Annotated in this window: 51 protein-coding genes and 1 pseudogene (1 of these 52 running past the window's edge); 27 read left to right on the forward strand and 25 right to left on the reverse strand. The window is 65.5% G+C overall.

The genetic code is table 11. The annotated features are described in order from the left end of the window. Both VL752_RS11110 and VL752_RS11115 read left to right on the forward strand, forming a co-directional pair. A partial coding sequence (locus VL752_RS11110) for an autotransporter domain-containing protein (protein ID WP_325355133.1) occupies positions 1–3,325 on the forward strand: 3,325 nt, incomplete at its 5' end. Positions 3,326–3,496: 171 nt separating this feature from the next. Further along, a complete protein-coding gene (locus tag VL752_RS11115; protein WP_325355135.1) occupies positions 3,497–4,189 on the forward strand; it encodes a hypothetical protein in 693 nt (230 codons plus the stop codon). Positions 4,190–4,301: 112 nt separating this feature from the next. Here VL752_RS11115 and VL752_RS11120 read toward each other — a convergent pair whose 3' ends face one another. Then, the gene (locus VL752_RS11120; protein ID WP_325355137.1) at positions 4,302–4,952 is read right to left on the reverse strand and encodes a hypothetical protein; all 651 of its coding nucleotides are present in this window, start codon (positions 4,950–4,952) and stop codon (positions 4,302–4,304) included. Between the two features lie 346 nt (positions 4,953–5,298). Between VL752_RS11120 and VL752_RS11125 the strand changes: the two genes are divergently transcribed. Continuing rightward, a complete protein-coding gene (locus VL752_RS11125; protein WP_325355139.1) occupies positions 5,299–5,745 on the forward strand; it encodes a BLUF domain-containing protein in 447 nt (148 codons plus the stop codon). A 321-nt stretch (positions 5,746–6,066) separates the two neighbouring features. Beyond that, positions 6,067–7,350: a hypothetical protein gene (locus tag VL752_RS11130; protein ID WP_325355141.1), complete on the forward strand. Its 1,284-nt coding sequence runs from the start codon at positions 6,067–6,069 to the stop codon at positions 7,348–7,350. 65 nt (positions 7,351–7,415) lie between these two features. On the opposite strand, the gene VL752_RS11135 is transcribed toward VL752_RS11130, so the two are convergent. After that, complete coding sequence (locus tag VL752_RS11135; RefSeq protein ID WP_325355143.1) at positions 7,416–8,150, reverse strand: Crp/Fnr family transcriptional regulator; 735 nt, start codon at positions 8,148–8,150, stop codon at positions 7,416–7,418. Positions 8,151–8,376: 226 nt separating this feature from the next. On the opposite strand from VL752_RS11135, the gene VL752_RS11140 reads away from it, so the two are divergent. Next, the gene (locus VL752_RS11140) at positions 8,377–8,784 is read left to right on the forward strand and encodes a response regulator (RefSeq protein WP_325355145.1); all 408 of its coding nucleotides are present in this window, start codon (positions 8,377–8,379) and stop codon (positions 8,782–8,784) included. 62 nt (positions 8,785–8,846) lie between these two features. On the opposite strand, the gene VL752_RS11145 is transcribed toward VL752_RS11140, so the two are convergent. The 5 genes from VL752_RS11145 to VL752_RS11165 form a co-directional block, all read right to left on the reverse strand. Beyond that, entirely contained in the window at positions 8,847–9,809 is a 963-nt protein-coding gene (locus tag VL752_RS11145; protein WP_325355147.1) for an ABC transporter permease, read from the reverse strand. Beyond that, positions 9,806–10,810 (reverse strand): ABC transporter permease, encoded by a 1,005-nt coding sequence (locus VL752_RS11150; protein ID WP_325355149.1) that lies wholly within the window; start codon positions 10,808–10,810, stop codon positions 9,806–9,808. Before VL752_RS11150 ends, VL752_RS11145 begins: the two co-directional genes overlap by 4 nt. 1 nt (position 10,811) lies before the next feature. Further along, the gene (locus tag VL752_RS11155) at positions 10,812–12,287 is read right to left on the reverse strand and encodes a sugar ABC transporter ATP-binding protein (RefSeq protein WP_325355151.1); all 1,476 of its coding nucleotides are present in this window, start codon (positions 12,285–12,287) and stop codon (positions 10,812–10,814) included. A 25-nt stretch (positions 12,288–12,312) separates the two neighbouring features. Next, on the reverse strand, positions 12,313–13,329 hold the full coding sequence (locus VL752_RS11160) for an ABC transporter substrate-binding protein (protein ID WP_325355153.1): 1,017 nt from the start codon (positions 13,327–13,329) through the stop codon (positions 12,313–12,315). Positions 13,330–13,599: 270 nt separating this feature from the next. Beyond that, a complete protein-coding gene (locus VL752_RS11165; RefSeq protein ID WP_325355155.1) occupies positions 13,600–14,127 on the reverse strand; it encodes a DUF1003 domain-containing protein in 528 nt (175 codons plus the stop codon). 192 nt (positions 14,128–14,319) lie between these two features. On the opposite strand from VL752_RS11165, the gene VL752_RS11170 reads away from it, so the two are divergent. Then, positions 14,320–14,886 (forward strand): HPF/RaiA family ribosome-associated protein, encoded by a 567-nt coding sequence (locus VL752_RS11170; protein WP_325355157.1) that lies wholly within the window; start codon positions 14,320–14,322, stop codon positions 14,884–14,886. Between the two features lie 394 nt (positions 14,887–15,280). Here the strand turns inward: VL752_RS11170 and VL752_RS11175 are convergent, their stop codons facing one another. Next, positions 15,281–15,484, reverse strand: a complete 204-nt coding sequence (locus tag VL752_RS11175) for a hypothetical protein (RefSeq protein WP_325355159.1) — start codon at positions 15,482–15,484, stop codon at positions 15,281–15,283. 431 nt (positions 15,485–15,915) lie between these two features. Between VL752_RS11175 and kaiC the strand changes: the two genes are divergently transcribed. From kaiC to VL752_RS11210, 7 genes are all read left to right on the forward strand, one after another. Beyond that, positions 15,916–17,619: a circadian clock protein KaiC gene (kaiC, locus tag VL752_RS11180; RefSeq protein ID WP_325355161.1), complete on the forward strand. Its 1,704-nt coding sequence runs from the start codon at positions 15,916–15,918 to the stop codon at positions 17,617–17,619. Then, positions 17,616–17,987 carry a circadian clock KaiB family protein gene (locus tag VL752_RS11185; protein ID WP_325355163.1) on the forward strand — a complete coding sequence of 124 codons (372 nt, stop codon included), beginning with the start codon at positions 17,616–17,618 and terminating at the stop codon, positions 17,985–17,987. Before kaiC ends, VL752_RS11185 begins: the two co-directional genes overlap by 4 nt. Then, entirely contained in the window at positions 17,987–19,744 is a 1,758-nt protein-coding gene (locus tag VL752_RS11190) for an ATP-binding protein (RefSeq protein ID WP_325355165.1), read from the forward strand. Before VL752_RS11185 ends, VL752_RS11190 begins: the two co-directional genes overlap by 1 nt. Positions 19,745–19,936: 192 nt before the next feature. After that, positions 19,937–20,782, forward strand: coding sequence for a hypothetical protein (locus VL752_RS11195; RefSeq protein WP_325355167.1), 846 nt, complete (start codon positions 19,937–19,939; stop codon positions 20,780–20,782). A gap of 224 nt (positions 20,783–21,006) precedes the next feature. After that, positions 21,007–21,207: a hypothetical protein gene (locus VL752_RS11200; RefSeq protein ID WP_325355169.1), complete on the forward strand. Its 201-nt coding sequence runs from the start codon at positions 21,007–21,009 to the stop codon at positions 21,205–21,207. Between the two features lie 190 nt (positions 21,208–21,397). Beyond that, positions 21,398–23,242, forward strand: coding sequence for a mechanosensitive ion channel family protein (locus tag VL752_RS11205; RefSeq protein WP_325355171.1), 1,845 nt, complete (start codon positions 21,398–21,400; stop codon positions 23,240–23,242). Positions 23,243–23,430: 188 nt separating this feature from the next. Beyond that, positions 23,431–23,637, forward strand: coding sequence for a hypothetical protein (locus VL752_RS11210; protein WP_325355173.1), 207 nt, complete (start codon positions 23,431–23,433; stop codon positions 23,635–23,637). 10 nt (positions 23,638–23,647) lie between these two features. Here VL752_RS11210 and VL752_RS11215 read toward each other — a convergent pair whose 3' ends face one another. Both VL752_RS11215 and VL752_RS11220 read right to left on the reverse strand, forming a co-directional pair. Continuing rightward, positions 23,648–24,328 carry a DJ-1/PfpI family protein gene (locus tag VL752_RS11215; protein ID WP_325355175.1) on the reverse strand — a complete coding sequence of 227 codons (681 nt, stop codon included), beginning with the start codon at positions 24,326–24,328 and terminating at the stop codon, positions 23,648–23,650. 150 nt (positions 24,329–24,478) lie between these two features. Further along, positions 24,479–25,360, reverse strand: a complete 882-nt coding sequence (locus VL752_RS11220) for an aldo/keto reductase family oxidoreductase (RefSeq protein ID WP_325355177.1) — start codon at positions 25,358–25,360, stop codon at positions 24,479–24,481. Between the two features lie 93 nt (positions 25,361–25,453). Here VL752_RS11220 and VL752_RS11225 point away from each other — a divergent pair, with 93 nt between their 5' ends. Then, entirely contained in the window at positions 25,454–26,359 is a 906-nt protein-coding gene (locus tag VL752_RS11225; RefSeq protein WP_325355179.1) for a LysR family transcriptional regulator, read from the forward strand. Positions 26,360–26,437: 78 nt separating this feature from the next. On the opposite strand, the gene VL752_RS11230 is transcribed toward VL752_RS11225, so the two are convergent. The 4 genes from VL752_RS11230 to VL752_RS11245 form a co-directional block, all read right to left on the reverse strand. Then, the gene (locus VL752_RS11230) at positions 26,438–26,749 is read right to left on the reverse strand and encodes a hypothetical protein (protein ID WP_325355181.1); all 312 of its coding nucleotides are present in this window, start codon (positions 26,747–26,749) and stop codon (positions 26,438–26,440) included. 92 nt (positions 26,750–26,841) lie between these two features. Beyond that, positions 26,842–27,219: an RT0821/Lpp0805 family surface protein gene (locus VL752_RS11235; protein WP_325355183.1), complete on the reverse strand. Its 378-nt coding sequence runs from the start codon at positions 27,217–27,219 to the stop codon at positions 26,842–26,844. A gap of 71 nt (positions 27,220–27,290) precedes the next feature. Further along, entirely contained in the window at positions 27,291–28,697 is a 1,407-nt protein-coding gene (locus tag VL752_RS11240; protein WP_325355185.1) for a dipeptidase, read from the reverse strand. Then, positions 28,694–29,395 (reverse strand): TetR/AcrR family transcriptional regulator, encoded by a 702-nt coding sequence (locus VL752_RS11245; RefSeq protein WP_325355187.1) that lies wholly within the window; start codon positions 29,393–29,395, stop codon positions 28,694–28,696. The genes VL752_RS11240 and VL752_RS11245 overlap by 4 nt, the downstream gene beginning before the upstream one ends. Positions 29,396–29,510: 115 nt before the next feature. On the opposite strand from VL752_RS11245, the gene VL752_RS11250 reads away from it, so the two are divergent. Further along, on the forward strand, positions 29,511–31,094 hold the full coding sequence (locus tag VL752_RS11250; RefSeq protein ID WP_325355189.1) for an efflux transporter outer membrane subunit: 1,584 nt from the start codon (positions 29,511–29,513) through the stop codon (positions 31,092–31,094). A 20-nt stretch (positions 31,095–31,114) separates the two neighbouring features. Beyond that, positions 31,115–32,410 (forward strand): ArgE/DapE family deacylase, encoded by a 1,296-nt coding sequence (locus VL752_RS11255; protein WP_325355191.1) that lies wholly within the window; start codon positions 31,115–31,117, stop codon positions 32,408–32,410. Between the two features lie 51 nt (positions 32,411–32,461). Here VL752_RS11255 and VL752_RS11260 read toward each other — a convergent pair whose 3' ends face one another. Beyond that, positions 32,462–34,951: a Hint domain-containing protein gene (locus VL752_RS11260; RefSeq protein ID WP_325355192.1), complete on the reverse strand. Its 2,490-nt coding sequence runs from the start codon at positions 34,949–34,951 to the stop codon at positions 32,462–32,464. A 489-nt stretch (positions 34,952–35,440) separates the two neighbouring features. Here VL752_RS11260 and VL752_RS11265 point away from each other — a divergent pair, with 489 nt between their 5' ends. Beyond that, positions 35,441–36,451, forward strand: a complete 1,011-nt coding sequence (locus VL752_RS11265) for a zinc-dependent alcohol dehydrogenase family protein (protein WP_325355194.1) — start codon at positions 35,441–35,443, stop codon at positions 36,449–36,451. Between the two features lie 104 nt (positions 36,452–36,555). On the opposite strand, the gene VL752_RS11270 is transcribed toward VL752_RS11265, so the two are convergent. Then, positions 36,556–37,167 carry a LysE/ArgO family amino acid transporter gene (locus VL752_RS11270; protein ID WP_325355196.1) on the reverse strand — a complete coding sequence of 204 codons (612 nt, stop codon included), beginning with the start codon at positions 37,165–37,167 and terminating at the stop codon, positions 36,556–36,558. 100 nt (positions 37,168–37,267) lie between these two features. Here VL752_RS11270 and VL752_RS11275 point away from each other — a divergent pair, with 100 nt between their 5' ends. Continuing rightward, positions 37,268–38,167 (forward strand): LysR family transcriptional regulator ArgP, encoded by a 900-nt coding sequence (locus tag VL752_RS11275; RefSeq protein WP_325355198.1) that lies wholly within the window; start codon positions 37,268–37,270, stop codon positions 38,165–38,167. Between the two features lie 9 nt (positions 38,168–38,176). Here VL752_RS11275 and VL752_RS11280 read toward each other — a convergent pair whose 3' ends face one another. After that, positions 38,177–39,046, reverse strand: a complete 870-nt coding sequence (locus VL752_RS11280) for a penicillin-insensitive murein endopeptidase (protein ID WP_325355200.1) — start codon at positions 39,044–39,046, stop codon at positions 38,177–38,179. Continuing rightward, positions 39,046–39,603 carry a polysaccharide biosynthesis/export family protein gene (locus VL752_RS11285; protein WP_325355202.1) on the reverse strand — a complete coding sequence of 186 codons (558 nt, stop codon included), beginning with the start codon at positions 39,601–39,603 and terminating at the stop codon, positions 39,046–39,048. Before VL752_RS11285 ends, VL752_RS11280 begins: the two co-directional genes overlap by 1 nt. 1,231 nt (positions 39,604–40,834) lie before the next feature. On the opposite strand from VL752_RS11285, the pseudogene VL752_RS11290 reads away from it, so the two are divergent. Continuing rightward, positions 40,835–41,620, forward strand: a pseudogene (locus VL752_RS11290) (GNVR domain-containing protein); the annotation flags it as partial. Positions 41,621–41,820: 200 nt separating this feature from the next. On the opposite strand, the gene VL752_RS11295 reads toward VL752_RS11290, so the two are convergent. Then, entirely contained in the window at positions 41,821–42,855 is a 1,035-nt protein-coding gene (locus VL752_RS11295; RefSeq protein WP_325355204.1) for an acyltransferase family protein, read from the reverse strand. A 71-nt stretch (positions 42,856–42,926) separates the two neighbouring features. Here VL752_RS11295 and VL752_RS11300 point away from each other — a divergent pair, with 71 nt between their 5' ends. The 5 genes from VL752_RS11300 (at position 42,927) to VL752_RS11320 (ending at position 47,475) form a co-directional block, all read left to right on the forward strand. Then, a complete protein-coding gene (locus VL752_RS11300) occupies positions 42,927–44,216 on the forward strand; it encodes an outer membrane beta-barrel protein (protein WP_325355206.1) in 1,290 nt (429 codons plus the stop codon). Then, positions 44,213–44,998, forward strand: a complete 786-nt coding sequence (locus tag VL752_RS11305; protein ID WP_325355208.1) for a WecB/TagA/CpsF family glycosyltransferase — start codon at positions 44,213–44,215, stop codon at positions 44,996–44,998. The genes VL752_RS11300 and VL752_RS11305 overlap by 4 nt, the downstream gene beginning before the upstream one ends. Before the next feature lie 82 nt (positions 44,999–45,080). Next, entirely contained in the window at positions 45,081–45,362 is a 282-nt protein-coding gene (hfq, locus tag VL752_RS11310) for an RNA chaperone Hfq (RefSeq protein WP_325355210.1), read from the forward strand. Then, positions 45,359–46,654, forward strand: coding sequence for a GTPase HflX (hflX, locus tag VL752_RS11315; RefSeq protein WP_325355212.1), 1,296 nt, complete (start codon positions 45,359–45,361; stop codon positions 46,652–46,654). Before hfq ends, hflX begins: the two co-directional genes overlap by 4 nt. Beyond that, entirely contained in the window at positions 46,651–47,475 is an 825-nt protein-coding gene (locus VL752_RS11320) for an inositol monophosphatase family protein (RefSeq protein WP_325355213.1), read from the forward strand. Before hflX ends, VL752_RS11320 begins: the two co-directional genes overlap by 4 nt. Before the next feature lie 12 nt (positions 47,476–47,487). Here the strand turns inward: VL752_RS11320 and VL752_RS11325 are convergent, their stop codons facing one another. The 6 genes from VL752_RS11325 to VL752_RS11350 form a co-directional block, all read right to left on the reverse strand. Next, positions 47,488–48,939: a UdgX family uracil-DNA binding protein gene (locus VL752_RS11325; RefSeq protein WP_325355215.1), complete on the reverse strand. Its 1,452-nt coding sequence runs from the start codon at positions 48,937–48,939 to the stop codon at positions 47,488–47,490. Continuing rightward, positions 48,939–50,171 carry a putative DNA modification/repair radical SAM protein gene (locus tag VL752_RS11330; protein ID WP_325355217.1) on the reverse strand — a complete coding sequence of 411 codons (1,233 nt, stop codon included), beginning with the start codon at positions 50,169–50,171 and terminating at the stop codon, positions 48,939–48,941. The genes VL752_RS11325 and VL752_RS11330 overlap by 1 nt, the downstream gene beginning before the upstream one ends. A 69-nt stretch (positions 50,172–50,240) precedes the next feature. After that, entirely contained in the window at positions 50,241–51,173 is a 933-nt protein-coding gene (locus tag VL752_RS11335) for a hypothetical protein (RefSeq protein ID WP_325355219.1), read from the reverse strand. A 107-nt stretch (positions 51,174–51,280) separates the two neighbouring features. Next, positions 51,281–51,886 (reverse strand): hypothetical protein, encoded by a 606-nt coding sequence (locus VL752_RS11340; protein ID WP_325355221.1) that lies wholly within the window; start codon positions 51,884–51,886, stop codon positions 51,281–51,283. A 130-nt stretch (positions 51,887–52,016) separates the two neighbouring features. After that, positions 52,017–52,808 carry a gamma-glutamyl-gamma-aminobutyrate hydrolase family protein gene (locus VL752_RS11345; RefSeq protein ID WP_325355223.1) on the reverse strand — a complete coding sequence of 264 codons (792 nt, stop codon included), beginning with the start codon at positions 52,806–52,808 and terminating at the stop codon, positions 52,017–52,019. A 92-nt stretch (positions 52,809–52,900) separates the two neighbouring features. Then, entirely contained in the window at positions 52,901–53,587 is a 687-nt protein-coding gene (locus VL752_RS11350; RefSeq protein WP_325355225.1) for a GntR family transcriptional regulator, read from the reverse strand. Between the two features lie 136 nt (positions 53,588–53,723). Between VL752_RS11350 and VL752_RS11355 the strand changes: the two genes are divergently transcribed. The 3 genes in view from VL752_RS11355 to VL752_RS11365 are tightly spaced (at most 20 nt apart) and all read left to right on the forward strand, a layout consistent with a single transcriptional unit that may run on beyond the window. Continuing rightward, positions 53,724–55,088: a glutamine synthetase family protein gene (locus VL752_RS11355; protein WP_325355227.1), complete on the forward strand. Its 1,365-nt coding sequence runs from the start codon at positions 53,724–53,726 to the stop codon at positions 55,086–55,088. After that, positions 55,088–56,371, forward strand: a complete 1,284-nt coding sequence (locus VL752_RS11360) for an NAD(P)/FAD-dependent oxidoreductase (protein ID WP_325355229.1) — start codon at positions 55,088–55,090, stop codon at positions 56,369–56,371. Before VL752_RS11355 ends, VL752_RS11360 begins: the two co-directional genes overlap by 1 nt. Before the next feature lie 20 nt (positions 56,372–56,391). Further along, on the forward strand, positions 56,392–57,671 hold the 5' portion of the coding sequence (locus VL752_RS11365) for an aminotransferase (RefSeq protein WP_325355231.1). Its footprint extends 91 nt past the window's final position; 1,280 of the gene's 1,371 nt are visible here — the first part of the coding sequence; it begins with the start codon at positions 56,392–56,394; the stop codon falls past the right edge of the window.

Raw genomic sequence — 57,671 nt, forward strand, 5'->3', positions numbered from 1 at the left:
GGGCGGCAATGGCGGCACCGTCCTGGTCGCGAATGGCGGCAGTATCGAGACCGGGGCCGCGACCAGCGACGGCACCACCGCCTATGTCAGCGGCGGCGATGCCGACGGCATCCTGGCGCAATCCATCGGCGGCGGCGGCGGGGTGGGCGGCTCCTCGGATGCCGCCGCCAATATCAGCACGGCCTACCAACTGCTGGCTTTGCTGCAAAATCCGTCGACGACCTACGAGGGGGTCGCGGCTGTGGGTGGCACCGGCGGTACGGGCGGCACCGGCGGCACGGTGCAGGTGAGCGATACGGGCAGCATCTCCACGCTCGGCGCGCGCGCCTACGGCATCCTGGCGCAATCCATCGGCGGCGGCGGCGGTGTGGGCGGGGTGGTGGATTCCTCGGCCAATTCCTATGTGGGGGGCGTCGGCCAAGGCAGTTATAGCGCCACCGTCTCTGTCGCCGGTTCCGGCGGGTCGGGCGGCGAGGGCGGCGCGGTGACGGTCGCGACCAATGGCGGCAGCATCGCCACCGCCGGCTACGGCGCCATTGGCCTGGCGGCGCAATCCATCGGCGGCGGTGGCGGCGTGGGCACGGAAGGCACGGTTGATAACACCACCACCATCGGCATCGGCGCCAATGTCGGCGGCTCGGGCGGCGCCGCAGGCAACGGCGCCGCGGTCAACGTCACCAGCGGCCAGATCGTCACGCTCGGCGATGATGCCTATGGCGTGCTGGCGCAATCCATCGGCGGGAGTGGCGGCCTGGCGAGTGCCGGTTGCAGCAATTCGTCGGGGGCTGCCTTCCAGGGCGTGAGCGCCACGGCCTGCTTCGGCAATACCGCAGGTTTGACTCTCTCGACCGCGCCCTGGAACGATTCCTCCACCTTCACCGTGGATGTCGGCGGCGGCATCGGCAGTGCCGGTGACGCCAGCACGGTGAGTGTTACAGCCGATGATGCCATCGTCACCAAAGGGGCACGAGCCTTCGGCATCGTGGCGCAAAGCATTGGCGGCGGCGGCGGCATGTTCTCGGCCAGCGTCGGCAACATCGCGCAGGCCACGCTGCAGCAGAGCGCGGCCTACGAACCAAGCTCCGATGCCGGCAATGTCTCGGTCAACCTGACCGCGGGCGGCAGCACCTCGACGTCCGGCGATGGCGCCTGGGGCGTTCTGGCGCAGAGCATTGGCGGCGGGGGTGGCTTCGCCGGTGACCCCTCGCTCGACCTTGCCATGCCTGTCTCGAATACTATCGGCGGCAATAACGCCGCCGCGCAGGCGGGCACGGTCAACGTTACGGTATCCGGCACCATCACGACCACGGGCGCCAACGCGCACGGCATCGTCGCGCAATCCATCGGGGGCGGCGGCGGCTTTGAGGACAATGCCGGCAATGCCGCGCTGGAAACAGAGGGCGGCGGCGGTGACGGGTTCGGCAACAGCATCCAGATTACGGAAGACGCTGGCGCGCTCATCTCCACGGCCGGCGTCGGCTCGGTCGCGATTTTTGCGCAGAGTTCGGGCGCGACCGGCTTGTATAGCTACCCGAACGATCCGATTTCGGTGAATATCTCCGGCACGGTGATCGGCGGCACGAATGCCGGCTATACGGGCGGCGAGTTGGGCGCGGCCGGCGTTGTGCTGTCAGGCGGCAACAGCAGCCTTGGCGTCTATAACGGCGCAACCGCCAATACCGTCACCATCGCCCAGGGCGGCATGCTTGCCACGACAGATGGCGTGGCCGGCACGGCAATCCTCACGAATGACGGCTATACCATCGTCACGAATGACGGCACGGTGACCGGGAACATCGATCTTGGCGCGACGCCCGGCACGATGACCAATAACGGCCTGTTGAATGCCGGGCCGGTGCTGAACCTGTCGAACCTCGAAAATGCCGGAACCATGAGTGTCGGCGGCATCGGGAACGTCGCCGGCACCACGGTCACCGGCAGCCTGCAGCAGACATCCTCCGGCACTCTGAGCGTCGATATTGACGCGCTGGCCCAGCAAAAGGCGGACCTGCTGACCGTTGACGAAGCAGCCAGCATGCAGGGAACGATTGTCCCTTATGCCAAGAACCTGCTGCCTGGATCTTATGCGGTCCTGACAGCGGCATCCGTGACCGGAGATGCCAGCACCCCGTCCTCCCTATTGTTCGATTGGGGTGTCAACAATGACGGAAAAACACTTTCGCTGTCGCCGAGCGCGCATTTCCTGCCGGCGACAGTGACGCTCGATGCCTCCGAAACCTCGCTCGCGCAGTACCTCACCAACGGCTGGAATGGGGCTGACCCGCATCTCGCCCCGGTCTTCGGCTATCTCTCCCAGATCGGCGGTGGCACGGGCGGTTACAAGGCTGTGCTGGACAGTCTGTCGCCCGAAGCGACGCATGCGCTGTCAAGCGCGCTGATCGACAATGCGGGCAGCATCCTCGGCGCCTCGCTGAGCTGCCCGGTCTTCGCGGACAAGGAAACCCTGCTGGGCGAGGATCAGTGCGTGTGGTCCAAGGTCATCGGCAACTGGACCAATCTCGATCGCAGCTCCGGCAATGGCAGTGATACCGTCTCCGCTGTCACCTACCGGCTGGGCGCGCAGAAGCAGCTGGCACCGGGCTGGTATCTCGGCGGCTCGTTGGGGCTTGGCGAGAGCTGGCAATCGGGCGAGGACGGTTCAAGCGGCAATGGCACGACCTTCGACGGCAGCGTGGCGCTCAAACGTGTGATCGGGCCATGGCTGTTTGCGGGTTCTGTTGCGGTCGCCAATGGCAGCTATCAGAACGACCGCGTGCTCGCCCTGCCGGCCACGGGCACGCAGCCGGCGGTGCTCGCGGGGCTGACCAGCGACAACGACACGCTGCTGCTCGGTGGCCGGCTGCGCGCGGGCTACGAGTTCACCTTCCCGCACTGGTATCTGCGCCCCTATCTGGATGGCGACATCGTCTACGCACACATGCCCGGCTATCAGGAAAGCGGGAATTCGACCTATGCGCTGCAGGTTTCCGGCAGTAGCCAGACGACCTTCATCGCAACCCCCAACCTCGAAATCGGCAATCGGATCGACCTGGATCCGGCGACCGTGCTGCGCAGCTACCTGACGCTCGGCGCCAGCATCCGCTCCAACGACCAGCGCACCGTCTCGGCAAGTTTCGTCGGCGCATCCTCGGCCGACGGCAGTTTCAACACTTATGTCGATTCCCCGAGGGTGACGGGTGAACTGGCTGTGGGCGTCGCGCTCTATCGGCTGGGTGGCTTCGAGGCCCGGGCCGAATATGATCTGGCCGGGGGTTCGGATTTTCTCTCCCAGGGCGGCACTCTTCGGCTTGCCTATCATTTCTGACGGAGCGGGAATTTTCCGTTCGCGTTCGTTCATCGCCGCGCGGACGGCTCACCGGGATTCGCATGACCGAAAAACCCGTTTGCGGCTGCCGCCTTGCCTTCCCTTGCGCTAGTCTTTGCTCCAGCCGGAACAGACTAGGTTCCAGGCGCGCAGGAGGCGAAGGGCGGGTTGATGAAGAAGGTTCTCTGGGCGGGTGTTCTCGCCTTTGGCTTGGCGGCATCGGCCGGAGACGCTTGGGCTGCGCAGCAGGCCTCCGCCCAAACGGCTGAGCATGCCGAGGGCAGATTAAGCGGGGCGACCATTTTCATCATCCGCCACGCCGAAAAGACCGGGACGGGGCGGGGGCTGAGTTCGGCCGGGGCCATGCGCGCCGAGGCCTATGCGACTTATTTCGAGCATTTAAAATTGGACGGCAGGCCGGTGCATATCGATTCGCTCGTAGCCTCGACGGACAGTGCCAAGAGTGCGCGGCCGCGCCTCACGCTCGAGCCGCTGAGCGGCGCCACCGGCATGCCGATCATCCAGCCCTGCTCGAGCGGGAATATTGCGTGTTTGGTGCATTGGCTGAAGGCGCAGCCGGCGCGACAGACGACTCTCATTTCGTGGCACCATTCGAAGATCGAACGGATCCTGGCGGCTCTCGGCGTCAATCAGCATGACGTGCTGCCGAACGGACGCTGGCCCTCCGATTTCTTCGACTGGGTGATTGCTCTGCACTTCGACAAGTCCGGGCATCTGGTGCCGGGAAAAGCCGAACTGCTGCACGAGCCGATGTCCGTGGACAATGTGGTCTGGGACGCTATGGATCACCCGACGATCCATTCGTCAGAGACCGAAATCGTGTCCGGGCAATCGAAGCACTAGTTCATTCTCGGAAGGCGCCCATTCGCTCAGCCTCAGGCGCGGTGGCGGCCGCAGGTTGAAGGGAAGGGTCTTGGAGCCATCCGCCAGCGGCTGCTCGCAGTTGCGGCCGCGATCATATGGGCCCGCCTGAAGGCGCAGCGGCGGGGCCATCTCCGTCACGGGTCAGCTCCTCCAAGGTCTCGACGATCGTTCGCATGAGCGCGTCCTGGATCTCGGGCACACTCTTGAGCTGGGCGAGGCGCGGCGCCTGCTCCGCCGGAATCGCCAGAAGCCGGGCGCGCACCCGGGCGTATTCGGCGCCGACCGCCTCGACCACTTCGCGGATGTGGACCACCTGGCCAGCCTTGGTGTCGTATTCCAGCTGCCGCAGGCGGGCGAGATAGCTCGCCTTCACCGTCTGAGCATCCGCCATGCTGAGCAGCCCGCCGGTGCTCAGAACAATCCGCTCGGCGGCCTCGGCCGGCGTCTCTCGGCGTGGGCGTCGCTGCCGCGGCGGGCGGCCGACATTGTTACCTTGGCTGTGACCCGCGGGCTTGGCGGAGGGGAGCAAGCTCACCGGTTCATTGGGCAGCGTAACAAGTTCCGCCGTGCCCAAGATCACGGTAAGGGCCCGGGCATTCCCCGCATCCACGAGCCGCCTGAGCGATGCCTCGCGGTCCACCAAATCGCCGAGCATGACGATCAGGCCTTTGCGTTTCCAATCGGTGACGGATTTTCGGGAGACGCCCATCAGTCGAGCGAACTCGGCCTGCGAAAGATCCAAGCGTGTCACCTTTTGGCTGTTGTGCAGATTTGGGCGAGGCGAACCTAGCAAAAGATTGCGCTGATGCAATACCCGCGATGCGCAGGGTCCTGGAAGGCCTCAAGCGAGGGGGAGGGAGGTCAGGGGCGACCCAATCGTAATATTCGGCCGCGCGGCCAGGCACTTCAGGACGTTCTTCGATAGTTGGTCGTAAGAGATGAAGCATCTAAGCCAGATGAACAGGTTCGCGACCTCCGCGCCGCTGGCTCAACTACTGAAGATCAACCATCGACTGATCTTGCGGCTGGTGCATCAGCAGTGAGAGAATGGCACCGCAGGTCGACACGTGGATAAAGAGACAGTCGCCATGAAAATCTACAAGATTGTCTATCGAAGCCGGGCTGTACGAAGTGCGGATGACCGTCAGAACCAGGCAGATGTCGAAGACATTATCAGGGTAGCCCGAGCCTACAACTCGGCGCGCGGCATCACGGGAGCCCTTCTGCTCAGTCCATACGGCTACGCGCAAGTGTTGGAAGGCCCGTCACACGCCATTCAGAGCCTGTTCGGCCGCATCATGTGCGATCGTCGGCACGAGAATGTCGAACTTCTATACAATGATCATCACTCCAATCGGGACTTCGGAAATTGGGCCATGGCGCTCGTGGGCGTGCCAGGCGAAGCCGACATTGAACTCGCGTCCACATCCCTTCAGCACAGGATCGACACTGCTGCCGGTGCGGATGACGTGCTCGCGATGCTTCGCAAACTCGTCATCCCCGAAGCTGTCGAACACAATCGCACAATTCATTAATCACGCGATCCTTGTTCGCCTTTTGCATATTACGCGACCTGAGTGGAGCGGGGCCGGCTTTCGACGCGCCGCGGACCCGGGGGGACAATGCAGAGTGCGGGGGGTCAAACATGCTGGCGGAACTAAGGTCGTACTCCTAACGGTCAGTACCAGCAGGAGCCTTCGTAGTCGGATCGACCAAATAGGTGATGCAACGCCCCATTGGTGCAATCGGCAGAAAAAGCTGCAGCCGGGAGACTGAGCGAAGCTCAAGCCTATTTTGCACGTAGAGGGAATAAGGGATTGATCATAACGTAAAAAGAAAACCGCAAGGCTACCCCGATGAAGGCAGTTTCCAAAACCTCAACCTATGCCGGAGTTCTGGTGCTGGCTTTGGGCTGGGCCTCCGCGGCTTCCGCGGCCCAGGCGGTCAGGGTGGGTGATTTTCTGGCGTCGCTCGGCGTTAACACCCATTTGAACTATACAGATGGCGCCTATGCTGATTATGCCCGGGTAGTTTCTGACCTGGACTACCTCGGCATCCACCGTCTGCGTGACGCGACGCCCGACCCGAACGGCGGCATTCCGTACCGCAACGATTTGACGGCGCTTTACGCGGCAGCGGCGGCCGGAAACCGCTTCGACTTCATCGTCAATCCGACGCTGCCGATTGGCGTCACCCTTGACCAGATCAGCATCCTGGAGCGCGTCCGTCCGGGTTCCGTCATGGCGGTGGAAGGGCCGAATGAGACCAACAACAATCCAGTAACCTATCACGGATTGCATGGACAAGCCGCCGCGGTCGCCTTTCAGAGGGACCTTTACCATGCGGTCCATTCCTTCCCGGTCCTGCGGCATGCGGCAGTCTATTATTACACGGGCCTCGATACCGCACATGGACTGGCAGGCCTTGCCAATTTCGCCAATGTCCATCCCTACAGCTATCAGGGACAGCAGCCCTGGAATCGGATCGCCGGGGAATTCGCAAAGCAGTTTCCCATTGCGACACCTTTTCCGAAGGTCATCACAGAGGCCGGATATTTCGACGTACCTCGGAAAGACAGCGGAGTAGATGATGCAACGCAGGCAAAGAACACGCTGAATCTGTTCCTGGATGCCTTTGTCCAAGGCAGTTCGGAGACCTTCATCTATCAGCTGCTCAGTGCCTATCCCAACGAAGGTATCGACACGCAATCAGGGCTTTTTCGGATGGATCATTCCCCGAAGCCGGTCGCCGTCGCCATTCATAATTTGACGACGATACTGGCGGACCATGGCAAGCGTGGCTTCACCCCTGCATCGCTCGACTATTCGGTGGATTTCCCATCGGGCGCGCAAAGCCATTCCCTGCTGCTCGAAAAATCCAACGGTGTGTTCGATCTCATCCTGTGGTCAGAACCGGATGACTGGAACAATCTCACCCATCAGGAGATCATCAATCCGCCAGTTCCCACCACGGTGAGCCTGGCGGGCGGGAACGGCAATATCACCGTCTACGATCCGACCATGGGCATCCGGCCGCTTCAGCACGCCCATAACGCAAGAGAGATCACGGTCAATCTGGCCGATCACCCGGTTATCCTCGAGATCACGCCGGCCGAGCCGACGAAACTCTCCGAACGCTGACGGTGCGCTGCATCACGACCTGCCGGGCGTGGACCAACGAGCGGCAGCGGCGGCTCCGATCCCACCTAGTCGGGCGGATAGACGCCATGCATCACCGTGTCGAAATGATCTTCGATCGCCGTGGTGCAATGGCAGCAGAGATCGCTCAGGCCGCGCTCGTTCAGGACAATGAAGACCCCGCGCCGGGTTTCGATCAATCCTTGGGCGCGCAATTTCGAGACCGTCCGCGTCACGAAGGTGCGGCCGACACCGAGAAGCTCGGCCAACTCCTCCTGGGTCATTTCGAACTCGTTGGCATTGCTGCGCCGGACCGCGGCAAGAAGCCATTTGGCGGCGCGCTGCGTGATCGTGTGCTTGGCGTTGCAAGCCGCCGTCTGGAAGACCTGCGCCAGCAGGCAGTCTGAATAGCGGGAGAACCAGTGACGGAGATGGATCGAGTCAATCTTCGCGTGTTCCAGCGCCGTGGTCTTGATCCGCAGAAATTTGCCCGGGTTGCGCGTGATTGCGGTGGCAAAGGAGGGCAGGCTGCCGTTCGACACGATACCGCCGACCGCGCCTTCGCGACCGATCACCACGACTTCGACTTCCTCATTGTTGGCGCTGGTACTGACGGTAAATGAGGCCATGGCCGGACCGCAGGGAAACCAGGTGTCCAGCACCGGCTCGCCCGCCCGCTGCAGCACGTCCCCGGCCTTAAGATTGAAGACCAGCATATGGGGAACCAGCCGCGCGCGGTCGTCTTCGCGCAAGGTTCCAAGAAGGGCGTTGCCGGCGAGTTCTTGCGGGGTCGGGGGGGGCATAAGCATTCCTCAAGGCAATGACTTTGTCGCAACCGTCTACAAGTGGACCGACAGAGTCAGGTTTCTATGTTACTCGTGAACACAAGTGATTGAAGATCGTGGGAAGGCCGATGCTCGCGGCTACGAAAGTCTCCGGTCACGCAGTTCGGAAGGGGCGCCTTGTGCAGCTATGGTTTTTATTCCTGAAACATGTGGTCGGATCGGCGCCGCTTTCGAAGCGACTTCCGTGATACGTGATGAGAAGTCTCCCGTCGTTGCCGGCCAGGATATCCTGATCGTCGAGGATCAGGCGCTGATCGCCCTTGATGTGGAGGGCCTGCTGCTCGGATTGGGGGCCAGGGAATGCTGGATGGTTCCAAGTGTCGCTGAGGCGCTGACACTGCTTGAGACGACAAAGCCGACCCTGGCCGTCGTGGATTTCAATCTTGGGCATGAAACCGCGGAAGTGGTCGCGGACAAGTTGGGCGCGCTTGCCGTGCCGTTCGTTTTCTTCACGGGATACGGGGAGGATCTGCGTGTCCCTGAGCGGTTTCGGGGGATCCCCATCGTCAGCAAGCCGGTCGTCACGGAAACGCTTCTTGCCAAGCTAGCGCAGGCACAGTTGGGCAGGGGCATGGCGCGCCCCTATCAATAGCGTCGGGTGTGGGATCCGTGTCAGTTAGATTGCGGGTCGCTTCTTTCTGACACGATCCCTCTCTACCGCAAGCGGCGCTGTCCGCCCGCAATGGTGATGACGGCGATGATGATCAGACCGGTCATGACGTCCCGGAAGCCGGGGCCGAATCCGGCCGTATTGAGCAGCGTCACCACCATGAAGAGGAACAGCGACGCGCCCCAGATGCCGGGCAGGTTGGCCGCACCCCCGGCGACAGCCGTGCCGCCGATGACCACCACCGCGATCGAGCTGAGGAGATACTCGGCCCCCATGTCGAGCGACGAGCCACCCGTGAAGCCTGCAAGCAGCGCGCCGCAGAGGCCGCCGAAGGCCCCGCAGAGAAGGTAGGTGAGCAGCCGCACCCGCTCCACCTTCACGCCCGCGAGGCGGGCTGCGCGCATGTTCTGGCCCGTCGCCAGAACCGACCGGCCATAGATGGTCCGGTGCAGCAGAACGGCGCAGAGAAGGGTCAGAACCAGTGTCGCCAAAGCAAGCACGGGAATGCCGCCAATCCGCATGACGGTGAACTGGGCGAAGGCCGGCGGCGGCGTGATCTGCAGTCCGCGGCCGTAGCTGATGCCGGCCGAGACCAGGATGAAGCTCGCCGCGAGCGTCGCGATGATGGGCGGGATGCGGAGCAGGCGAATCAGGAGATAATTGAAGCCGCCGACTGCAAGGCCGACGATCACGGCCATGGCCAGGCCGAGCAGGATGCGGTCGTCGGCTTCGCCCATCACCGTCATGGCGACGGCCCCGCTGAGGCCGATATTGGCCGGCAGCGAGAGGTCGATATTGCCAGGACCAAGGGTGATGACGAACATCTGGCCGATGCCGACGAGCACGGTGAAGACCGAGAAGGCGAGGGCGGCGGAGAGCATGCCACCCGCGCCCTGGCCGTGCGAGACGACGATAGCGAGGAGCCAGACGGCCAGCGCGCCGAGGAAGGACCACAGCCAGGGTCGGCCGCTCAGCCAGCGAAAATAGCTCATGCTGCGGCCGCTCATCGATCGCCCCTGTTGATCAGCGCCCGTGCCGCCAGGATGAGGATGAGGATGATCCCCTGCGCCCCAACCTGCCATTCCTGCGGAATACGAAGGTTGGGCAAGGCCGCGATGTGGAAGAAATTGAGCGCGACCGCGGCCAGCTGCAGCGTCAGCGCGCCGATTACCGCGCCGATGGGCGAGACCCGGCCCCCCACGAATTCCGCGCCGCCCAGGATCGCGCCAGCAATGGACAGCAGCGTGTAGCCATTGGCCATATTGGCATCGGCCGAGGTCGAAACGCCGACCAGAGAGAGGCCCGCGAGCACGCCGAAGACTCCGGCGAAGGCATAGGCCGTCATCTTCGCACGCAGCAGGGACCATCCGGCCCGCTCGATCGCATTGGCGTTGCCGCCGACACCGCGCAGCGTGGTGCCGTAGGTCGTCCGCATCAGGCCGAAATGGACCACGCCCGCAATGACGATGGCGGCGACCACGGGGAAGGGCACCCAGGGTAGGCGCTGGCTGACAAAACCGTGCAGCCAGCCGGGGGCGGTGCCGCCTGGCGTCGGCCGGATCAGGATGGCGAGGCCAAGCCAGACGAAACTCATGCCGAGCGTCACCACGATCGAGGGCAGCCGGCGCAGATGGATCAGCGCGCCGAGCCCCGCATAGACCGCGATGGACCCGATCAGAATCGCGCAGCCCAGCAGCGGCTGGTTCGGCAGCCAGGTTGCCGTCACGCAGCCGGTGAAGCCCACGAAGGCACCGATGGAGAGATCCAGGTCATTGACGGTGATGACCATGAGCTGCGCGATGGTGGCGAGTGCCACCGGAATCGCGAGGTTCAGCATCAGCGTGAAGCCGAAATAGCTGATCGCTCTCGGGTTGAAGTTCGCGATCGCCAGAAGAACGAGGGCGAGGGAGATCGCCGGCAGCAGCGTCCTCAGCAAGCGGCTGGCCGAGAACCGGCGCGCCGTGGTCTTGGACGCCCCGCCGGAGACGGAGGAGCTGGCAGGCGTCACGTCACGCGGCCTCCTGGAAAGAGGCATGGATGAGTTGCTGTTCGGTCAGATCCGCTCGTTCGATCTCGGCGACGATCCGGCCGTGCCGGAAAACGTAGACATGGTCGCAGTTGCGCAATTCCTCGAGTTCGGTGGTGTACCACAGAAAGGTCCGGCCGCTGGCGGCCTCGCTGCGAATGAGATCGTAGACATCGAGCTTGGTGCCGATATCGACCCCGCGCATCGGGTCGTCCATCACCAGGATCCGGGCATCGGAACCGAGGGCGCGGGCAAAGAGCGCCTTCTGCTGGTTGCCGCCCGAGAGCGACAGGATGGGGTTGTCGAGGTTGGGTGTGCGGATGCCGATGCGCTGCTGCCAGTCGCGGGCCATCTCGGCTTCGCTGGCGGGAGAGAGCAGCAGGCTGCGCCGCAGCCGGGCGAGGGAACGGATGGTGATGTTCTCGGCGATCGACCAGAGGGGGAAGACCCCGTCCACCTGCCGGTCGCCGGCGACGAGGGCGACGCCCGCCATAGCCGAAACCCGGGCCGAGGCGTGGGCGCCTGCCTCCAGCACCTCCATCAGCAGGTCCGTCTGGCCGTGGCCGGAGAAGCCGGCGAGCCCGACGATTTCGCCCTCATGGGCCTGGAGTTCGATGCCGCCGTGCTGCGCCTTCGGCCGGGCCCGCACCATCAGCGGCGTCTGGCCGCGGGCATGGGTGCGGGTCGCCGGCGGCTCCTCGTCATCGAGTGCGCGGGCGCCGCCCATGGTCTCGACCAGGCGCGTGCGGTCGAAGGCCGTGGCCATGTCCTCCGCCACCACCCTGCCGTCCCGCATCACGACGATACGGTCGCAGGTATGGAGGATCTCGCCGAGAATATGGGAAATCAAAATCACACTGCCGCCGGTTGCGACAAAGCGCCGGGTGAAGGCGAGGAGCTGCTCGGATGTTGCCGCATCAAGCGAGGAGGTCGGTTCGTCCAGGATCACCAGCTTGGGTGCTGCGTCCGAGACGCTGAAGGCCCGCGCGATCTCCACCATCTGGCGGCGGCTGATGGAGAGATCGGCGACCAGGGTTTCCGTGCTCATCCCATGGCCGGGAAAGATCGCGTCGAGTTCGGCGCGGATCAGCCGCCCCGCGCGCCGTCGCCAGCCCGGCCCGCGGATCGAGGGATGCATGATCCGCGCATTCTCGGCGATCGTGAGATTGGGGCAGAGGGACAGTTCCTGGAAGACGCAACGGATGCCGAGCCGCTGCGCGGCGGCAATGGAGTAGCGGCTTCCGAGATCGAGACCGGTGACGGAGAGGTGGCCCTCGCTCGGCGCCACCGCCCCCGTCAGGATGTGCATAAGCGTAGACTTGCCGGCGCCGTTATGGCCGACGAGCCCGAGGGCTTCGCCTGCCGGGATCACGAGATCGACGCCGCGCAGCGCCTGCACGGCGCCGAAGCGTTTGGTAACGCCGTTGAGCTCGATGAGCGACGCCGGTTGCTGCATCATCCCTGGCCGGTCCTCCTCGCGGATGCTACTTGGAGCTCGCCGCGATCGCCTTGATCGCATCGGCCTGGCTATACTCGGTATTGTAGACGCCGCCGACCGGGGCTGCCTTCAGCGCATCGTTCAGCTGGGACTGGTCAACGGTCAGGGCGGGGAAGGTGATGTCGTGCGGCACCTTCTTGCCGTCCAGGATCTGCTGCGCGACCCAGAAGGCGAGGGTAACGCCACCCGGCGCGATGGAGGCGGACCAGGTCTGGTAGCCGTTCTTCTCGTATTCCTTCTTCCACCAGGCGAGCTCGTCCTGGCGGTTGCCCATGATGATGATAGGCACCTTGCGGCCACCGGCGGTGAAGGCCTGCGCCGCACCATAGCCGTCCCCACCCTGGTCGACGACGGCGGCGATCTCAGGCAGCGAGGGCAGGACGGTCGCGACGGCCTTCTGGGCCGTCGCCTCGTCCCAGTTGCCGGTGACGGAGCTGACAATCTTGAAATTGGGATGGGCCTTCACGCCCTCCTCGATCCCCTGGTGGATGAGATTGTCGATCGAGGTTCCGGCGAGGCCGCGAATCTCGAGCAGATTGCCGCCCTGGGGCAGCCGCTTGGCGAGATAATCGACCTGGGCGCGGCCCATGCCGACATAGTCGATGCCGACGCGATAGGCGCAGGGCGCGCTCACCGTGCCGTCGAAGGAGACGACGGTGATGCCGGCGTCGCAGGCGGCTTGCACGGCGCCATTCAGCGCCTCCGGCGAGGCCGCGTCGATGACGATCGCATTATAGCCCTGCAGGATCAGGTTCTGTAGCTGGGCTGCCTGGGTCGGCACTTCCTTGTCAGCCGTCGTGAAAGCGTCGGCCGCGGCCACGACGTGGTCCGCGACCGCCGCCTTGGTGACCTTGGCCCAACTCTGCAACATGGCTTGGCGCCAGGAATTGCCGGCATAGTTGTTGGAGAGGGCGATGCGATCGCTGGCGGTGGCGGCAAAGGCCGAACTGGCCACGAATGAGACGGCACATGTCATGGCCGTCGCGAGAAGCGCTTTCTTCACGGTCTTCTTCCCCTTTTGCCCTGCTGGGCTTGTTCTTGGGCCGGCTTCGCCGATCCCGATCTTGGCGGTGGACGTCGTTTAATCTGAACATTGTCAGTGGCGCGGCACTGGCTGTCAACCATACCCGAAAGACGTGTTGGGAGAAGGGCGGGCCACGCGGTAGCCGCGATCGCACAGGCCGCCAAAGCGAGTGATTCCGTGGATCGGCTGTCCTCCCGGGGGGCTACGGCCTGATGTCCTGTCTCGCGTCACCCGACCCACCGCAGGGCTTCAGGTCTGGACAGTCTCACCGCTGTCATCGTTGCGTAACGGCTGGGTCTGCAAAAGCGCCGTCTGCAGCTTGTCCACCATCTCCGTCAACTTGGCGACCTCGGATTCCCGCATCTGGTCGATCTTCTGATGCAGAAGCTCGATCTCCAGCTCCGCCTTGAGATTGACGTCGTAATCATTCTTGGCCGCAATCCGGTCCAGTTCCGACTGGCGGTTCTGGCTCATCATGATGATCGGCGCGGTATAGGCGGCCTGGAAGGACAGCACCAGATTAAGCAGGATGAACGGATAGGGGTCCCAGTGCTTTATCCAGGCGATCGTATTGGCCATCATCCACAGGATGAGCAGACAGCTCTGAACGATGATAAACGGCCATGAGCCGACGAGCGCGGTGACCGCGTCCGAGACCTTCGCGCCCATGCTTCGCGGGCCCTCGTGGTCCAGCGGTTTCGGACGGCGTGCCTGCGCGCGCAGCTTCGCCAGCAGCCGAAGTTCTTCGTCGCCCAATCTGTGGTGGAATCCGAACATGGTAGAGGAAACTCCTTTGCGGGTTCACTCTAGCCTGCGCCCGGGGGCGCCACTATGCCCCGAGAGCGCCCCCCTTGAGCATCGACCCCCGGATCCCGACATCTGTATGACGGCCGCGGCATCGCGGCAGCGCGAGCGGGGCCGCACTGCAGGCTGCGCCAATTGCGCAGCCGGACGAGAAGGAGACCAAGCATGGATCGGCCGCTGGACATCGCTTTTCATAACATGCAGTCCTCATCATCCCTCGAGGCCGAGATTCGCCGCCAGGCTGAGCGGCTCGACAGGCGTTCGCGACGGCTCATCGGCTGCCGCGTCTCGGTCGAGGCGTTGCATCAGCAGCATAGGAGGGGGAATGTCGTGGACGTGCACATCACTCTGTCCGTGCCCGGGCGGGATCTTGTGGTCTCGCGGGAGCCGCACAAGGCCCGACAGCACCACGCCCATCCCAGCGCCTACAGTTCGGTGCGCGATGCCTTTCGGGCGGCCGAACGGCGGCTTGATGCCTGGAAGGCGCAATTGACGGAGGATACGACCAAGCCGACCGGCTCGGCCTTGACCGGCGAAGTGATGCTCATCGAACCCGGCGCCGATCATGGCTTCCTGCTAACCAGCCGCGGGTCCCAGCTCTATTTTCACCAGGACAGCGTGACCAATGCGAGCCTCGCGGATCTGCGGGAGGGGATGGTGGTGCATTATGTCGAAGAGGAGGGAGAGTCGGGACCCGTCGCCGGGAAGGTGCGCGTCGCTCCCAGACCATGATCCGGCGAGCATAGTCGGCGGATCCTCCGGGCCCCCCTGACGCCGCTCGGATCAGCTAAGTTCGATCCAAAGGACGGCCGCCAGAAAGGGAATCCAGACGACGCAAAAGGAAAGCGCCCAGGAAAGGGCCTCCGCGAGGGCTGGGCGATGGGCCGGCGTCCCGTCGCCCGGTCCCTTGCGCGGTTTCTCGAACCCGGTTCCATCGAACGGCATCGCGCATCCCCTCTCTGCCACGGGCCCGAAGGCCGACGCGGAGATGGACAAGGGGTGCGCCGGATTCAACGTCCAGAGCAGCCAATGGGGAGGTTATCGCATGGTTTTGAGCGGCCTCCCGCGTCCGCCCCGCCCGCCCCGGGCAGCGCGGTGCCAACCCTGTCGCTTGGCCGAGCGGCCTTTAGGCGTGGGTTTGGCGACGCTCCTTGGCCGCGGCGCTGCGGCGCAGGTCGCAGATCACCGCATGGACCTGTTCCCAATGGTTTTGCATGCGCGGATCGTCGTGCTGGGCGAGCGTCGCACGTTCGGCAGCAACCGCCTGGGCCTGAAGGCCGAACCGTTCGATCATCTGGCGTGCCGTGATAATGCTGGATTGGATGGCCATGCGCCCCTCCCGTTTTTTATGGTTCGAAGAGAGTAACGCCCGTTTTGATCGCGGGGCTAGGGGACCGAATTCATAGGTGGCCGGACTGTCCCTCATGCGATCGGCGTAGACGCCGCTGGCGCTTCAGGATCCGGCGATTTGCTCGCCAAAGCGTGAGCGAAAAATCCGATGTGAATCCGCTGTCATTTTTAGCAGGATGCAATACACGGAACGAGGGCGATGAAGGCGCGGGGCCATCATCGGCCCATGGAGTGAGGTAGGACGGTTGGTGCCGAAGCCTGTTCGAGGGGCTGCCCGCAGACGGGCGTGCTGTTGTGCACTGAGACCCCTCCTGCCGATGGCGCCCAGAACGGCGGCCTCGCCTCTTTCCCTCGCGTTACCCCGCATCATCACGGCCTCGCACGATCTGGCACGAGAGGACATCGCCATCCATGCTTTCTAGCTTGAGCGACGCGGCAGAGAGCACCGCTGGTCTCGCCAAGACCCCGACCGGCATCTCGGGCTTCGACGACATTACCCTGGGTGGTGTTCCCACCGGCCGGCCGACGCTTGTCTGCGGTGCGGCAGGCTGCGGCAAGACGCTCTTCGCCACCACTTTCCTCGTCCGCGGCGCGACGCAATTCGACGAGCCGGGTGTCTTCATGAGTTTCGAGGAGCGGGCCGAGGATCTGGCCGCCAACGTCGCGTCCCTCGGCTACGATCTCGAAGGACTGGTGGCGAAGGGCAGGCTCGCGATCGACCATGTCCGTTTCGACCCAAGCGAGATCGAGGAGAACGGGGAATACGATCTCGAAGGCCTCTTCCTCCGGCTCGGTTTCGCGGTCGACAGCGTCGGCGCCAAGCGGGTCGTGCTGGATACGATCGAGACGCTGTTCTCCGGCTTCACCGATGAGGCTCTCCTGCGCGCCGAACTCCGCAGGCTTTTCGGCTGGATCAAGGATCGGGGCCTGACCGCCATCATTACCGGCGAGCGGGGAGACGGCCAGCTGACCCGTCAGGGGCTCGAGGAATACGTTTCTGACTGTGTGATCCTATTGGACAATCGGGTTGTTGACCAGATCACGACCCGGCGTCTTCGGGTCGTGAAGTATCGCGGCTCCGCCCACGGCACCAACGAATATCCCTTTCTGATCGATACCGGTGGCATCAGCGTGTTGCCCGTCACCTCTTCGGGCCTGCATCGCCCCGCCTCGCACGAGGTTGTCTCCACGGGCATCGACGGGCTTGACGCGATGCTCGGCCGGAGCGGCTTCTATCGCGGCTCCAGCATCCTCCTCTCGGGCGTGGCCGGCACCGGGAAAACCACGTTCGCCGGCCATTTTGCCAATGCCGCCTGTGCCCGGGGCGAACGTTGCCTATTCTTCGCCTTCGAGGAAAGTGCAGATGAAATCTGCCGAAACGCGAAGTCCGTCGGATTGGATCTGCAGCATTGGGTCGATGCCCGTCTCCTCCGGTTCGAGGCATCTCGGCCCAGCCTCTTCGGTCTTGAGATGCATCTCGCCCGCATGAACCGGGACCTTGAGGCCTTCGCACCTGACGTCGTCGTCATCGATCCGATCTCGGCCTTCCGCGGCCCTGACGTCGAGGTGCACGCGACCCTGCTTCGGATGATCGATCTTCTCAAGAGCCGCGGCACGCTCGGTCTCTTTACCAGCCTGCGCAACGATGGCGGGCTCGCCGAATATGCGGATATGGGGCTTTCCTCGCTGATGGACGCCTGGATCAAGCTCGATAATGATGAAGCAAATGGCGAGATCAACCGCACGCTCTATGTCATCAAGGCGCGGGGCATGAGCCATTCCAACCAGGTACGGGAATACAATATCACCGGCCACGGCATCACCCTGATCGAGCCCTATATCGGGCCGGAAGGAGTGCTGACGGGAACGGCACGCTTCACCCAGATCGCGCGCGAGCAGGCGAGCCTGCTGCGCCGTCACCAGGAGGCCGAGCAGCGCCGGCGCGAAGTCACCCGCCGGCGCTCGGTGCTCGAGCGGCAGATCAACGATCTCCGTGCAGCGCTCAAGGACGAGGAGCATGAGGAGAGTATCCTGCTTGCCGAACTCGAATCGCGTGAGGTCGAGTTGCTGAAAGACCGCGAGGTTCTCGCGGCGATGCGGGGGGCTGCAGAATGATGGACGATGACGAGAACCGCCACCCAATGAACGACGAAGCGATAAACGACGACGCAATGAACGACGATGCACTGAACGACGACGCCGAACACTATCATCTGCGTCTCTACGTCGCGGGGCAGACGAGCAAGTCTCTGGCCGCGCTCTCTAACCTCAAGCGGGTTTGCGAGGAGCATCTCGCCGGCCGCTACGAGATCGAGGTGATTGACCTCATCCAGAATCCGCGCCTCGCGGCTGGGGACCAGATTCTCGCCATTCCGACGCTTGTTCGCAAACTTCCGACCCCGCTCAAGCGGATCATCGGAGACCTGTCGAATACCGATAAGGTGCTCGTCGGCCTCGACGTGAGACAGAAGGGCCTGGGCTGATGCCAGCCGGGGACGTTGACCGTCCCGTGCAGGACCCGGCCGCAATGGCGGCGCAAATCCGGGATCTGGAAGCGCGCCTGCAGGAAAGCGAGGAGACGCTTGGTGCCATCCGTCGCGGCGAGATCGATGCCTTGGTCGTCGCGAACCCCATGCGGGATCACGCTGTCTACACCCTGGAGGGCGCAGACCGGCCCTATCGTGTCCTCATTGAGCAAATCCAGGAAGGCGCGCTGACCCTCGACGAGGAAGGTGCCATCCTCTATTCCAACCATCGGCTGTCGGCGATGCTGCGCTCGGACCCGGGCTCGCTCGTAGGGCGCGCGCTGCCTACCATCCTGATGGCTGACGACCGCGCGGGCTTCCGCTCCTTTCTCGCCGCCGCCTGCCGCGGCGGGGCGCGTCGCGAATTCACGCTGATCGCGGCGGACCAGGCCTGGGTTCCAGTCTATCTTTCCCTCAGCCCGCTGCCGAGCGAAGACGGTTCCATCCTGCTCTGCGGAGTGGTGACCGATCTGACCGAGCATAAACTGCATATCCGGGAACTCGCCGAGGCGAACGCCCGCCTGAAGGAGCAGATCCTCGAACGCGGAAAGATCGAGGATGCGCTTCGGCAGAGCCAGAAGATGGAAGCGGTCGGGCAATTGACCGGCGGCCTCGCGCATGACTTCAACAACCTCCTGACCGGCATCACTGCGGGGCTGGAACTGCTGCAGACGCGGGTGGCCCAAGGGCGGCTGCAGGGGATCGATCGCTATATCGGCGTCGCCCAGGATGCAGCCCGGCGAGCCGCCTCGCTCACCCACCGGCTGCTCGCCTTCTCTCGCCGGCAGACCCTGGCACCCAGGGTGACAGATCTCGCGGATCTCGCGAGGGGTATGCACGAACTCATCCAGCGCACCGTGGGGCCCGAAATCACGCTCCGCAGCGCAGCAACGGGGCACGATCCGCTGCATGTCCTGGTCGATCCCGGCCAGATGGAGAATGCGCTGCTCAACCTGTGCATCAACGCGCGGGACGCCATGCCCGATGGCGGTGAGATCCGCATCGAGATGGGCCGGCAGGAGATCGAGGCCGACCACGCGCGCGAGCTTTCGCTGGAGCCGGGCGCTTATGTCGAGTTGCGGGTCACCGATACCGGAACCGGCATGACGCCGGACGTGCTCTCCCGCGCCTTCGACCCCTTCTTCACGACCAAGCCCATCGGCGTCGGCACTGGCCTCGGCCTTTCGATGATTTACGGCTTCGTGCAGCAATCAGGCGGGCAAGTGCGTATCGCGTCGACGATCGGGCAGGGGACTTGCGTGTCCCTCTATCTGCCGGTGCATGCGGGTAGCCTCCTTCAGGCTGCCGTCACGCCGGAACAGAGGGATGTACCGCGTGCGGGGGGCAGCGAGTCCGTGCTCATCGTGGATGATGAGGCAACCGTGCGCATGCTGGTGGCGGAGGTGCTGAAAGATCTCGGCTACAAGGCCCTGGAAGCGGCGGAGGGCGCGACCGCCCTCGCTTTGCTGCGGTCGGATCTGCGCATCGACCTGCTGATCACCGATGTCGGCCTGCCGGGCGGCCTCAACGGCCGGCTGCTTGCCGAAGAGGCGCGTGTCGTGCGGCCGCAGCTGAAGGTTCTGTTCATCACCGGCTATGCCGAAGACTCAGTGCTGAGCCCGAGCGATCTCGAGCCTGGCATGTATATTCAGACCAAACCCTTCGGCATGGAAATCCTGGCCCGCCGGATACGGCAGCTAATCGATGAAACCTGAGCGCGGGCGCCCACCATCGCTCACGCGGATGGCATCGCCCGAGCGACCCGAGCCCCCTAGGAAGGACGCAGCGACATCCTATCTCCGATGAAACCTTTCATCGGAGGAACAAATGCCCATTCTTCTCTGGCTTCTCGGCGTTCCTATTCCCATCATCCTGCTGCTTCTCCTGTTTTGGCATTAGGAGCGGGCATGTCCTACAGCAGCGCAGATCCCGTCGCGGTGCATCCGCTTCGCCCAGGTCTTTCCTGGGCGGGGATTTTCGGCGGCGCGGTGGTTGCGACAGCGGTGACCGTCATGCTGACCGCGCTTGGGTCCGGCATCGGCCTCGCCTGGGTCTCGCCCACGAGCCACGATAATCCCTCGGCCTTGACCTTTACGGTCGGGGCAGCAATCTGGCTCATCCTGGTGCAGTGGATCGCCTCGTTCTTCGGCGGCTATCTTGCCGGGCGGCTTCGTCCGAGCCTCGGCGGGGTGCATCGTGACGAGGTGACCTTCCGCGATACCGCGAGCGGTTTCGTCACCTGGGCGGTGGCCGCCCTCTTCGCGGTCGGGCTTATCGCCTCCGGCGCCAGCGCCTTCCTGGGTTCGGTCGGCAAGGCGGTGACGACGGTGGCCGGAGCGGCGAGTGGGTCGGCGGACAGCGGTTCGGCTGGCTTCGGGCCGAGCGGCTATATGCTCGACGCGATGTTCCGCCCCAGCCAGAACGCGGCGCAGACCAGCAGCCCGCAGGCAAAGGCCGAGGCTGGCCGCATTTTGGCAACCGAAGTGGCGGGCCCGATCAGTGCGTCCGATCACGCCTTCCTGGTCCAACTGGTCGAGGCACAGACCGGGCTTTCGCAAGCGGACGCGACGACCCGCGTGGACCAGACCATCGCGGCCGAGCAGAAGGTCATCGATGAGACGAAGAAGGCTGCCAATGCGGCGCGCAAGGCGGCGGCCGCTTTCGCCACCTATACCTTCTTCTCCATGTTGATCGGCGCCTTCATCGCCTGCGTCGCCGGTGCGATCGGCGGCCGCCAGCGCGACCGTTTCTGACCGCGGAGCTCCGCGCTCAGCCTCCCCCGGGCTCCGCGCGAACGTGTTGACCTGTCAGGCGCCGGTACATTGCCGGCGCCGCAGGTTTTTTGTGCGTCTGGCCGTCACCACGGAGGCCTGCAGGTTGCTGCATCAAGACGACCGGCGGCACGAGGGTAGCGTTGCCGCCGCTCGCGGGTTGACATAGGATTCGCTCCCAAGGCGACAAAAAGGGGGGATTCGTCATGAATGCGGGACTGAACCCAAGCGACGATGCACAAGCGATTGCGGAGGCGACCGCGCAGGCGGGCAGAACCCAGGCGGCAGCCATCCTCGCCGCCCAGATCCTCGCGATCCGAGCCGACTACCGGCGCACGATCGAGGGCCAGGCGCAGGATGCGGTTGAGGTGTTTCGGGAGGTGCAGCGGCTTCTCGAACGGGAGTGACCGCGGCTTTCGGTGCCGGATTTTTAGAAAAAGCGAATAGGTGACTTTGGAAAGCGCGTCTGGCTGGCGCGTTTTCCGAATTCGTGTTCTGTCGGACCAGAAAGAAACTTGATCGAAATGGCCGATGACCACCCTGCCGCCGCAGCGCTCTCGCAGCGCCCCAGAGTGTGAACCGGAACAGGAGGGGCGGGTGCGTCACGCTGACCGTGCGGCAATGGGCGGGGTTAGGCGCCTGCGTTGGCTTGGCCAGGCACTGGCGCTGCTTCTTGTCCTTATACCCGGCCTGATCCTGTGCGAATCCGCGGCGCAGGCGGCCGAATCGGCCCCGGTCGCTGCCGCCGCGCCCATTATGCGCGACGATCCGCTCGAGCCGCTCGATACCTCAAGCCCAAGTGCCACCTATCAGTCCTTCCTGCAGCAGACGGCGCGGGTGCAGGCCCTCTTCGTCACCTATCTCAGGCACAAGACCATAGCGGGCGAGAAGGAACTCGTGCTCACTGCCCGGCGTACCGGCCGGCTCTTCGATCTCAGCAATATTGCCCCGGCGCTCCGTGACAAGATGGGTGCCTCGGCCACCATGTATCTGGCGGACATCCTGCACCGGCTGCCGGAGATATCGCCCAGTGCGATCCCAGGGGCGCCTGGATGGAGCCTGGGCACGGCGGGGACGAAGCTTCCCGATCAATGGCGCGTCCCCGGAACGGAAATCACCATCGCGCGGGTGGAAAAAGGACCGCAGAAGGGCCAATACCTCTTCACCGCCGACAGCGTGGACCAGCTTGCCGCGGATCATGCGCTTATCCTGAAACTGCCGCTGCTGCGGCCCACTCTTTTCGGCAACTGGCGGCAGGTGCAGGTCAATATCACCGGCCCGTTGGTGCCGGATGGGTTCGTCAAGCGCCTGCCGAACTGGGCGCTTGGCACCGTCCTCGGCACGCCGGTCTGGAAGATGGGGGCGACCCTGCTCATCCTCGCGGTGGTCCTCTGCCTCATGATCGGCTGGGCCCTGGTTGTGCGCCGCATGGGGGCGGGGCATGGGCGCTTCCGGCACGCTGCCGTCGCCCTCGCCGCACCCCTCGGTTTCTTTGTGCTCTATGTCAGCTGCGTCATCATCGTCCGGTCCCAGCTCAACCTCTCAGGCGGCTTCTCGGCGATCGAGGCGTTCTTTTCGGTTCTGGTCCTCTACCTGATCGCCGCTTGGGGTGCGTGGACACTCTGCTTTCTGCTGGCCGAAGCGATCATCGCCGCGCCCAGCATTCCCGACAACAGCTACGATTCTCATCTGCTGCGGCTTTGTGCACGTCTCGCCGGCTTCGCCGCCGTTGCTGGCCTGCTGCTCTATGGCGCGAACCAGATCGGGATTCCAGCACTTGGCCTCGTCGCTGGCCTCGGTGTCGGCGGCATCGCGGTGGCCCTCGCCTCGCAATCGACAGTCGAGAACCTCATCGGTGGTTTCTCGATCTTCGCGGACCGCCCGTTTCGCGTGGGCGACTTCATCCAGCACAGCGAAAAGTCGGGCTGGGTGGAAGCGATCGGCCCGCGTTCGAGCCGCATTCGCGAGTTGGACGGCGCGCTCACGACGGTGCCGAACGGCGATCTTGCTCGCATGCACATCACCAACTTCTCGATGCGGACGAAATGTCTTTTCGTGCACGAGATTGGGCTGCGCTATGAAACCTCGACCGAGCAGTGCGAATGGCTGATCGGGGCGCTGCGTGGCTTCCTCGCGGATCATCCGCTGGTCGAGAAGGCACCGGGCTTTCCGCGCGTGGCTCTCACGGGTTTTGGAGATTCGGCCATTACCGTGCAACTCCAGGCCAATATCCTGACCACGGATTACGCGGCCTTCCTGGCGGTGCAGGAGACGCTGCTGCTCGGCATCATGCGGCTGGTGTCCGAGGCCGGGACCGGCTTCGCCTTTCCCAGCCAGACGGCCTATCTCGCGCGGGACGGGGGGATCGATCGCACGATTCAGGCCCGGATCGCGGCCGAGATGGCGGCGCGCACCGCACCGGCGCCGTCCCAACCGGGCTGAGCCTGCCGCCGTGCAGGAGCCGGCCGCGCAACTGAGTGCGTAGAGGGAAAGCGGCAAGAGCTGGAGAGTTTTCCGAGTCCAGCACGTCGTCGCGCGCGTCCGAATCGGGAATCACGAGACGTTTGCAATATCCCTATTCACTTGATATGAAATAGGCATCGCCCAACCTCACGGAGCGGAGTGGTGCCATGAAACGCGCGGAACGATTGACGACGGTGGCTGGTGCACAGAATTTCGTGCTGACCCTTTGGGCTGACAGCCAAGACGCCGAAGCACGCGAGGAACGGGGTGCCGCCGAGATGCCGGCAGTCTATCTGCCGATGGATCCGGAACTCGCCCGCCATCTCGTGGGTTCGCTCGATCGTTGGCTCGCGGCGCTCGAGCGCAAGAATTGACCAGGCTCGCTCAGCCAGTGCTTGCGGTCAGCCGCGCTACGATTGCCTCGCGCGCGCGGCGGCCGGGGGCGAGGGCGGCCTGTGCCGCCGCCAACACTTCGGGTGGTGCCTCTTCCGGCCGTCCCGCCGCGAAGGGCGGGGCAGGGGCGTATTCCAGGTACAACTGAATCCGTTCGGCTTCTGCCCGGCCGTGAATCTCGGCCACGACTGCCAGGCCGAAATCGATTCCGCTGGTCACGCCGCCGGCGGTGATGAGGGTACCGTCCCGCACCACGCGGCCGGCATCGGGGGTGGCACCGAAGCTGGCCAGCAGGTGCCGTGCGTTCCAATGGGTCGCGGCGCGGCGGCCTTGCAGCAGCCCTGCCGCACCCAGCACGAGCGCTCCCGTGCAGACCGAGGTGAGGTAGCGGAGTTCGGGCGCACTGGCACGGATGAAATCCAAGGTTTCCGCGTCCTCCATCAGCGCATCGACCCCCGATCCCCCGGGCACGCAGAGCAGGTCGAGTTTCGGGCAATCGGCAAAACTCGCGGTCGGCTGCAGCATCAGGCCGGAGGACGCGGCGAGGGGCGCGCGGCTCTTCGAAATCAGATGCACCTCCGCCCCCGGGGCGGCGGCGAAGATCTCGTAGGGGCCGGTCAGGTCGAGCTGCTGAACACCGGGAAAGACCAGAAGTCCGAAGCGATAGCCCATGCTCGTGCCCGTTCCTGTCTTCTGGATGAAGCGTGATCGCAGCCTAGACCGGAGCTTGGCCAGGCCGCAGCGCTTCGCTGGATGGAAAAAAAGGGCGCGCCATGCTGTATGCCGCGCCCTTCCTGACGGGAGAGATCGACGCTACCCGGGTCAGGAGGCGCCGGCCTTTTGCGCGAGGAGTTCCAGCTTGGCGCGCGCCGCGTCCGAGATGGTCAGGCTTGCGGCAGCGAGATTTTCCCGCAGATGGTCCAGCGAACCGGTGCCCGGGATCAGCAGGATGTTTGGCGCACGGCCCAGCAGCCAGGCGATCGCCACCTGCATCGGCGTGGCACCCATATGCTGGGCGACCTCCGTCAGAATGTTCGACTGCAGCGGGGTGAAGCCACCGAGCGGGAAATAGGGCACGAAGGGAATGCCGTCGGTCGCGAGATCGTCGATCATCGCGTCATCCGCGCGATGGGCGAGGTTGTAGAAGTTCTGGACGCAGGCGATCGGCGTGATGCGGCGCGCTTCTGCGAGCTGCGCGCGCGTCACGTGGCTCACGCCGATATGGCGGATGAGCCCCTGGGATTGCAGCTCGGCCAGCGTCTCGATCTGCTCAGCAATCGAACCTTCGGCCGGCGCGTGCAGCCCGTGCATGCTGCGGAAATTCACCACCTCCAGTCGGTCGAGACCAAGGTTGCGGAGATTGTCGTGCACCGCCTGGGTCAGTTCGGCCTTCGAGAGGGCGGGCAACCAGGCGCCGTCCGGTCCGCGCCTGGCCGAAACCTTGGTGACGATCACAAGATCGCCGGGGTAGGGGCTGAGCGCCTCGCGGATGATTTCGTTGGTCACGTGCGGACCATAAAAATCCGAGGTGTCGATATGGTTCACGCCTTGCGCCACCGCCTCGCGCAGCACGGCGATCGCGGCGCCGCGGTCGCGCGGCGGGCCGAAGACGCCAGGCCCGGCAAGCTGCATCGCGCCGTAGCCGAGGCGGCGTATCGTCCGGTCGCCGAGCACGTAGGTGCCGGCCTTGTCGATGTCGGGCATCGTCATCTCCTCACTGTCTTGCCGGAAGATAGGGACTCATCCACCGCCCGATAACCAAGTACAATCCGAACAGCTTGTGCGGAATGGCGAACAATGGCGATCGAGCTTGATGATCTGAATGCCTTTCTGGCTGTGGCCCGCGCAGGTGGCTTCCGTGATGCGGCGCGCGCTACCGGATCGAGCGCTTCCGGCCTCAGCGAGGCGGTGAGCCGGCTCGAAACCCGCCTCGGCCTGCGTCTCTTCCATCGCTCGACGCGCAGTGTGCGGCCGACGGAAGTCGGCGGCCGCCTGGCGGAGCGTTTGACCCCGGCGCTTGCCGAGGTGGAATCCGCGCTCGACATCGTGAACGGGTTCCGGGAGAAGCCCGCGGGCACCCTGCGGCTTAATGTACCCGTGGTCGTGGCTCGGCTGATCCTGCCCGGAATCGTGCCGGCCTTCCTCGCAGCCTTCCCCGATATCCGGCTTGAGATCACGGCCGAAGACGGTTTCGTGGACGTGCTGGCCGCCGGCTACGATGCCGGCATTCGCTACGATGAGCGGTTGGAGCAGGACATGATCGCGGTCCCGATCGGGCCGCGGGTGCAGCGCTATGCGGCCGCGGCCGCGCCTGCCTATCTCGACCGGCGCGGACGGCCCCGCCATCCGCGGGATCTTCTCGCGCATGCCTGCCTGCCCGGGCGCCTCACCAGCGGTGGTATCACGACCTGGGAATTCGAGCGGGAAGGGGAGGCGGTGAAGCTCGACCCCTCCGGTCCCTTGGTCGTCAATCTCGGCGGCGCCGTCGAACTTGCGGTTGCGGCGACGCTGGCCGGCACCGGCATCATCTATTTATTCGAAGAATGGCTGCGCCCGTATTTCGAGAGCGGTGCGCTGGAACCGGTCTTGCCGGAGTGGTGGCTCGCCTTCCCGGGGCCCTTCCTTTACTACCCGGGGCGGCGGCTGGTGCCGGCACCGTTGCGGGCCTTCATCGATTTCCTGCGAAGCCAGCGCCCGGACTGATCAGCCCATGATGTAGAGAAGGGGTCTGCTTCACGGTTCGGATGACCGCTCCCCGCTTCAGTCTGAACCGATCAGACCCTAGTTCGCGGATTTGTTACGGCCCGGGTTGCGCCCGCCCTCTGATTTTGCTGCCTCGGAGACCGCGGCGCCGCTCAGCACCGCTTCCCAGGCATCCCAGGCAGCGACGTCGAAGGCGGCGATCGCCTCCTCCGCGTCGAGCGCCGAGCCAGCGATCTGTTCCGCCATCCGGTCCAGTCGCTGCGTCAGCACCGTTTCGAATTTCGTGCGCGACCGGCCGCGCATTTCCTGCCCGAGCGTCTCGCCGGCGGTGCGGCAATCCTCGATGGTTTCGGGGGGAGAGGAGGAGAGGCTGGGGGTCATCTTCCGCATGGATTCTACGGTGTCCGGAACGATTATGCGGATCGCAGGCGGTGGCCAACGCTAGTTTTCGAAGGCCGCCCTGCTGCGGGAGGTTTCATATCTCAACCGTTGACGATCGCCCATTCGCCGTTCGGCTTGCGGCACCAGTCAAGCGTGTAGGGCAGGCCGTCCGTCGAGGTGCCGGTATGGAAGGTGTAATCGAACTTGCGGCAGGTCATGCCGCTCTTTTCGTATTGCTTCTTGATTGTCACGGTGCCGGAATGCCGGGTCTTGGGGTTCGTCCATTTCTCGGTCTTCGTATCGCCGGGGCTGAGCTTGGCGGCTTCGGCGCGCAGAATCTCCATGTCGCCATGGGTCAGGCGCCGGGGCAGGTAGCTCTGCATCACCTGCGCCTGCGCGGAAGAAGCGAGGAGACCGGGCGCCGCAAGGCCGCCGAGCGCCAGGGCTGCAGTCAGAAGTGTCAGAGACTTGCGCGACATAGGAGGCTCCCGGCTGCCCGTGTGAATATTGGCTTTCTCGCTTATCGCGCAAGTCGCGTCGCCGCAACGGCCTAGCGTGCGGCGGCGAGTTTGCCGAGCAGGCGCGCGTGGCAGCGCGCGCCGCCCGTGAAGCAAGTCCAGTCGAACTTTTCGTTTGGGCTATGAACCTGATCGTCGTCCAGGCCAAAGCCCATCAGGATCGTATCGAGGCCGAGCATGGTCTTGAACACACCGACGACCGGGATGGAACCACCGCAGCCCATCAGCACGGCCTCCTTTCCGTATTCGTCCCGCAAGGCGGCCTCCGCCGCAGGCACGAAAGGCCCATCCACCGCGACCTCCACGGCCGGGTTCAGGCCGAACTCCGTCACCGTCACCTGGGCACCCGGGGGCGTGCGCGCGGCCAGGAACTGCTTCAATCCAGCGAGGATTTTGGCCGGGTCCTGGCGGCTGACGAGACGGAAGGAAAGCTTTGCATGGGCGTGGGACGCGATGACGGTCTTGGCGCCCTCTCCGGTATAGCCGCCCCAGATACCGTTGAGATCGGCCGTCGGCCGCGCCCAGAGCCGCTCCAGCGCGGTGCGGCCGACCTCGCCGGATGTCTGGTTGAGCCCGATCGCGGCAAGCATCGCGCCCTCGTCGAAACCAAGCGCGGCCCATTGCGCGGCCACCGCCGGGGGCAGTTCGTCCACACCCTCATAGAAGCCCGGGATCTGCACCCGGCCCTGATCGTCATGCAGCCCGCCCAGGATGCGGGTCAGGGCGTTGATCGGGTTCAGCGCCGCCCCGCCATACATTCCGGAATGGAGATCCTTGTCCGGCCCCAGGAGATCGATCTGGGTATAGACCATGCCGCGCAGCCGGGTGGTCAGCGCCGGGGTCGTGCGGTCCCACATGCCGGTATCGCTGATCAGGGCGACATCGGCCGCGAGGAGTTCCTTGTGGCTCTCGATGAAAGTTTCGAGATTGGCGGAGCCGACCTCCTCCTCGCCTTCCAGCAGCAGGGTGATGCGGATGGGCAGGGCGCCGGTTGCCTCGTGCCAGGCGCGGCAGGCCCAGAGGAAGGTCATGACCTGACCCTTGTCGTCCACCGCGCCGCGCGCAACGACCCGCATTCCCTCGGGTCCATCGACCATGGTGGGCGTGAAGGGCGGGCTGGTCCAAAGCTCCAGCGGCTCGGGCGGCTGCACGTCATAGTGGCCGTAGAAGAGGATATGCGGCACGTCGCGATTAGCGGGGCCAGGGTAATAGCCGGTCACGATCGGGTGGCCCGGTGTTTCGTGCAGCTGCATCTCGAAGCCCACCGCCGCGAATTCCCGGCGCAGCCATTCAGCCGCCTGCCGGCAATCCCCGGCATGTTTCGGCTGGGCGCTGACGCTCGGGATCGACAGGAACTCGAACAATCCCGTCCGTGCCTCTGTCTCCGTCGCGGCGAGGCGGGCAAGCACGGCCTCTGTCTGGTCGGGCGTTGCGGTCATGGCTTTTCTCCTTCCGTCAGAGTCGCAGGTGCGGCCGGCTGAGGTGCGACCGGCTGGGGCGCGGCATAGGCTTTGAGGAAGAGCGAAATAGCACCCTGAACGACCCGCTCAATATCGGCAGGCGTCGCTTCGATCAGGCGCAGCCGCGCGCGCATGACGATCTTGGTCTGACAGAGGGCGAAGAATTGTTCGGCCGCGAAATCCGGGTCGGGGACGGCAAGGCGCCCGGCTGCCGTCTCCGCCTCGAGCCAGGCGGCGAGATAATTGAGCGCGCGCTGCGGACCGGCCTCGAAAAAGGAGCGCGCGAGTTCGGGGAACTGCCCGGCCTCGGACATCACCATTCTGTGAATGGCTTGGCGGAAGGGCGACAGCATCAGGTCCATGACCGAGAGGCCGAGCGAATGCAGCGTCTCCTGCGGATCGTTGCCGTCGGGCGTGTTGTCGAAGATGTGCTTGATCGAGCGGTCGCAGCCGGTCGACACCACACCGTGGAAAAGGGCAGCCTTGCCAGGGAAATAATTGTAGAGCGTGCCCTTGGAGACGCCAACCTCACGGGCGATGCGCGCCATGCTTGCCCCCTCGTACCCATCGCGCGCGAAGACCCGTCCTGCGCCCTCCAGGATCGCGTTGCGGCGCTCCGGCGACAGTGCCTCCATCTGTCCCTCGGGCGCCGCATCATTGTTATCCTTGTCGCTCACTCTCTCTCACCATGCAGCCGGGTTTGACAATGACGATCCCCTTCCTATCATACAAGTCGCTAACCGAACCGTTCGGTCATAGCGCGTTGCAGGAGCGGCACAGTTGGCGCAGACGATGAGACAAGCCCTGACCAAAGCACGGGCGGGGCTCGCTTGGCCTGTCGTCTCGACGGCCAGCCTCGTCCTGCTCGCTGGCTGCACCCTTGGCCCCGATTTCCATAAGCCGACGCCGCCCTACGATCCCTACTCGTTCCTCTCGGGCCGGAGCCCGGCCGATGGCGCCAGCCAGCCACAGGTGGCGCCGATCGAGGTGACCTGGTGGAAAAGCTTCGACGACCCCGAACTTGATTCCCTGATCAAGCGCGCCATCGCCCAGAACCTTGACGTCAAGACCGCCACGATCCGCCTTGCTGAAGCGCGGTCGAATGCGGGCGTCACCGCTTCGGCCTTCTTTCCCAGCGTGAACGGCAACGCGACTGCGGCCGACATCAAGCTCAGCGACAAGGGCGGCTCGCTCCTCGGCGGGGGCTCGTCTTCCAGCTCCTCCGGCGGGTCTTCGAGCGGCTCCTCCAGCATCGATCCGATGTCGATCTACCAATACGGTTTCGACGCGACCTGGACCCTGGACATTTTCGGTAAGGTACGCCGCCAGGTGGAAGCCGGCAATGCCGCGATTCAGGCTTCCGAGATCGACCGCCGCGGCGTGCTCATCCAGATGATGGCCGAGGTCGCGCGCGATTACGTACAGCTGCGCAATGCCCAGATGCAGCTGCAGATCGCCGAAGACAATGTGCACACCGCTCAGAGGCTGCTGAACCTTACCCGCCAGCGGGCGACCGCGGGGCTCACCGACCAGCTCGACGTCGCTCAGGAACAGGCCCAGCTGACGACGACGGAAGCGACCGTGCCGCAGGCCCAGCAGCAGGTCGCTCAATATATCAACGCACTCAGCATGCTGCTGGGCGAGGCGCCGCGGGCGCTGCAATCCGAACTTGTCACGCCAAAGGCCGTGCCCCCGACGCCGACCGCGATTCCCGTCGGCCTGCCGTCGGAGCTTTTGCGCCGCCGCCCGGATATCATGGAGGCCGAGGCCAATCTGCATCAGGCCACGGCCAACATCGGCGTGGCCGTGGCCAGTTTCTTCCCGAGTTTCAATCTCCTCGGCGTCTTCGGAATCGAATCCAACGCGACCCAGGATCTCTTCACCACCGCCGCCCGCACTTATGTCCTCGGCGGCATGGTGCAGGTGCCGATCTTCCAGGGCGGCAAACTCGTAGAGCAGCTGCACCTCGCCAAGGAGCGGCAGAAGGAAGCCATGGTCACCTACGACAAGACCGTGCTGCAGGCCTTTTCCGATGTCGACAATGCGCTGACCGACTATGACAAGGAGCAACAGCGCCGCAGGCTCCTCAAGCGTGCGGTCGCCGCCAACCAGCACGCCTTTGCCCTGGCGCAGGACCGCTACACCCAGGGCATCGCGACCTATATCGACGTGCTGAACGCGCAGCAGAACGTGCTTACCAGCCAGCGCCAGTTGCAGGACAGCACGGCTGCCGTCTCCACCGATCTCGTTTCGCTGTATCTGGCGCTGGGCGGCGGCTGGGAGGATACTTTCCCGACGCCCGCCAACGAAGCCGAGCCCAATGCCTCCGTGGGCCAGACGATCAAAACCGCAATCACCGGCGGCAACGCCAGCTAGAGAGAAGGCCGCATATCCGGATGAGCGACGCTCTGCTGCCTATCGACCCCGGCGCGCGCCGCGCCATTCTTCAAGCGGTCGAGGGACTGGCGGAGCGCTCCACCGCCACGCTCGCACGGCTCGTCGCGCATCCGAGCCTGCTCGGTGACGAGGCCAGCTGCCTCGCCGAAATGGAAGGGCTTTACAGCGAACTGGGGCTTTCGCCCTTCCGCGTTGCGGTTGATCCGGCGAAACTCGACAATCATCCCGGCTTTTCGCCGCCGCTCGTGCCCTATGCACCGGGGCGGGAGAATGTGGCGGCCATCCATCGCCCGCGCGAGACAAAGGGCCGCAGTCTGATGCTGCAGGGCCATATCGACGTCGTGCCCGTGGGCGCTGCCGATTTGTGGACGACACCACCCTTCGAACCCTCTGTGCGGGACGGGCGCATGTACGGCCGCGGCGCCTGCGACATGAAGTCGGGCGTTGCCGCCGCTCTCATGGCCTTCGCGGCTTTGAAAGCTGCCGGCTTGCAGCCCGCAGCCGAGTTGCAGATGGCGGCCGTGATCGAGGAAGAATGCACCGGCAACGGTGCGCTCGCCGTGATGCAGGCGCTGGGCAAGCCCGATGCCTGCCTGATCCCCGAACCCGGTCAGCGCCTGTTGACGGCGGAAGTCGGCGTCGTCTGGGCTTGGGTTACCGTCACCGGCAAGCCCGTGCATGTCTCGCACAAGCTTTCCGGCATCAGCGCCATCGAGGCCGCCTTCATCGTCTCGGAAGCCTTCCGAGCCTACGAGGCGCGGATGAACGAGCCGCAGCACCGCCACCCGGCCTATGCCGGGGACAATCACCCGATCAACGTCAATTTCGGCACGATCGAGGGGGGCGAGTGGAACAGTTCGGTCGCCACCCGCGCCCGCCTTGGCATGCGCGTCGGCGTCATGCCCGGCTATTCCTGCCGCCAGACGAAGGCCGATATCGAGGCGCTGGTGGCCGATGTGGCGCGGGACCCGCGGATGGCCGGCACGGACCTGCGGGTCGAGTTCCGCGGCTTCATGGCGGATGGGGCGATCTTCCCGGAAACGCAGGGCATTTCGCAGGCGATTTCCGCCTGCCACCGCGAGGTGACGGGCGAGACGCTGCGGCCGACCGCCATGCACGCGCTGACCGATGCGCGCTTCTACCGGCTTTATCAGGACACTGAAGCGACCTGCTACGGCGCAGAGGGCGAGAACATCCACGGCATCGACGAATGGGTGGATCTCGCCAGCATCACCGAAGTCACCAAGGCGCTCGCCCTTCTCGTCGCGGGCTGGTGCGGCGTCGAAGCGGCTTAGGCAAGCCGGGCCGACGTGCCGCTTCCCACCGGGATGCGGCACGTCGATTGATCATCCCAAACGCGCCCGTTTCGGCGCGGCGGATGATAGTTGCGCGCGGACGCGGGCGATTTCGGCGCCGGTGACTCGCAGCGGCGCATAAGCGAGCGCCTCCCAGGTCAAGGTGACATCAGCGCGCGCCTGGCCGAAAGCCGGATGCAATGCCACCGCGTTCCCGGGGGCATTGGCGAAGGATGCCCGGTCCCCGGTGTCGAGGTAGCTCTCGGTCGCCAGGCCCTCGGCGTAGATCGCCGCATGAACCGGCAGTTCGACGTGGAAATACGTCACTTCGGCCGGCTTGAGTTGTGCGACGCTGGTGCCGTTGATCAGGTATTTCACCGGAATGAACACGCCTTCTGCGAATATGGCGTGGTCGGGCGAGACGCGAAGATCCCGGCTCGGCTGGCCCGGGCCAAAGGCATGGGCGCGGATGCGCACCGGGCGGATCGACTCCGGCCGGCTGTGGCGGCGGCAATTCACCGCGCGCGAGCCGATCCAGGTGATGGGCTGCGCACCGCCGTCCAGCGTGAGCACACAATCACCTTGGGCGAGGTCTTCAACCGCGACCTCGCCCCGCGTCGTCGCGATGCGCGTGCCAAGGGCAAAACAGGCGAAGACCTGATTGTTGGCGATCGTATTGCCGGTGCTGAGACCCGGATCGATCGGCAGGCCGCTATTGGGGATCGGCACGACGCCCTGCGCCCCGTATCCGATGATGTTGTTCGTGACCGTGGTGTCGCTGCTGCCAGCCGTCAGCGTGACGCCGTTGCCGTCATTGCCGCTGATGACGTCGGCCGCGCGCACGCCCTCGGCCACGGTGCCGCCGATTGTATTGCCATGCGCACTGCCGGAAACCAGAACGCCTCCCGCGCCATTGGCGAAAGCTTGGTTGCCGACGACATCGACGCCGATATTGCTGGAGAAGACCTGGTTGCCATAGGCGCCGCCAGTGATTTCGACACCATAATTCGTGTTGCCGGAAAAGGTGTTTTCCGGAATGACCGACTGCTGATCGCCACCGATGATGTTGTTATGGGCAGTGCCGTCGATCTCCAGACCGTCATTGCCGTTGCCGTAGCCATTGCTGGTGTTTGCCAGAGACGAGGTGCCATCCGTCGCCAGGCCTACGATATTGGGATCGACCGTCACGCCCGATGCATTGCCGCCAATCTCGATGCCGTCATTCACGTTGCCGGACAAGACGTTGGTTTGCAGCGTGTTGTGGCCGCCGGTGGAGGTGATCAGAATGCCGTCATTGCCGTTGGGTGCGGCGCCGCCGAAGGCGAAGAGACCACCGAAGGTGTTGAAACTGATGAAGTGGCTTGCCGTCCCCGCGACCTCGATGCCGTTGGTGCCGTTGCCAGCCGCGACGTTGCCAAGCGGGATCACACCGCCGACCTGCGTGTTGGAGGATGATCCGTCTACCAGTATGCCATCCGCCGCATTGCCCACGACAGTCGCGTTGTCCGCGCCGATGCCAAAGAAATTCGCCTGAACTGTGGTGTCGTTGGAATCGGTGATGTGCAGGCCGTTGCCGCCGTTGCCGCTGACGACGTTGTAATAGACGAAAGGATTGTCGAGCGCCGTGCAGCCGATGAGGGAGTTGTTGTTGGCATCGACGATCGCCACGCCATCACCGCCATTGCCGAGCGCGCTGTCGCCGCTCGCGGTGGTGCCGACGAAGTTGCCGCTCAGAACATTGTTCGAGGAGCCGTTGTTGATGAGGATGCCGTCCCCGGTATTGCCGGAGACGAGGTTGCCGAGGGGCGGGGTCACGATGACGGGCGGCTGTATGGTGCCCTCCGAGCCCGTCGGGTTGTTCTCGGCACCCGTGGTCGTATCGGTATAGGCGGTACCGCCGATCAGATTGTTCGAGGCGCCACCCGTGACAAGAATGCCATTGGCACCATTGGCGATGGCGGTGGTGCCGGTCGGGTCTGTGCCGACATAATTGTCGACCAGCGTATTGTCCGTGCTGCCGTCGATGACGATGCCATTGCCGGCATTGCCGGAGATGACGTTGGAAACGACACCGGAGTCAGCACTCGGGTTGGAGCCGATCGTGTTGCCCGAGGAGGTTGGCGCGATGTAGATGCCTGCCCCGGCATTGCCGTTCGCGGTGCCCGCAGTGGTCAGCCCGACATAGTCTCCGGCGATCGTCACATTGCTCGATTCGATCGTGATGCCGTTGCCGGACGCGCCGCCGACCGCGACGCCGACAAGGGACGAGCCGTCCGATCCGGCCGTGAACGTCAGGCCCGCATTGCCGTTGAAATCGATGCCGACGACGGGCGCGCCGCCAGAGGTGGCACCCGGGGCAGTCGTCGCGTCGATCGTGACGCCTTGACTGATATCGGGGAGGTCGCTCGCCAGCGTGATGGTTCCGCTGACATTGAAGACGATCGTTGATGCGGTTCCGCTCTGTCCATCTGCGGCTTGGATCGCCGCGCGCAAAGAACCCGCACCCGAATCGTTTAGATTAGTCACAGTATAAATCGTCATTCAACTACTCCCGGACGCAGCCATCACTTTTTGATCTTTGAAAGTCACCGAAGAGGCATTGCTTCGGAGGAGCATTCCAAGAAACAATCGCACGGCCGACACAGTGTCGCAACGTCCAATTTTGGTCGAATAAGTCGACTTTTGCGCAATAGTTGCCAATCGGTTGATCAATCTCGGGGCGGGATGGCGCCGATCGATGCCATGTTGCGTTGCAAGATCACGGCGTGAACCGCGGGCGTCGAATCTGGCTAGTGCGAACGATCAGGGATCGGCGAGATGGGGAAGTATTCGACCCGGAACTCGCCAGTCACGAAACCTTGTCACTGTCCTTCGGCCCGTTCGCGGCACCCGGATACGGGGCCTTCGGTGGCGATTTGTGCCGCCCCGATGATCGACAGCGCTGGCCTGTCGGTTCATTCTGGGGATCGCAACCGATCCGGCGCGGCGCCACGCCGTGCCGGGAAACCAGAACGATAGGGGGAAACCAGCGTGAAGGCGTCACAACTCGACTCCGTGGGCGCGATGGCGCTGCACACGGTTGAAAAGCCCGAGGCGGGACCTGGGGAGATTCTGGTCAAGGTTCTGGCGGCCGGGATCTGCGGCTCCGATCGGCATATGTTCAAGGGGGAATACCCGACCGCCATTCCGGTGACGCTCGGCCACGAATTCTGCGGCATCGTGGAGGCGGTCGGGCCGGCCGTCACGCGGTTCGTGGGCGGTGAGTTGGTCACCGTCGATCCAAATATCGCCTGTGGCATCTGCCCGGCCTGCCGGCGCGCGCAGCCGAACCTCTGCGCGCGTCTGGCCGCAATCGGCGTGACCCGCAACGGCGGCTTCGCCGAATATGCGGCGGTGCCGGAGGGCCAGGCATTCGTGCTCCCGCCTGGTCTCGATCCCGTTCACGGGGCGTTTTCCGAACCGCTCGCCTGCTGCCTGCATGCCATTGACAAGGCAGAGATCAGGGCAGGGGGCAGCGTCGCCATTCTGGGCGGCGGCGTGATCGGCCTGCTGATGGTGCAACTCGCGAAGCTGGAGGGGGCAGGAACGATCATCCTGATCACCCGCCAGGCGCCGCGCCGCGCGCTTGCCCTGGACCTCGGCGCGACCCATACCTTCGATCCGACCGCCTCTGACACGGTTGCCGAGGTCCGGGCGCTGACGAGCGGCGGCGCGGATGTCGTCATCGAATGCGCGGGCGTGCCGGAGACCTTCCGCACCGGTATCGCCATGACCCGGCGCGGCGGCAATTTCGTGCTCTTCGGGGTGACGCCCTCCGGGCTTGAGGTGCCGGTGACACCGTTCGATCTCCTGATCAACGAAGTCAGTCTGCGGCCCGCCTATCTCAACCCCTTCACCCATGATCGCGCGGCGGCACTCGTGGCCAGTGGCGTGCTGGAGCTCGACCGGCTGGTGACGCGGACCATCGGCCTCGAGGAGGTCGCGGACGTGATCGCGAGCGCCCCGGCGGCAGGCGAGATCAAGGTCATCGTCCGGCCGTGATTTGTGTCGGCACCGGCCCGCACCCTCATCGGGCTCCTCACTCAGCAACTTGTTGCGGGTGGCCGGGCGGAGGTGTGGGCTGGCGCCGCCTTTAGGGCCTTGCCTTATCTGAACAGCAGCAGCCGCGCCGCCGTCGCCCACATGGTCAGTGCGATGGCGGTTTCCACCAAGGCCCAGACGCGCGGACGGGCCAGTAGCGGGCGCAGCCAGGCCGCCCCCTGGCCAAGGGTGACGAAGAAGGCGAGGGAAGCGGTCATCGCGCCCAGCGCGAAGCTTGCCCGCGCGCCGGGGAACTGAGCGGACACACTCCCCAGCAGCACCACCGTATCGAGATAGACATGGGGATTCAGCCAGGTGAGGCCGAGGCACATCAGCAGCGTTCGCGGCAGGGAGGCGGCTTTGCCGTCGGCCGCTGCCAACGCACCGGGATGGCGAAGGGCGGCGACCAGGCTGCGTAGGCCGTACCAGATCAAAAACGCCGCGCCGCCATAGCGCATGACCGGCTCAAAAGCTGGCAGCGCGGCCGCAACCTGCCGGAAGGCCAAAACGCCGATCAGGATCAGAATGGCATCGGATGCCGCGCAGATCAGCGTTACCGGCCAAACGAAGCGCCCGAGCAGGCCCTGGCGCAGCACGAAAGCATTCTGCGCACCAATAGCGACGATCAGGCTGAAGCCCATGGCGAGGCCGGTGAGATAGACGGGCAGGGAGAGCATGGTGACGGCCTTTCGGCAGGATTGGTCTTGCCGCTGCCTAACCCTGCGCTCAAGCTAAGGCCAGTTAATGAATCTAAGTCATATTAAGGAAAACTGATCCGTGATCGACTATGCCGCCCTCCGCGCCGTCGCCGCCGTGGTCCGGAGCGGCAGTTTCGAACGCGCCGCCGGGCTGCTGCATGTCACTCCCTCGGCGGTCTCCCAGCGCGTCAAGGCGTTGGAGGATCGTCTCGGGTTCTTCCTCGTCCGGCGGGGCAATCCCTGTCAGGCTACCGAGAAGGGCGAATGGCTCTGCCGGCATCTGGAACAGGTCGGGCTCCTGGAGGCCGAGCTGCTGCGGCAGCTCCCCGCGCTCGGGCTGGAGGAAGGGGGCGCGCGCGTTACGCTTCATGTCGCGACCAATGCGGATAGTCTCGCCACCTGGTTCCTCCCGGCCGCCGGCGCATTTTCGGAGGAGACCGGTCATCTGCTCGACATTGCGGTGGACGACGAGGGGCAGACGGCCGATTGGCTGGCCCATGGCCGGGTCGTGGCCGCCGTTACCAGCCGGGAGAAGCCCATTCCCGGCTGCCGTCGCGTGGCGCTGGGATCGCTGCGCTATGTGGCGACCGCGAGCCCTGCCTTTCGCGACCGCTATTTCGCAGCGGGGCTGACGGAGGCGGCCTTCGCCCAGGCGCCGGTGCTGACCTATAGCCGCCATGATGCGCTGCAGGCACGCTGGCTGAAGGAAGCGCTTGGCATGCAGCCGGTCTGCCCCAGCCATTGGCTGCCCTCGACCCATGCCTTTCTCGATGGCAGCCTCGCCGGCATGGGCTGGTGCATGAACCCGGTCGCGCTGGCCGCACCGCATCTCGCCTCCAGCCGTCTGGTGGAACTGGCCCCCGGCGCGCCGCTCGACGTGCCGCTCCATTGGCAGGTCAACCGCCTCGCGGCCGACCTTCTGGCGCCCCTCACTCGCGCGGTCGAAGCCGCGGCGCGCAAGGGGTTGGTGCGAGCATAGTGGCCTCTGTCAGTCCGCCTCCACCCCCGGGGGTGGGCCGGCGGCTTCGACGGGCGCGAGAATCGGTGCGCAGGCAGCCGGGATGGTCGGCGGCTTGGCGCCCGGCGTAGGCGGTGGGGGCGGCCGCACGCTGCCGTCAGGCTCGAACCACCAGGCGAGGCTGGCGCCGCACCCGTCCCCAGCCGGGATCGGTGCCTGGTTGATACAGTCCGGCTGGCCCGGCGGGCAGGCGAAATGCAAATGCATATGCCCCCGGTGCCCCCACCACGGCCGCACTTTGTGCAGCCAGGACCGGTCGCCCGTCACCGTCTCGCACAGCTGGCGCTTGATGATCGGATTGACCAGCAGCCGGTTCAGCCCGGGCAACTGTGTCGCAAGATAGATGAGCGTCACCGTCTTGCGCGACCATTGCCGCGGATCGACCGCTATTGCGCCATAAGGCACGATGAGCGGCGGCGTCAGCCGGTCGAGCGCGCTTTCCGACAAGGCCGGCTTCGGCTGGGTGTCGAGGTAGATGTCCACATCCACGCCGCGCTGATGGGCCACATGCCCGCCCGACAGCGGGCCGCCGCGCGGGCCCGAGAGGTCGCCGACATAGAGTTCGGGCAGCCCGTCCTGCCGCGCCCAGGAGGCGAGCGTTTCGACGCCGTGCACCGTCTCCGGCGCGCCCCAGAAACTGCTGATCGGCGCGCGAATCGTGGTGAAGCCCGGCCCTTGAGACGGCAATTCGCTGGCGCCTGCGATGCAGCCGGTGCCCGCGCCGATGATGCGCAGCGGCCCGGGGGCGGGGCTCACGCCGCTTTCCCCGGCCCGTGCGGCTCCGGCCGACAGAAACAGGGAGGAGGCGAGAAGAGCGGGCAGGGCCCAGTGAAGACGCATCAGAAAACCCGGTCGAAAATCGTGATGACGTCGCCTGGGGCCAGGCGATCCTCCGGCTTTGTCAGGCCCTTATGGGTGCCGCCGACATCGGTCCTGACCACCGCTTCATAGCCCTTCACGGCGCGGTAGGTATAGCCGCCGGCGAGCGATACGGCGGCGATCACCGTCATGTCAGGCTCATAGGGGTACTGGCCCGGCCGCGCGACCTCGCCGAGAATGAAAATCGGCCGGTAGGAGGCGACCTCGACCGCGACCGACGGGTCACGGATCATGCCGCGCGCAGTCAGGCGCTGAGCAATGGCCTGAGCCAGAGCCTCCGGCGTGCGCCCGCGCACGGCGATGGTGCCTGCCAGCGGGAGGGCGATCTGCCCGTCATCCCCGATCGCATAGACGTCGCTGAGCTCCTTGTCGCCATAGACGACGACGCGCACCCGGTCGCCCGGACCCAGGTGGTAAGTGCCGCTCTGCGCTGGCGGAGGCAGTGGCGGCAGGCTGCTGCCGGCAGGCGCGCAGGTGCAGAGCGGCAGAAGAACCAACAGGACGAGCCGGGCGCGCATCGGACCTCCGCCGTCGGGGTTGCCTTGCGGCATTAACAAATTATTCCGATTGCGTATATGTTATGATATCGAATCGACATTGTCGCGAAAAAGGGTATGTCGCGTGCTGGATGACGCGGAAGGGCGTCTGCAACCGGGCAGGAACCTGCCCGGGCTGGCGGATAGGGGCGAGGGCCTGGGGCATACGCCCTCAGGCTCCGCCGCGCGCCCGGCCTTGGACTGGCTGTGGGGTGTGCTCGCCCGCCAGCTCTGGGCGATCCTGCTGCCGGCCTGCCTCGTGCCGCTCATCGGGCTTGTCGCCATTGCGCGCATGCCCACCCTCTACACCGCGACCGGTACAGTCCTTTACGAGCCCACCGGCTATGCGCCGGAGGTGCTGCAGTCGATCCTCAAAACCGATCCGACGACCGATACCGTGGTCGCGAGCCAGGCGGCGATCCTGGCGAGCCTCGGGATAGCCCAACGGGTGGCGGATGCGCTCGATCTTGCCCAGGCGCCCGGCTTTGCCCCGCCGCTCGGCCTCGGGCCCACGGCGCGGAAGGAAACGCTGGACGCTGCCGTGCTGAAGGCGATCGCGGTCGCCCCGGTCGGCGCCTCCCGCGTCTTCGCCGTTTCCTTCACCGCGCGGGACGCCGCACTCGCGGCCGCGGCCGTTAATCGGATCATGGATCTCTATCTTTCCGACCAGCTGGAAGCGAAGACAGCCGCGCTCGGTGCCGCGAATGCCTGGATGCAGCACCGTGCCAAGGCGCTGCGCGCCAAGGTGACGGCGGAGCAGTCGGCGATCGCCCGTTACCAGCAGGCGAATGGGCTCGTCGCCGGTGTGCAGGCGCGCATCGGTACGGAGCAGATTTCGGCGCTGGGCGACGAGCTGATGCGGGCCGAGAATGACCTTGCGGCGGCGCGCGCCCGCCGTGAAGTCGCCAGTGGCGGCACCGGCGGCGGATTGCCGGACGGACTGGTCTCGATGCGCCTCGCCGAAGCCGAGGCGGCGGGCAAGCTCGACGCGGCCCTCGCCCATCTCGGCCCGAACCACCCTGAGGTGCGGGCGCTGCGCGAACAGATGGCGACGCTGCAGGCGGCCGCGGGCACCGAGATGGCGGCGGTGCGCGCGGGGGTTTCGGGCGATGCCGACGCGGCGGCCGGGCGATTGCGGTCGCTCAGCCAGAACCTCATCCTGCTCAAAGCCGAGGCGGCGCGGGAAGCGGCGGCCGAAGTGCCGCTCGCCGCCATGCGCCAGGATGCGGAGGCGACGCGCAATCTTCTCCAGGCGGTGCTGAGCCGCATGGACCAGACGGCCCAGCAGGCGGCGATCCAGGCGCCGGATGCGCGCATCCTGTCCCGTGCCGAGCCGCCGACGCGGCCGTCCTCACCCAGGACCGACTTGCTGCTGGCGGCAAGCCTGCTCGCCGGCCTCGTGCTCGGCGCCACGCTTGCCTGGGCGCGGGAGGTCGGGGGCACGGGCTTCCGGACGGAGGAGGAACTGCGTGCCGTGCTCGGCCTGCCGCCGCTCGGCGCCATTCCCGAAATACGGGGTCGGGCGCAGGCCAGGCAGGCGGAGTTTCTGCGCGAGGGCGGCGCGGCGTCCGCTGCCCTCGATCAGCTGCGTGGCCGGCTGCGCCATGCCTTGGGTGATCCCCGCATCGTCGCGGTCACCTCCAGCCGGCCCGGAGAGGGCAAATCCACTCTGGCACTTGCTTTGGCCCGGCGGGCGGCGCTGGCGGGGGAGCGCGTGCTGCTGATCGACGCCGACCGCGTGCGGCCCAATCTTAGCCGCATGATGGGGGTGGCCGAGAGCGCGGGTCTCGCCGATTTGCTGCGTGGCCTCGCCCCCGGCCAGGCGCTGATCCGGCGGGACAGTCTCGCGGTGCTCGATTTCCTGCCGGCGGGCGTGGCGCCGGGGGTCGCGCCCACGCCCGGGCGGCTTGGCGCGGTACTGGATGCCACAGGGTGGCGACGGAGCTACGATCTCATCCTGATCGACGCGCCGCCGCTGCTCGCGTGCGCCGACGCGCTGATGCTGGCCGATATCGCGGACGGTATTCTTTTCTGTCTGCGCTGGCGGCGGACGCCGCGCCGGCTGGCGCTGCATGCATGCGGCCTGCTCGGCCGCCATGGTGTGCGCACCGCCGGTGCCGTGCTCACTGGCATCGTGCCGCGTGCCCGCGCACTGCGCGGCTTTCCGGAGGCCGAGATGGCGGCCGCCGCCTATGCCGACTACCGGAGAAGGTGGGCGGCGGGCGCCCGGCGACGCCCAACCAGCGACTGCGCGGCCACCGGCCCGAGGATCCCGGCGGCGAGCAGGAGCGGCGCGAAGAGGGGGAACCACCGCGCCTCCCAGGGCATGACGGTCATCAGCAGCGCCTTGGCGAGGCCGATGAAGATCGTGTTGAGCAGGTAGATGGCAAAGGCATGTGGGCAGAGCCAGTCGAGCGTTGGCGGCAGGCGCGCGGCGAGGCGCCGCACCGCCGCGTGCAGGGCCGGGATGGCGAGCGCGCTCGCGGCCAGCAGCAGCGGCGCCCGCGGAATGCGCATCAGCAGCCCTTCCGCCGCCAGCAGCAGGAGCAGGCCGAAGCCGATGGCGAAGAGGCCGAGCAGCGTGCTGTGCTGTTGGTCCAGGAAGGCGCACCAGCCCGTGTCATGCCGCTCGGTCAGGATACCCGCGAGATAGAAAGGCAGGTAGAGCAGCAGCCGGTCGGCGAAAAGCAGCGGCGGCAGTGGCAGCGGCATCACGGCCAGCGACAGCGCAAGAAGCAATACCTGTCGCTCGCCGAGGAGCGTGAACAGCGGCGGCACGCACACGGCATAGGCAAACAGCACAACGAGATACCAGACCGATTGCGCCGGGCTGTCATCCGTCCGCCACAGGAGGTTGACCAGTCCTCCCGCGAAGGAGGCGGGCGCATGATCGACATGCAGAAAGCCTTGGACCAGGCATTTGCCGGCGAGGATGGCGAGGCCGAAGAGTAAAGCGGGGCCCAGCCAGTGCCGCGCCCGGCGCTGCAGCAGGGCGGCCCAAGCCGGGCCCGAGACCGTCGCGGCGCCGGACCACCCGGCGGCGTAGCCGCTCAGATAGAACAGAAAAGGGATGTGGAAGGTGTAGAGGCTGGCGCGCAACGGCTCATACCAGGCCGCGCCCCAGCCGGGGCCTGACGGATCTTGCCGCGCCACGAGATGACCAAGGACGACGAGCAGCACGCCCAGCGTCTTGCCCCGATCTAAATCTCGTCTGCGCCATTGGCCTTCCTTCATGACATGTTAATATCGATATCGTAACGATATGGCCAGACGTCATGGTTCCTTGGGCGCCAAGGCGCGGGGAGGTGGCCCGCCGCGCGGCAATCACGTGTCTCGCCGCCATGCCGTGCCTGGCCTGGCCTGGGGCGGCCGCGCGGGCCCAACTCATCGACAGCGCCTATCCGAAGGACGTGCCGGGCTTCGATACGGCGCGCGGAGTCTCCGTCACCTCCCGCATTCAGGATGACGTCGCCTGGAGCCAGATTCCTCTCGGCGCCGGCTTGCTCCATCCGGAGGTGACGGAGAGCCTTTCCTATGACAGCGCGATCCTTGCCGGGCAGCGCCCAAGCTGGATCGTCTCGACCCGGCCCTCCGTCACCTATACCTCCGTCGATCCCGCGCGCGGTGAGGCGATCGGCGCCGTCGCCTCGGTCGATGACGAACGCTACTCCCAGGCACCCGACCAATCCTACACCGATTGGACGGCGGCGCTCGGCGGCGTCGTCGACATCGCGAATTGCAAGGTCACCGCCGGCTACGCGCATCTGGCACTCCACGAAAACGACAATGATCTCGATGCCGCGCAGTACGAGCGGCCGCTCGCCTATGCCGTCGATATCCTGCGCCTGTCGGGGGAGACGCAGCCCAGTCGCCTCTCGCTGCGGCCGAGCGCCGATCTCATGCGCTTCGCCTTTGGCGAGGCGACGATCGGCGGCGCGCCGGCACCGCAATCCTATCGGGACCGCCTGGTGGGCGACCTCGGCCTCACCCTCGACTACGGCATCATGGGCTATCGCGATCCGAACCAGTTCGAAGTCGTGATCCGCACGGGCGGTGCGCGCTATCCCAACACGACCCTCGATCAGCCGGGCCGGGATTGGGTCGGCGGCAGCATCCTCCTGGGCGTCGAGCATGATCTCGACGGTGTCTGGGGCTGGCGCGTCGCGCTCGGTGTCGGTGGCCGGGCCTATGCCAACGCTTACCAGGACCAGTTCGTGCCTCTGGCAGAGGCAGCGCTGACCTGGCAGCCTTCCGAGCGCACGACCTGGCACGGCGTGCTGTTCCGCCGGATCGAGGATGCCACGAACGAGGGCATCGGCGGTTATGTCGCGACTGTCGCCGGAATCGCCGCCGACCACGAATTGCAGCGCCACCTCATCCTGCATCTCGGTGCAGATATCGAGCGGGCGACTTATTCCGGCGGCACCCGTCAGACCATCACCAGCGGTCGCGCGGGGCTGCTCTGGCTGATGAGCCGTAATCTGCGCCTCAACGCAACTGTGATCTTGAGTGATCATCAAAACGGCGGTGCCGCTGCCGGCGATCCATCCTTCGGGGAGGATGCCGTTCTGCTCGGCATCACGGCGGGGCTGTGAGAGTTGCCGCATCCCGGCCGTTTCTTGGCCTCGGCCTGCTCGACGCAGAGCCCGAGGCGGTGGCGGCCCTGCTCGCGGCCCGGCCGGCCGGGGCCCCCTTCGCCTATCTGGTGACACCGAACGCGGATCACTTCGTGCGGCTGGCGCAAGAGCAGGCACTCCGTCCGCTCTACGAGCAGGCCGCATGGCGCACGCTCGATTCGCGCGCTGTGGCTTTGGCAGCCCGGTTGCTCGGTCTCGCATCTCCTGCGGTCGCGCCCGGCGCGGATATCCTGGCGGCTCTGCTGGAAGGCCATGTCCGGCAAGGCGACCGGCTGACGGTCATCGGCCTTTGCCTCCAGGGCGTGGCTGTTCTGCGTCTCCGTCTGCCCGGCGTGGAAATCGCGCATCATCTGCCGCCGCCGGGCCTCGCGGGCGATCCGGCGGCCTGCCGGGCAGCCGTCGCCTTCGCCCTGGCCCATCCCGCGCGCTTCACGCTGTTCGCCGTCGGCTCTCCCCTGCAGGAAAGCTTAGCGCTGTCTACGAAGTCTGCCGCGGGCGCGACCGGCGCGGGCCTGTGTATCGGGGCCGGGCTCGATTTCTGGACCGGCGTCACGCCGCGCGCACCGCGCTGGATGCGCCGGGCCGGCCTGGAATGGACATTCCGTCTTTTTCAGGATCCGGAACGCCTTTGGCGCCGATACCTGGTTGTGGACCCGGCCATTCTGCGCTTTCTGCTGGCAGAGAGATCGCAAAGCCGTGGCCGGCGGGGGGTGCGCTGGCCCGCCGGCCCCCCGGTGTAGTACAAGTTTTGCATCACCACGCTGCCACGCCTGAAAGCGTGTGGACTGATGCGGTAAACGCAACAACAAAAAGGATAGTTCGGTGGCCACTGAGAAGGCGCAGAATGTTCAGGACGTGTTTCTGAACCATGTGCGAAAGAACAAGACGCCGGTCACGGTGTTTCTGGTGAACGGGGTCAAGCTCCAGGGGATCATCACCTGGTTCGACAACTTCTCCGTGCTCCTGCGGCGGGACGGGCATACCCAGCTTGTCTACAAGCATGCGATCAGCACCGTGATGCCTGGTGCACCGATCCAGCTGTTCGACGCGGCGAAGGCTGAAGGCGCACCGGCGCGTGAGGTGTTGACGGTCCCGACGGCATGACTGAACGCGAGATCGACGGCGCGCCCACCCGGGCGGCCGTGATCCTGCCTTGGGAACGGGAGGAGGTTTCCGACAGCCGCCGTTCTGCAGAGGCGCGGCTGGCCGAGGCCATGGGCCTCACCGCCTCCATCGGCCTCGTGATTGTGCATTCGGCGATCATGCCTCTGCGCCGGCGGCGCCCCTCCGCTCTCTTGGGCGAAGGTCAGGTCGAGATGGTGCTGGCGGATCTGAAAGCCCACGAGGTCGGCCTCGTGGTGATGGATACCGCGCTCAGCCCGGTACAGCAGCGCAATCTGGAAAAGGCCTGGGGCTGCAAGGTGATCGACCGGACCGGCCTCATCCTGGACATTTTCGGGGAGCGGGCGCGCACCAAGGAAGGCGCGCTGCAGGTGGAGCTTGCCCATCTCGATTATCAGCGGTCCCGTCTCGTGCGGTCCTGGACCCATCTGGAACGCCAGCGCGGCGGCTTCGGCTTCCTCGGCGGCCCCGGCGAAACGCAGATCGAGGCGGATCGGCGCATGATTGCCGTGCGCATGGCGCGGCTCAAACGCGAGATCGAGGAGGTTCGCCGCACCCGCGGCCTGCACCGCGAGGCGCGCCGCCGCACGCCGTATCCGATCATTGCCCTCATCGGCTACACCAATGCCGGCAAGTCGACGCTCTTCAACGCGCTGACCGGCGCCTCGGTCCAGGCGGAGGATCAGCTTTTCGCGACCCTCGATCCCACCATGCGCCATATCGCGCTGCCTTCCGGGAGGCCGGCGATCCTGTCGGACACCGTGGGCTTCATCAGCGAATTGCCGACCGAACTGGTGGCCGCCTTCCGCGCGACGCTGGAAGAGGTCGCCGAGGCGGATGTGATCCTGCATGTGCGTGATATCGCCCACCCGGACACGGCGGCGCAGAAGGCGGATGTGCTCGGCGTGCTGAACGCGATGGTGCGGGACGGCAATCTCGATGCCGACTGGCCGAAGCGCACCATCGACGTGCTCAACAAGGCCGATCTTCTGGGCGGCACCGCGTCCGTGCCGGGTCAGGTGGAAGGTGGAGCCGCCGTGCCCATCTCTGCCTTGAGCGGCGAGGGGCTGGACGTGCTGCGCCAGGTCATCGACGATCGTCTGGCGAGCGCCAAGGAGATCGCTTCGTTCGAAATCCCATCCTCGGATGGGGCGAAGCTTGCTTGGCTCTACCGCCATGGCGAGGTTTTGGCTCGCGAAGACCAGGAGGAGGCGATCCGCGTGACTGTGCGTCTACTGCCCGAGGATCGGGCCCGTTTCGAGAGCCAGGGATGAGCGGCTTTTCCGAGAGCGATCTGCGCGCCCTGTGGGCGCTGATGCGCGAAGCCGCACGCCGCGAGATTCTGCCGCGCTTTCGCCAGTTCGACACCTGCGATGTCCGCACCAAATCCGGTCCCCTCGACCTTGTGACGGACGCAGACGTGGCGGCGGAGCGGCACATCACCGCCGGCATCCATCGGCTTTTCCCCGGGGCGCTGGTGGTGGGGGAGGAGGCGACGGCCGCGGATCCCACCCTCCTCGCCAAGATCGCCGGTGCCGATCTCGCCGTCGTGGTCGACCCGGTCGACGGCACGGCCAATTTCGCCGCCGGCCTGCCGCTCTTCGGCGTCATGGCGGCGGTGATCCGGAACGGCGAGATCGTGGCGAGCGTCATCCATGATCCGATCGGGGATGATGCAGCGCTTGCTGTGCGCGGCATCGGCGCTTGGATGGAGGCGCCGTCAGGCAAGCGTTTCGATCTCCGCGTGGCCGAAGCTGTACCGCTCGAGTGCATGACCGGGGCGATCAACTGGCGCTACATGAAGGAGCCGCAGCGCAGCCGGCTGCTGAGCCAATTGCCGCGCTTCGCGACCACCTGGGACTATCGCAATGCCGCACATGAATACCGGCTTCTGGCGCAGGGCTTCGCCCATGTTGCGGTCTTCGCGCGCATGATGCCCTGGGACCATGCCCCGGGCTGGCTCATCCACCGCGAGGCCGGGGGCTATTCGGCCCGGCTGGACGGCAGCCCCTATACGCCGACGGAGACCGACGGCGGGATCATCCTGGCGCCGGACCGGGACAGCTGGGACGTGGTGCGCGCGCTGATCGAGTGATGTGTTGCATCGTCAACCACGCTCGTCGAGCCACGCCCGCGCCATGACCAGATCAACCCGGAAGCGGGCGGTTTCCCGCTCCTGCATGGTCCTGTCCGGCAAGCGCAACAGATAGGAAGGGTGGACGGTCGCGACGAGGTGGCGGCCGCCCTCCCATTCCATGACACGACCGCGCTGGTCCGCGAGGCGGCCATCGAAGCCGGTCAGGCCATAAAGTGCGGTTTTGCCCATGGCGATCACCAGGCGGGGCTGCACCAGTTCCACCTCCTGGGTGAGCCACCAGCGGCACTTTTGGATTTCGCCGGCATTCGGCTTCTGGTGGATGCGCCGTTTGCCGCGCGGCTCGAACTTGAAGTGCTTGACCGCGTTGGTGACGTAGACCGTCTGCCGGTCGATCCCCGCTTCCTGCAAAACCCGATCGAGCACCTGGCCGGCCGGGCCGACAAAGGGCCGGCCGGCCAGATCCTCGGCATCGCCCGGTTGCTCGCCCACGATCATGACCGCGGCATGGTCCGGCCCTTCGCCGAACACCGTCTGCGTCGCCTGGGCATGGAGCGGGCAGCGCGTGCATCCGGCCGCTTCCCGCCGGGCGGCGGCCAGATCGTCCGAACTCATGTTTGTGTCCAGATCGGCAAGCGCCGCCTGCGTCCGCGCCTGCAGCTTCGCGTGGAACACGGGTGGTTCGCGCAGTTCCTGCTGGGACATGGCGGCGACGCGGGCAGGGGCCTGTGCAATGAGGTCGTGAACAAGAGCGGCCTCCGGTAGATTTTTCCAGTATTTCCTGGGCATCTCCGATCGCATCGCATGTGGCTTGACGCGGGCCGGATTGAAGATGGATGCGTAATAGGTCAACCACAATTGATCCGTCGCATCCGCGAGTGCCGGCTTCTTTGCCGGGTCATCAGATACGACCACGTCCCCGCTTCTGCAGGCGATGCTGCCCTGGGGCGTCAGGATCATCCAGTCCATGTCTGCGAAGCGCTGCGCAAAAAAGGGCGCCACGCGGCGAAGGATGACATGATCGGGCTCGAACCAGGCCAGAAAGCGCCTGCGCTCTGATTGGCTCTCATCCGTCACCTCGCGAAAGCGGACGAATGCCGTCATTTTGTGGCAGTCGCGCCCCACCGTTTTCTCCAGGCGCGACAGGGCGGCGATGTCGGGGTCGGCGGCAACCGAGAGCAAAGCGGGCGTCGTTTGCAGGCGCCACAACACGCGGTAGAGGAGCGCGAAACGGCCCGGGTCGCTATGGCAGAGGCAGGCCTCGGCCAGCGCCACGAAGCGCCGCGACACCCGAACCTCAGAGGCTCCGGGAGCCGGGGCAGGGGGCTCCGCCGCAAACAGGCCGGGATCGCCCGAGGTTGACCAATCGACCGCCTCTGGCGGCGTGCCGGCGGTAAGAAGAGCGCGCGCGGCGGCACGCCACTCATCGAGCTCGCCCCTGCCGATCAGGCCGATTCTTTGCATTACAGCAGCGCCAACTGTTGCCCGCGCGGCTGGACGAGTTTCACGAGATCGGCGCGATCGACCATCCGCTGACCTGTCCATCCCTCCGCCAGCAGAAAGGCGCGGGCCTTGCGCAAGGGAATGCGCAGCCGTGCCAGGTCCTCCAGTCTCAGGCGCCGGTGCGGGCGGGACGCGATGATGGCGTCTACCGCTTTCACGCCCAGCCCGGGCACGCGCAGCAACATGGCGCGCTCGGCGCGGTTCACGTCCACCGGGAAATGCGCGCGGTGAGCCAATGCCCAGGCAAGCTTGGGATCGAGGGTCAGATCGAGCATACCGTCCGGCCGGGACGCGGTGACCTCGTCGACGGCAAACCCATAATAGCGGTACAGCCAGTCGGCCTGGTACAGTCGGTGTTCGCGGGCGAGCGGCGGCCGCGCAGGTGGCAGGCGACTGGATGCGTCGGGGATCGGGCTGAAGGCCGAGTAATAGACGCGCTTCAAGCCGTAACTGCCATAAAGCCGGGCGGCCGAGGCAAGAATGCCGGCATCGTTCGTGCTGTCCGCCCCGATGATCATCTGCGTTGATTGGCCGCCGGGCGCAAAACGCTGCCGCCGCTTGGTCTGCAGGCTGGGTTCGGCCGCAGCCTCGATCCGCATCCGCACATCGCCCATGCTGCGCCGGATGCCCGCCGGTCGCTTTTCCGGCGCCAACGTGGCCAGAGAGGCATCGCTTGGCAGTTCGACATTGATGGACAGCCGATCGGCATAGAGACCGGCCTGCGCGATGAGCCCGGAGGACGCCTCAGGAATGGTTTTCAGGTGGATGTAGCCGCGGAAATTGTGCCGTTGCCGCAGGTCGCGCGCCACCTGCACAAGCTGTTCCATCGTGTGGTCGGCGGAGCGAATGATCCCTGAGGAGAGAAACAGCCCTTCGATGTAGTTCCGGCGGTAGAATTCCAGCGTCAGCCAGACGACCTCATCTGGCGTGAAACGCGCACGCTCGACATTGCTCGAGGAGCGGTTGATGCAATAGGCGCAGTCATAGACGCAGAAATTCGTGAGCAGAATTTTGAGCAGCGAGATGCAGCGGCCGTCCGGCGCATAGGAATGGCAAATGCCGCTGCCTGTCGTGGAACCGAGGCCGCTCTTGCCCGCGGACTGGCGCCGCTCGGTTCCGCTCGAGGCGCAGGAGGCGTCATATTTGGCGGCGTCCGAGAGGATTGCCAGCCGTTCCTGAAGAGACCTGGGCATCCACGTTCTATATTTGTTCACGCTCTGCAGCGCAAGCCCGGCGGGCAACACAGGCCAGTGAGGCCGCGGTTAAAACCGCCGGTTAATGGTGATGGTGATGCCGTGGGTGATCATGCGTTCCGAGGACTGGCCGTAGAGATCGCCCGTTGTCGTCACACCGGGATTGGTCGTGGTGTTGGTGAATGACGAAAAATAGCGACCGACTTGGGCGGCGGTCTCCGTGAAGCTGTAGGCGATGTCCAGGAACCAGTCATGGGTCAGGAAATAGGTGCCGCCCAGGGTGGCGCCCGCCCCCAGCACCCAGCCCGAACTCTGGAAATCCTGCGGCGCACCGGAGACGTTCACGGTCTGGCCATTGATATCGGCATAGCCGACCAGCCCGTTCAACTCGGTGGTGGCATGGGTCATGGTGCCGCCGAGGCCGAGATAGACGAAGCCCTGGCCGAGATCGTGGCCGATGAAGGGCATGGCGCCAAAGCGGCTGTCTGCCCGAACCCGGTAGCTTTGCACCACCGCCGTGCCGGTGAAGGGTTGATAACTCTGCGTCGACGCATAGGCGATGATGCCGGCTTGCGGAATGTCGACGTTTTGCACCGTCTCTTCCGCCAGCAGATCGGCGTAGGACACGCGCATTCCCCAGAGCCAGGGGCTGGTCCCGAAATGCCGGTAGTAGCCAAGGCGGATTTCGGGGGCCGTGGTCACTGGGATTGCAGGGTCAACCGAGCCCGGTCCCCAGGCGCTGCCAACCGAGACCAGCGCGTCAGCAGCGTAATTGCGCGAGGTGCCGACGGCATAAAGACTCTGATGCCCGAAATCGACCCCCTGGATGCCGAGGCCGACCCCGCCGAAGAAAGCGCTGCGTGGTGCAGCGGCCGGCGCGATCCAGCCCTGGGCGAGGCCGGGCTGGGCCAGGGCAAGGAGCGCCAGGATCAGCAGGCCAGGCCCTGCCGCACATCGGACGAGAAACGGCGGCGCGCAGTGCAACGTCCCAGGAATGGCCATGATCGCTTCCATTCAGATTCGCAAGATGCGTTTCTGCAATGAAAGATAGATCTTAAAGATGATTCTTCAACAAAGATATTTCAAATAAATGCTTAACAGCTTCTCGATCATTGCGGTGGAGTAATTCCTTGCTCGCCATAAAGGATGCGCGCGGCATGGCCAGGCGCGCCCTTGGCTGGAAGGATCAGGACCTTCACGCCAGGATGCAAGGCGCGCAGCGTGCCGGGTTCCACCGTCACGATCGGCACGCCGTGCGGCACCCGGATCTTCTGTTCCCCGCCGTCATAGGTCACGGTCATCACTTCGCCATCGGCGTGGCTGAGGTGCCCCACGGTGCCGTTGGTCATGGAACTATGCGGCAGCAAGTCCCAGGCATAATGGCCTTCGCCCGCGCCCTGCATGGAAGGCGGGAAGACAGTCACCTCGAGCGCCCGCAACGTGCCACCCCCGGCCGGCACCGTGGCGCAGCCGATATAGCTGCCCGGCTGGATCGCGGTGAGGGCGACCGGCTTTTCGCCCACGTAATGGGTGGCGTCGTCGAGGATGAACGAGACAGCCTCTCCCGTGCGGTCGTTCACCGTGATCTGGTGCGGCGAGATGGCGAGAATGCTGCCGCGGATGCGGCTTTCGGTTTGACCTGCGCAAACGGCCTGCGCCGCCGCGATACAGAAGCTCAAGGCAAGGCCGAACTGGGCGAGGGACGAATGGCGCATGGCAGGGGAAGTCCTCGGCAGAGGGGTTGCAGGGCCGGTCTCTCCCCGGATGCGACGCGTCCGGGGCACGTCTCTTCGCCTGTGGGCGCCTACCCGGCGGCAAGCGGCCCTATCGCCCTCAGCCCCCCTTTCAGCCGCGGCGGCGGGCCTCCATCCTAACCCGCGCGGCACGCCCGAACTCGCGGAAGATCGCGGTCGAAAGTGTATCCTCGCCGAAGCGCCACTCGGGATGCCACTGAATTGCAGTGGTGAAGGCCCGCGCTTCCGGATGGCGGAAGGCTTCCACCACGCCGTCCGGCGCCCGGGCTTCCACGACCAGGCCGGGGGCCAGCCGGTCCACGCCCTGCTCATGCAGGGAATTCACACGCCACCGGCTCTCGCCGCCGACCCAATCCGAGAAGAGGCCGCCCGGCTCCAGCGCCACGTCATGCACCGGCGCATATTGCTCGGCGACCGGCAGCGTCTTGTCGTAGCGATGGTCGAGCGGGCTGGTCGCCACCTCATGCAGCTTCGGATGCAGCGTGCCGCCGAAGGCGACGTTCATCTCCTGGCAACCGCGGCAAACGCCGAGCATCGGCACCCCGGCGGCGAAAGCCGCGCGGATGAGGCCGATGGACAGCGCGTCCCGGTTCGGGTCGGCCGGTAGAACCTGGTCTTCGGGCGGGCGACCATAGAGCGGCGGCGCGACGTTGGAAGGGCTGCCGGGCAGGAAGATACCGTCCACGAGGTCAAGGATCTCGGCGAAGTCGATCGGCCGGGGGGCGGGTGTGCCGTCGATGTTGGAAAGCCGGCCGGGCAGCAGGATGGGCTGCGCATCGGCGCCCACCGCCACGGCATAGATGTATTTCTCGACGACGAGATGAGCAACATGGCCGGACACCGCCGTCACGTCGCAGACAAAACCAATAACCGGCCTAGCCATGAAAGAGCATCCTTCGCGAAGTCCTGACGATCAATTAGGCGGCAGCGCGGCGGCTGCCCAGACGAGCGATTTGCAATCCAGCCGCGAGCCCATCAGGCCGCAAGCCGGCCGGAATGGGCGAGATGGCCGATGCCGGTACGGATATCCTCGGCGATCGCCAGACGCAGGGCCGCCACGTCGCCCGTCTCGATCGCGACCAGCGCGTCCAGGTGATAGTCGTGCCCGACCGCCTGAACCGGCATGTCCTCCAGCGCCGCGCGCATGAAGGGCCCCGTCTGCAGCCACACGCTCTCGATCAGCGGCAGTAGCACGCTGTCGCCCCTGGCGCCGTACATCGTGAGGTGGAACCGCATGTTTTGCTCCACCACCGTCTCGGCTGCGCCGGCCACGACGGCGGCATCGACGAGGGCGTTGATGGCGCGCAGGTCGGCCAGCCGCGCACCGTCGATCAGCGGCAGGGCGCGGGCGGCGGCTTCGGTCTCCAGCGCGGTGCGCGCCGCGAGCAGCTCGTCGAACCGCTCGGCCGTCATCACCGGCACGCGCACGCGGCGGTTGTCGAGCAAGGCGAGCGCTCGTTCGGCGACCAGCCGGCGCAGCGCCTCGCGCACCGGCATGGCACTCACCCCCATGGTCTCGGCGAGGCCGCGGATCGTCACCGCCTGGCCGGGCGGAAAGCGGCCGGACATGATGGCCTGACGCAGCGAGTGGAAGACCCATTGATGGATCGGTTCGCCGCCTTCGCGCGCGGGCATGGCCAGAGAAAATGGGTCGTCAGGCATTTCCGCCTCATTGCACATCGGGCACGCCTTCTGGCGCCCTTTGCCCGCGGGCGCCAGTGCGGATTTATTGCATAAGGCGCTTGCCTAATGTGATCACATTATGCCGTAATGCAAGCATCAAAAATCGGAGACAATCATGACGGTGCTTCCGCGCGTCGCGGTCGGTGGAAAGTCGAAGAAGTCCGAGGGCGGCGCCATCGTCGAAGCCTTCGTCGTCGATGGCAACGGCGTGCCGCGCGGAAAATGGGTTCCGGCCGAAAAGCTTTCGGACGTCAGTGACAAGGGCGTGCTCATGCCGCGCTCCGTCTTCGCGCAGGACATCTGGGGGCGGGACGCGGACGAGGCCGGCCTCGCCCACGGCACCGGCGATCCGGACGGGCTGTGCAAGCCAGTCGAGGGCTCCGTGCTGCCCATCTCCTGGCTCTCCCGCCGGGCCACGCAGGTCATGCTGCGGATGGTGGATGCCGATGGCGCGCCCTTTTTCGCCGATCCGCGGACGGTGCTGGAAAATGTGCTTGCCCGCTTCGAGAAGGCGGGCCTCACGCCCGTCGTCGCGACCGAGCTGGAATTCTACTTCATCCAGCCGGTGGAGATGGCCGGCGAGCGGCCGCGCCCCTACGGCGCCGATGCCGAAGGCTTCAAGGGCTGGCAGCAGAACGTCCTCGCGATCGATGAGCTGCATGCCTATGACGTGATCTTCGCCGATATCGCGCGCTATGCGGCGGAGCAGGGCATCCCGCTTGACGGCATGGTGCGAGAGAATGGGCCCGACCAATACGAGCTCAACGTCACCCATACCGATGACGTCGTCCGCGCCGCCGACTGGACCATCATGATGAAGCGCATCGTGAAGGGTGCTGCCCGCCGCCACGGCATGGACGCGACCTTTATGGCCAAGCCCTATGGCGGGCTCGCGGGCTGCGGCATGCATACCCATCTCAGCCTGCTCGACCGTGCCGGCGCCAATATCTTCGTCGCGGAAGGCCATGAGCCGGGCGGCAAGCTGCGCCAGGTGGTGGGCGGCATGCTGGAGACGATGAAGGACAGCATGTTGATCCTCGCCCCGCATGCCAATTCCTATCGCCGGCTGACGCCCGCCAGCCACGCGCCGACGCGCCTGACCTGGGGCATCGACAATCGCACGGCCGCCATCCGGGTGATCGAGCAGGGCCCGGCGACCCGGATCGAGCATCGCGTGGCCGGAACCGACACCAATCCCTATCTGACCCTGGCGGTCATCCTCTCGGCCGCGCTGCATGGGCTTGAGCACGCCTCCGTCCCGCCCGAGCCCTTCGCGGGCGAGCACAGCGAGTCAGGTGCCGAAGGCCTGCCCACGACTTGGGACGAGGCGCTCGGCCGTTTCGAGAGTTCGGACTTCATCGGGCGCGCGCTCGGAGAGCGTTACCGCCACATCTACGCCTCCGTGAAGCGCCAGGAAATCGAGGAATTCCGTGCCCATGTCACGGAATTCGAATATGACGCCTATCTGAGGAACGCTTGATGCAGGCGGCCCACACGCCCTCCTATTACGCGGCGACTGCGCATCCGCAGCCGGAGCGTCCCGCCCTGGTGGGGGACGTGAGCGCCGATGTCTGCATCATCGGCGCGGGCTTTTCCGGCATCTCGGCAGCACTCACGCTGGCCGAGGCCGGGTTCCGGCCCGTCGTGCTGGAAGCGAAACGCATCGGCTGGGGTGCCTCGGGCCGCAATGGCGGCCAGATCGTCAACGGCTATAGTCGCGATCTCGGCGTCATCCGCGCGCGCTATGGCGAGGATGCGGCACGCGCCCTGGGGGCCATGTCCCTCGAAGGCGGGGACATCATCCGGGACCGCATCGCCCAATACGACATCGACTGCGACTATGTGCCAGGCGGCTTCCTCGCCGCCTTCTCGGCACGCCAGATGCGCGAGCTCGACCACATGAAAAAGATCTGGGAAGGCTACGGCCACCACGAACTCGAAATGGTGGACAGCGCAATGCTGCCGGAGGTCGTTTCGAGCGAGCTTTATGTCGGCGGCCAGATCGATCATCGCGGCGGCCATATCCATCCGCTCAACCTCGTGCTGGGCGAGGCCCGCGCGGCCGAAGCCCAGGGTGCTACGATCCACGAGGACAGCCCGGTGACGGGGATCGATGATCAGGGCGCGTCCGTGCTCGTGAAGACGGTCGCCGGCTCCGTCCGCGCCGGCACCGTGCTGGTCTGCGGCAATGCCTATCTGGGCGACGCGGTGCCCAACCTCACCAACAAGATCATGCCGGTCTCGACCCAGGTGCTGACCACGGAACCCCTTGATCCCTCGCTGCTGGACCGGCTTCTGCCGCGCAATTACTGCGTCGAAGACTGCAACTACGTGCTCGATTACTATCGCCGCACGGCGGATGATCGTCTGCTTTTCGGTGGCGGCATTGTCTATGGCGGCACCGACCCCGCGAGCATCGAGGGCAAGATCCGCCCGCATCTGGAAAGGACCTTTCCGGAGTTGAAGGGTGTGGCTGTGGACTTCGCCTGGAGCGGCAATTTCGCGTTGACGATGACGCGCGTGCCCCATGTCGGCCGGCTGTCGAAGAACGTGCTTTTCAGCCATGGCGACAGCGGCCACGGTGTCACCACAACGCATCTTCTCGGCCGCCTGCTGGGAGAAGCGGTGCAGGGGAGGATGGAGCGTTTCGACGCCTTCGCGCGCCTGCCCTATCACCCCTTTCCGGGCGGCCGAGCCTTGCGCGTGCCGCTGACGGTGCTCGGCGCCTGGTGGTACGGATTGCGCGATAAGTTGGGCGTGTAGATTTACGGGAGAGAAATGCCATGCTGGATATTCCGAACGACATCGACCATCTGCGCGCCGCCGACAATGCGCATCATCTGCATCCCTTCACCGATCACAAGGCGCTGCGCGAGGGGCGCGTACGCGTCATCACCCGCGCCGAGGGCGTCTGGATCACTGATGGGGACGGGCACCGCCTGCTGGACGGCATGGCCGGTCTCTGGTGCGTCAATGTCGGCTACAGCCAGCCCTCCATCGTCGAAGCCGCCAGCCGCCAGATGGCCCAGCTTCCGTACTACAACTGCTTCTTCAGCAGCACGACACCGGCCGCTGCCGCCCTGTCCGAGCGTCTGACGGGCCTGGCTCCTGCCGGGCTGAACCATGTCTTCTACGCCTCCTCGGGCTCTGAAGCGGTGGATAGCGCGCTGCGCATCGCGCGGCAGTTCTGGAAAATCCAGGGCCGCCCGGAAAAGCGCATCATCGTCGCCCGCGAATATGGCTATCACGGCTCGACCATCGCTGGCGCCTCGGTGGGCGGCATGAAGGACATGCACCGCCAGGGCGGCGACATGCCGGACTTCGCCCAGGTCATGACGCCCTATACCTGGCGCGATGCCGGTGACCTGTCACCCGAGGAATTCGGGCTCAAGGCGGCGCAGAGCCTGGAAACTTATATCGAGGAGGTCGGCGCTGACCGCGTCGCGGCCTTCATCGGCGAGCCCATTCAGGGTGCAGGTGGCGTCATCATCCCGCCTGACAGCTACTGGCCGGAAATCCAGCGGATCTGCCGCAAGCATGACATCCTGCTGATCGCCGACGAGGTGATCTGCGGGTTCGGCCGCACCGGCGCGATGTTCGGCTCCTTCGCCTATGGCATCGAACCCGATCTGATGACGACAGCCAAGGGCATCACCTCAGGCTATGTGCCGCTTTCCGCGATCTTCGTGGGGGATCGGGTGGCCGATGTCTTCATCGAACAGGGCGGCGAATTCTACCACGGCTTCACCTATTCCGGGCATCCGGTCGCCTGCGCAGCCGCGCTCGCCAATCTCGACATCATCGAGGGCCGGAACCTGGTCGGGGCGGCAGCCACCCAAGGGGCGAGGCTGCTGTCGGGGCTGCGCTCGGCGCTGGGCGACCATCCGCTGGTGAGCGAAATCCGGGGCAGGGGGCTGATGGTCGCGCTGGAATTGGCCGAGGACCGCGCCGGCCACAAGGCCTATCCGTCATCGCGGAAGGTCGGGCCGACCTGCCGCGATTTCGCAACCGCCGCAGGTCTCGTCATGCGCGCCTGCCGGGACACCATGGTGCTTGCCCCGCC

Origin of the sequence: Acidisoma sp., assembly GCF_035492295.1 — a bacterium.
In the GTDB taxonomy this organism is placed as follows: domain Bacteria; phylum Pseudomonadota; class Alphaproteobacteria; order Acetobacterales; family Acetobacteraceae; genus Acidisoma.

Coding starts and splice junctions, on each gene's coding strand:
- VL752_RS11115 (WP_325355135.1), top strand. CDS start 3,497: ATGAAGAAGGTTCTCTGGGCGGGTGTTCTCGCCTTTGGCTTGGCGGCA.
- VL752_RS11125 (WP_325355139.1), top strand. CDS start 5,299: ATGAAAATCTACAAGATTGTCTATCGAAGCCGGGCTGTACGAAGTGCG.
- VL752_RS11130 (WP_325355141.1), top strand. CDS start 6,067: ATGAAGGCAGTTTCCAAAACCTCAACCTATGCCGGAGTTCTGGTGCTG.
- VL752_RS11135 (WP_325355143.1), bottom strand. CDS start 8,150: ATGCCCCCCCCGACCCCGCAAGAACTCGCCGGCAACGCCCTTCTTGGA.
- VL752_RS11145 (WP_325355147.1), bottom strand. CDS start 9,809: ATGAGCGGCCGCAGCATGAGCTATTTTCGCTGGCTGAGCGGCCGACCC.
- VL752_RS11155 (WP_325355151.1), bottom strand. CDS start 12,287: ATGATGCAGCAACCGGCGTCGCTCATCGAGCTCAACGGCGTTACCAAA.
- VL752_RS11165 (WP_325355155.1), bottom strand. CDS start 14,127: ATGTTCGGATTCCACCACAGATTGGGCGACGAAGAACTTCGGCTGCTG.
- VL752_RS11170 (WP_325355157.1), top strand. CDS start 14,320: ATGGATCGGCCGCTGGACATCGCTTTTCATAACATGCAGTCCTCATCA.
- VL752_RS11175 (WP_325355159.1), bottom strand. CDS start 15,484: ATGGCCATCCAATCCAGCATTATCACGGCACGCCAGATGATCGAACGG.
- kaiC (WP_325355161.1), top strand. CDS start 15,916: ATGCTTTCTAGCTTGAGCGACGCGGCAGAGAGCACCGCTGGTCTCGCC.
- VL752_RS11185 (WP_325355163.1), top strand. CDS start 17,616: ATGATGGACGATGACGAGAACCGCCACCCAATGAACGACGAAGCGATA.
- VL752_RS11190 (WP_325355165.1), top strand. CDS start 17,987: ATGCCAGCCGGGGACGTTGACCGTCCCGTGCAGGACCCGGCCGCAATG.
- VL752_RS11195 (WP_325355167.1), top strand. CDS start 19,937: ATGTCCTACAGCAGCGCAGATCCCGTCGCGGTGCATCCGCTTCGCCCA.
- VL752_RS11200 (WP_325355169.1), top strand. CDS start 21,007: ATGAATGCGGGACTGAACCCAAGCGACGATGCACAAGCGATTGCGGAG.
- VL752_RS11210 (WP_325355173.1), top strand. CDS start 23,431: ATGAAACGCGCGGAACGATTGACGACGGTGGCTGGTGCACAGAATTTC.
- VL752_RS11215 (WP_325355175.1), bottom strand. CDS start 24,328: ATGGGCTATCGCTTCGGACTTCTGGTCTTTCCCGGTGTTCAGCAGCTC.
- VL752_RS11220 (WP_325355177.1), bottom strand. CDS start 25,360: ATGCCCGACATCGACAAGGCCGGCACCTACGTGCTCGGCGACCGGACG.
- VL752_RS11225 (WP_325355179.1), top strand. CDS start 25,454: ATGGCGATCGAGCTTGATGATCTGAATGCCTTTCTGGCTGTGGCCCGC.
- VL752_RS11230 (WP_325355181.1), bottom strand. CDS start 26,749: ATGCGGAAGATGACCCCCAGCCTCTCCTCCTCTCCCCCCGAAACCATC.
- VL752_RS11235 (WP_325355183.1), bottom strand. CDS start 27,219: ATGTCGCGCAAGTCTCTGACACTTCTGACTGCAGCCCTGGCGCTCGGC.
- VL752_RS11240 (WP_325355185.1), bottom strand. CDS start 28,697: ATGACCGCAACGCCCGACCAGACAGAGGCCGTGCTTGCCCGCCTCGCC.
- VL752_RS11250 (WP_325355189.1), top strand. CDS start 29,511: ATGAGACAAGCCCTGACCAAAGCACGGGCGGGGCTCGCTTGGCCTGTC.
- VL752_RS11255 (WP_325355191.1), top strand. CDS start 31,115: ATGAGCGACGCTCTGCTGCCTATCGACCCCGGCGCGCGCCGCGCCATT.
- VL752_RS11260 (WP_325355192.1), bottom strand. CDS start 34,951: ATGACGATTTATACTGTGACTAATCTAAACGATTCGGGTGCGGGTTCT.
- VL752_RS11270 (WP_325355196.1), bottom strand. CDS start 37,167: ATGCTCTCCCTGCCCGTCTATCTCACCGGCCTCGCCATGGGCTTCAGC.
- VL752_RS11280 (WP_325355200.1), bottom strand. CDS start 39,046: ATGCGTCTTCACTGGGCCCTGCCCGCTCTTCTCGCCTCCTCCCTGTTT.
- VL752_RS11285 (WP_325355202.1), bottom strand. CDS start 39,603: ATGCGCGCCCGGCTCGTCCTGTTGGTTCTTCTGCCGCTCTGCACCTGC.
- VL752_RS11295 (WP_325355204.1), bottom strand. CDS start 42,855: ATGAAGGAAGGCCAATGGCGCAGACGAGATTTAGATCGGGGCAAGACG.
- hflX (WP_325355212.1), top strand. CDS start 45,359: ATGACTGAACGCGAGATCGACGGCGCGCCCACCCGGGCGGCCGTGATC.
- VL752_RS11320 (WP_325355213.1), top strand. CDS start 46,651: ATGAGCGGCTTTTCCGAGAGCGATCTGCGCGCCCTGTGGGCGCTGATG.
- VL752_RS11325 (WP_325355215.1), bottom strand. CDS start 48,939: ATGCAAAGAATCGGCCTGATCGGCAGGGGCGAGCTCGATGAGTGGCGT.
- VL752_RS11330 (WP_325355217.1), bottom strand. CDS start 50,171: ATGCCCAGGTCTCTTCAGGAACGGCTGGCAATCCTCTCGGACGCCGCC.
- VL752_RS11335 (WP_325355219.1), bottom strand. CDS start 51,173: ATGGCCATTCCTGGGACGTTGCACTGCGCGCCGCCGTTTCTCGTCCGA.
- VL752_RS11340 (WP_325355221.1), bottom strand. CDS start 51,886: ATGCGCCATTCGTCCCTCGCCCAGTTCGGCCTTGCCTTGAGCTTCTGT.
- VL752_RS11345 (WP_325355223.1), bottom strand. CDS start 52,808: ATGGCTAGGCCGGTTATTGGTTTTGTCTGCGACGTGACGGCGGTGTCC.
- VL752_RS11350 (WP_325355225.1), bottom strand. CDS start 53,587: ATGCCTGACGACCCATTTTCTCTGGCCATGCCCGCGCGCGAAGGCGGC.
- VL752_RS11355 (WP_325355227.1), top strand. CDS start 53,724: ATGACGGTGCTTCCGCGCGTCGCGGTCGGTGGAAAGTCGAAGAAGTCC.
- VL752_RS11360 (WP_325355229.1), top strand. CDS start 55,088: ATGCAGGCGGCCCACACGCCCTCCTATTACGCGGCGACTGCGCATCCG.